The sequence below is a fragment of the Desulfonispora thiosulfatigenes DSM 11270 genome, assembly GCF_900176035.1.
Classification (GTDB): Bacteria; Bacillota; Peptococcia; order Peptococcales; family Desulfonisporaceae; genus Desulfonispora; species Desulfonispora thiosulfatigenes.
In genome coordinates this window covers 1-45,879 of record NZ_FWWT01000018.1, presented here as the reverse complement: position 1 = coordinate 45,879, position 45,879 = coordinate 1, and the positions used below count along the sequence as shown (strand labels likewise).

Here is a 45,879-nt window from a genome sequence, read left to right as displayed (position 1 = left end):
AGTTTTAAGAGTTCAGCTTCAAGTCTGTTTAACATGCTCAGTGCTTGTATCAACAGGAGCTGAATCATCTTGGCGTTGTATATTAACAGCCTTACCTGATGAATTCATTTTAGCCCTTCTCCCACGTTTCTTATCTCTTAAGGCATCAGGACCAGCCGCTCTATAATCATTTACCCACCTAGCGATAAGAGCATTATTATTAATCCCTATCGAAAGAGCCAGTTCCTGATAAGATACCTCACTTGTTAAATAAGACTCTACCACACCAAGCTTAAATTCAAAAGAATAAGCTTCGTTCTTTCTTGAACGTTTTAATCCATCATCACCAAGTTCTTCGTAGTAATGTACCCAATTGAGAACTTGTCTTCTGTTTTTTACTCCATATTTTTCTGCTAAAAAAGTATAACCTCCTTCGCCACGTAAATATGCATCTACAACTTTCTTTTTAAACTCATAACTGTATGCAGCCATAAAAATACCGACCTCCAATTGTTAGATTTTTGGTCTAACTTTTGGGGGTCGGTACACCTTGAAGGTGTTTTTTGAATATTAATTATACTCCAGACCAATAAGAACCTAATAATAATACTGATAAGATGAAACCTAAAGGAACGTTAATTGCTACACCTGTAGTAAAAGCTGCAAATGGTTTCCAACCAACAGACGTTAAGTCCTTAAAGCGAGTAGTTAATCCAATACAGAAGAAACAGAAAATAAATGCCCAAGTACGTAAAACTTTAATAGGCGCAATTACATCACTATTTACAATTGATGCAGAATCTGCAGTTACTGATGTTAATAAGAATGTAACTATAGCTGATGTAATAAAGAATCCTAATACAAACTTAGGGAATCTATGCCAAATCTCCATAGCATCTGGTTTAGTTCCATCTTCTCTTTTTTCCCATTTTGTAATTGAAACAATAGCTAAGATAAAGCACCAAATACCTATAAACATATCTCTGCCGACAACTTTCATTAATGTGAATGAACGAATTGCCTGTTCACCGATGGCAGCAGCTGCCGCCATACCTGCAGCATCAGCAAACTCTGAAGTCCCAATCCAAGCACCTGCTGGACCTTCTGCTATGCCCAAAAGCTTAATCAAAAATGGCAAAGTGAAAATCATTACAATCGCCCACACAACTACTAATGAAATAGCAACGGAAACGTGTTTTTGTTCTGCTTTTACCGCACCACCTATAGCAATTGAAGCTGATACTCCACAGATAGATCCACCAGCACCTAAAGTCGCTGCAAATCTTTTATCTAAACCAAATAGTCTAGTACCAGCCCAATAAATTGACATAAACGTAGTTACAGCAATTATTGTTGCCTGACCAAAAGCTACTGGTCCTGATTCTAAAATTAAAGTAAATGGTAATGTTGCTCCTAATAAAACAATACCTGTTTTAACATAAAACTCTGTACGCAAAGATGCATTCATCCAATCAGGTATTTTTACACCGTTACCAATTATTAACCCTAAGGCTAAAGCTACTAGAGGTGCCTCTAAGTTATAAGCTTTAAACCAAGTGTTAGATCCTAAAATTAAAATTACTAGTGACATGATAAAAACTATAATAAATCCTTTTAAGAAATCGCTTACCTTGTGTCCTAAGACTTTGATTGCAATCGCAAATACACCCGCTAAAACTAGGAATAGTAAAATAATATTAGTGAAATTCTCAGCTAAAAATTGACTTACTACAGAAAATTCAGACCATGTTGGAACTTTTACCGCAATAGGTTTAATGGATCCTCCCATTGACCAGAATAGAATTCCTGCAAATACGATTCCAAGACCTAACCAAACTGCCCACCAGTCTTCCTTTTTCCATAAATCGGACCATCCACTACTAGCTTTGGTTTTTTGTAGCTTTTCTTTTCCGTCATCTTCCATATTCTCCATCCCCTTATCAATTGAATAAGTTTTTCTTATGATTCATTTATCATGTTTTTCCAAATTTGATACTACTAATTTTGTTTTTTGTATACATTTTATACCTTTTTTTTAAAAGATATAAAAATGGTCTGGTTGTTATACTAAATATACCCTTGTACAGGCAATTTAATAAACAACCAAACCTATCTATTAGCCAAACTTATATTGTATTCCATAACCTCCACGAGGATTACGCCAATCAATTACATGAGGAGGACATACATAACGACAAGTACCACATTCTACACAGTTTTCATAAGCTATTGTTATTCTTTTTTCTTTTTCATCCCACTCATATACCCTTGCCGGACAAACATAGGTACATGGCTTGTTCACACATACTAGGCATTCATCACGATTAACAATATTTATATGATTATTATCATCAGTTAAATAGCGATTTAAGAATAACTTATCTTCTAATTTTATCATTTTAATACCCTCCATATGTGGTAGAGGTCTTTACCTAATTTCCATTTAGACCTTTCGTCGAAAACATTTTTCATAATAATCTTTTGTTTATCTTTTTTAGATACACTATTTACGGTAAAGAACTCTTTAAGTGCCATACTCATAAACTTTGGATAAGTAGCAAATAAATCTGGGTTTTCTTCAAAATGACTTGATGAGTCTTGATATTTTTGTAAATCCTTAATAACAAACGTTTCTCTTAAACGCTTGTCATAATTTGCAAGACTTTCCTCACTGAAATCGCCTTTGCCAAAAGCGTCTATAATTACTTCTGCGGCTATTTTACCTGAAGTGATTGCTAAGTTTGAACCCTCGCGATGTAGACCGTTTACTAATTGAGCGGCATCACCAACAATTACGACTCCATTTCCATAAAGTTTTGGTATTGCCTTATATCCACCCTCTGGTATCATATGCGCTAAATACTCCTTAGGTTCCCCACCCTCAATTAGAGGCTTAACAGCTGGATGTCTTTTTAGTTTTTCTAATAAATCATTTGGATTTACTCCCTTTTCACTTAGCTGCGAGATTAATGCTCCCACACCTAATGATACACTTTCATTATTAGTATACAAAAAGGCCGTTCCTACCATTCCATTTGTAGTATCACCAAACATATCAATGGTAGCACCCATACCCTTTTCTAAGCCAAAGCGATCTTCAATTTTTTCTTTAGGTAAGGAAATTATTTCTTTTGCATATATCGCAAAATGATTAGCAGGCAAGTGGTTTTTTTGCATACCTAGCGATGCTTGGGTTAAAAGACTATTGGCTCCTTCTGATATAACTACAACATCTGCATAAACATTTCCATTTTCTCTTCCAGTTTTAACTCCAACTACTTTTCCATCTTCTTTAATTATATCCTCTACTACTGTTTCACAAATAAGTAATGCTCCTGCTTTTTTAGCTTCTTCTCCTGCCCATTTATCAAACCTCGCTCTTAAGACAGTAAAAGAATTATAAGGATCTTCCATAAAATCTGCTGTCCTATATCCTATTTTAGTTGCAGCATTATCTGTCATAAACCAATAATTTGTTTCTACTAAAGGTCTTTCTATTGGGGCCTCTTTCCAAAATTCTGGGAACACCCTCGAAGTTGGTTCCCTATAGATAACCCCACCCATAACATTTTTAGATCCAGGATATTCTCCTCTTTCAAAAATAATAACCTTTAAACCAGCCCTTGCCATGGTAATGGCAGCTGAAAGTCCACTTGGTCCTGCTCCAACAACTATTGCATCAAATCTTTCTTGTACCATTTATATCATCCCCCCTAACCTTGAAGCCGTTTTTTGAGCTCTTTTGTTAACTCGGGTACAATCTTTTTTAAATCTCCAACTATACCATAATTAGCAACATTGAAGATAGTAGCATCAGGGTCATTATTTATCGCAACAATTACATCTGAAGTTTGCATGCCTACTAAATGTTGAATAGCACCTGAAATGCCAAGTGCAAAATATATTTTAGGTCTTACTGTTGTACCGGTTTGTCCTACTTGACGACTCTGTTCCATCCATCCTGCTTCAACTGCCGCTCTTGATGCTCCAACAGTTCCACCTAAAACATCTGCTAAATCTTGTAGTATTTTAAAGTTTTCTTTAGATCCTACTCCTTTTCCACCTGAAACAATAATATCTGCTCTATCTAGATATACTAGACCTCCACCTTCAGATACTATTTCTAATATCTTGGTTGCAATATCATCTTCTTGCAGTGTGTTTTTCTCTTCGATAACTTCACCCTTGTTTCCAGGTCTTTTTTCAGGCATAGGCATTACTCTTGGTCTTACCGTAGACATTTGTGGTCTACTTTCTTTACAAACAATAGTTGCCATTACATTTCCCCCAAAAGCAGGGCGGGTTTGTAATAAAAGTCTACTTTCTTGTTCTATAGCTAATTCAGTACAGTCAGCAGTCAAACCAGTTTGTAATTTTGTTGCTACATATCCAGCAAGATCTCTTCCTTGGGTAGTTGCTCCCATTAACATTATTTCTGGCTTATATTTATCTACTAAAGATTCCACACAATGCGAATACGCCTCTGTTCTATAATCCTTTAGCACTGGATCATCTACAAGATAGACTTGGTCTGCACCATATTCAAAAATATCTTTAGTTTTATCTTTTACATCACTTCCAAGTAAAATTCCTGCTAATTTAACTCCTAGGTCATCTGCTAACTTTCTTCCTATACCAAGTAGTTCATATGACACATCTGCTATATCTCCATAACTATGTTCAATGTACACCCATACTCCCTTGTACTTAGAAATCTCACTATTATCAACTTGCTTTTCCTTTATTTTCACATTACAAGATTGTTCTTTACTATTAGGACTACATTTACTTTCCTCAAGATGTAACGCTCTTGCTGGACAAACTCCTACGCACACTCCACAGTCTGTACATTTTTCTGGATCAACTACAGCTATTCCATCCACTAAATCTAAAGCATCAAAGGGACAGGCTTGTACACAAGCTCCACAACCAATACAATTGCTTTTTATAACTTCAACTGCCACGAGAACACCTCCTCTTGATTAATTTGGAATTATATCTAATGGTATTAATTTATCTAAAAGAGTAGCTATTGCTTTTTCACCATTACCTTCCCCACCAGGAATAATTTCGCCCTTTTCTCTTTGTGGAGGAGCAAAAATATTTCTTACCATTGTTGCTGAACCCTTTAAACCTAAATGTTCTATGTCAGCATCTAAATTATCTTTAGTCCACGTTTTATAATCAAAACGAGCAGCTTTAATTAAATTATCTAAGCTAGAATATCTCACATCATTTATATCAGTAATTACAGTAAGTAAGGCTGGTAATTTTGTTTTACTTAATTCCTGACCACCTTTTACTTTGCGAAATACCGAAATGGAATTATCACTAATTTCTTTTATCTCCATAACATATGTTAATTGAGATATGTTTAAACGTGAAGCAATACCTGGTCCAACTTGAGCTGTATCACCATCTATTGCCTGTTTTCCACAAATAATCAAATCAATTTTTTCTTGTTCATTAATTTTTTCAATAGCCTTTGTTAAAGCATAACTTGTAGCTAAACTATCCGCTCCAGCAAAAGCCCTATCTGAAATCAATACCGCCTCATCAGCACCTAAACCAATTGCTTTTTTTAATACTTCTTTTGCTAAAGGTGGACCCATACTTAACACTGTTACTTTACCACCATACTTTTCTTTTAACTGTATAGCAGCTTCGACAGCATGAACATCATATGGGTTCATAATTGATGGAACCCCTTCTCTGATTAAAGTATTTGTTTTAGGGTCTATTTTTACTTCTGTAGTGTCTGGAACCTGCTTTACGCAAACCACATAGTGCATAAATTCCCCTCCCATTTTTAATATAGTTTATACTCTTATTAGAGATTATGCCTTATTTTACGCAAATTATCCTTCAAAAAAAAGGTTTGTTGTCTAGTATGCATCATTTTACCAATATTGTCCATGAATAATGTATAAAAAAAGCCAAGACATTTAAGTCTTGGCAAGTTATAATTTTTAGTCTTGTACTATTTTAGTTAAATCAGCAATAGGTTCTACTAATAGCGTAATTTGTTTTAAAAGTGCTAAACGGTTATTTTTTATTTTTTCATCCTTATCCATAACCATTACATCAGCGAAAAATTTATTAATCGGTTCTTCAAATTTACTAATTACTTGTAATACTTCTTTAAACTTGTGATTTTCTAGAGCCTTTTGTACTACCTCTTGACCTTTTGTTAATACTTGATAAAGCTCTTTTTCGCTATCTTCAACTAAATATTCTTCATTTATTACAATACTTTCAGCCTTTTTAGCTAAATTATTAGCTCGCGTAAATGCAGTTAATAATTTTGTGAATTCCTCAGTACCTTTAATTTCATTTAAAGCTTCTGCTTTCATAACAATATGATTGAGGTGATCATATCCTACTGATATGATAGCTTCAATTACATCATAACGATAATTAGCATCAGTTAAGATATTCCTTACTCTTAATTCAAAGAAATCGTAGATTTTTTTAATTATTTCTTCTGTATTATTGATTTCAAGCTTTTGGGCGTAATTTTCTATAGATCTTGCAATTAAAGTAGTTAGATTTATATCTAATTTTTTTGCTAATAAAATTTTACATATTCCTAGTGCTTGTCTTCTTAATGCATATGGATCTTGAGAACCTGTTGGCTCAATACCAACTAAAAAACATCCTGTTATTGTATCTATTTTATCAGCAATACTAATTAAAGTTCCTTCAATAGTCTCCGGTAAAAAGTCATCAGCATTACGAGGTAAATAATGCTCAAAAATTGCTTTGGCTACTATTTCATTTTCACCAGAGTACAGAGCATATTTCGAACCCATTATTCCTTGTAATTCAGAGAACTCATAAACCATATTAGTTTCTAAGTCAGCCTTAGCTAAATAAGCAGCTCTTAATGCTCTTTTACTTGTTTCTTCGTCAATGTTTAAACTAGCAATTAGGTTTTTAGCGCCTTTTTCAATTCTTTCTACTTTTTCATAAATTGTACCTAACTTTGCTTGGAAAACTACTGTTTTTAATTTTTCTACATAGTCTTCTAATTTTTTCTTTCTATCCTCATCAAAGAAAAACTTAGCATCATCTAAACGTGCTTTTAAAACCTTTTCATTTCCTTGTCTTACAATATCTAAATGTTCGCTATCACCATTACGAACTGTAACAAACATTGGTAATAATTCACCATCTTCTTTTAAAACAGGGAAATATCTTTGATGCTCTTTCATTGGCGTTATAATACATTCTTTAGGAATTTCTAAGTAATCTTTAGAAAACCCACCCACTAATGCTGTCGGATATTCAACTAAATAAACAATTTCATTTAATAAGTTTTCATCAGACTCGACTTTACCCTCAATTGTTTTATTTAATTCAATAATTTGCTCTACAATAAGTTTCTTTCTTTCGGCTTGGTCAACAATTACATAATTATCTTTCATCAGACTAAAATAAGCTGATGCTTCTTTAATCATAATATGATCAGATCCTAGGAAACGGTGCCCTCTAGTAATACGATCACTGTGTATTCCTTCAATTTCAAAAGGAATAATTTCAGTATCAAGTAAAGCAACTAACCATCTAATTGGGCGAGCATAACGAGTTTCTTTATCGCCCCAACGCATAGGCTTAGGAAAATATAAACTTAACGCTAAACCTGGTAACATTTCTTTTAATACTTCATTTGCATCTTTACCTATTTCTTTTCTATTAGCAAAAACATATTGACCATTTGGCGTATCTTTTATTTGTAAATCTTTAGGATCTACACCTTGACCTTTAGCAAATCCTAAAGCAGCTTTACTTAAGTTCCCCTCAGCATCATAGGCGGCCTTTGCTGAAGGGCCTTTAACTTCATCTTCTAAATCTTCTTGTCTGCTATCTAAATCCTTAATTTCTAATACAATCCTTCTAGGAGTTCCATAAGTATTTAATTCTTTATATTTAAGACGTTGTTCCTTTAACTTTTTTTCTGCTAATTCTTTTAATTGTTTTAAGGCAGGAGGCATAAACTTTGCTGGAATTTCTTCTGTACCAATTTCAAAAAGTAAATTTGCCATTTATTTCTCCTCCTTTAAAGAATTTAAGCCTAATTTTTTTCTTTGATTTTCATCCTTAATTAATGGATAACCTATTTTTTCTCTTTGATCAACATAACCTTGAGCACAAACTCTTGCCATATTTCTAACTCTACCAATATAGCCTGTCCTTTGGGTTACGCTAATAGCTCCTCTTGCATCTAAAAGATTAAAGGTATGTGAACATTTTAAAACATAATCATATGCAGGTTGGACTAATCCCCGCTCTATAACTCTCAAAGCTTCTTTTTCATAAGCATTAAATAAGTTAAATAACATTTCTGTATCTGCTACCTCAAAATTATACTCAGAATAATCTACCTCATTTTGATGGTGAACATCTCCATAAGAAATATTCTCTACCCACTCTATATCATAAACACTATCTTTTTTTTGAATAAACATAGCAATACGCTCAATACCATAGGTTATTTCACCAGATACAGGCTTGCAGTCTATACCTCCGCATTGCTGAAAGTAAGTAAATTGGGTGATTTCCATACCATCTAACCAAACTTCCCAGCCTAATCCCCATGCACCTAGAGTAGGGGACTCCCAGTTATCCTCTACAAAACGAATGTCATGTTCTAAAGGATTAATCCCAAGAGCACGTAAGCTATCTAAATATAGTTCTTGAAAATTTTCAGGGGACGGCTTAAGTATTACTTGATATTGATAATAATGTTGTAGCCTATTAGGATTTTCCCCATATCTGCCATCAGTTGGACGTCTAGAAGGTTCTACATAAGCAACATTCCACGGCTCTGGTCCTAGTGACCTTAAAAAAGTAGCTGGATTCATAGTTCCTGCACCTTTTTCCATATCGTAAGGTTGTTGAATAATACAACCATGCTTACCCCAAAAATCGTTTAGGGTCAAAATGATATCTTGAAAGTTCATTTTTTTTCCTCCCAAATTGTTTTATAAATAAAAAGAATAATCCTAAGTATTACTATATTATACATTAAAAAAGGAGGGTTTTACTATGATTAAAAAAATCAATTTTAACGCCTCATTATCACTTGAGATAATTTTCACCTTGCTAATAGTATTATTTATCTTAAGTCTATTAATGGATTTATTTTCTTGAAATATTTATTTACTTTTTCGTAACACTTTTAAGTTTACTACATAACTTAGGGTGTAAGCAAAAACATACACAGAATCTAAAAATATTTCTAAAATTTTTGTAACACTTTCTACCTAAACTCCATATCTTATGGGTGTAAGCAAAAGGTTAGAAAAAATTTTAAAAAAAGTTGTGTCAATTTCATACTAACATTCATATCTTATCACTGTAAGAACACATACATAGAAAGGAGGGCTCGTTCATGTCAGATAGAAGTTGTGGGTTTTTCGGTTCAGACAATTGTGTTTCTAAGTTAATAACTATGGTTATTATCATCATTATCTTATCATGTTTCTGCCAAATATTTGATTAATTAAAAATAAAATACTTATATTAATGAAAATTCACGATTTGAAAGGAGGATTATCATGGGCTGTGGTTTCGGAGGTGCTAACTTTTTTAGTGGTGGTGCATTAGAAGTTATCTTTACTTTATTAATTATATTCTATATCCTTGGTATTTTATTAGAAGCATTTGATTGCTAGATTTTCTTGCTAGTTTTACGCAGTAAAAGATGGCCTTTTCCATTTTTTACTGCTTCTCTTTAAATTATGAAGATTAATACTTTTGCCTAACTCATAAAGTAAAGGAGGCAAGAAATGAGTCGTAAAAAGAAAAAAGATTTCTATGAGGAAAATATATCTACTACTGAAGAAATAACAAACGATATAAACGATTTCTCTGGAGAAATATCAGAAAATACTTTAAATGAGCATAATCTTGAGAATGATAATATTACCCTAGTCGACAACTATTCTGAGCATTATGAAAATTTTTCATCTCAAACTATGAATGAGCCTGAAATGAAGGCTATAAATAATGGAATAAAGTTTCACAAGCCAAACTTGAAATTCAAAAAACCTATATTGAAAAGATCACCTGTTTATCTTTTAACATCTGCAACAAGTAATATAAAAAAAACAGCTGATAGTATTCGTATGGTTGCTAATAGCGTAGATGGAATAGTTAATTCCATTGAGCTTTTAGCCCCAGTTATTAGTTCATTATCTAAAAATAGTGTTCATACTAATGTAGATGAAAATGATTTTGTATCTAATACACCCGATGAGCAAGATTACTCTAGAGATATGGGTAACTTTAATCAAACAACTAAACCGCCTCTAAATCAAGCTAGTTTTACTCAATTCCTAGAAAATCCTCTTGTCCAAAATATGCTAAAAAATTTAGCTAATAATCAAAAACAATAAATTTCCTGCTTTTTCAGTGTCAAATACCTTGCTCGATTCATACTCTGTACGGGGTAAGTAATTAAATTAAAGTTGAAAGGAGGTTATTTCATGAGCTTTTTCGGTAATTGCTTTGGTCGTGATAATAATACCTTATCAATGCTGATAACAATCATTATCATTATCATGCTTATTGGTTGTTTCTGTGCAGAATAAGGATAAATTTTTTTGGGGATAAAGCCTTTATCTTTACCTTTATCCCCACTTTAAACAAAATTCTAAAAATATAAATGATTGTAACAAAATTACTACTTCTTACATACAGTACTAATATAAATTACATAATTAAATCCTTTAACTTGTGTCAGTAATTAAATTTAATTACTGAAGAAAGGAGCAAACATGCACCCTAAAGACTTTATGGAAACTGAGCAAGACTCTCTAATGCACGTAACGACAAAAAGTATTAGAGAAACTTCAAAAAACATTATAACTATCACCGAAAGCTTAGATCATTTAGTTAATTCTATTGAAAAATTGGTTCCGATTATAAGCTCGGTATCACAAGAATACATTAGATCAATAAAAAATAATGAGTTAATTCCTGAAGAACAAACATTAGTTAGTACTAATATTCCCGTTACAATGGATAATAAACCTCAAATATCAACTGAACAAATTAGTGAATTGCTCCAAAACCCATCTTTACAAAGTATTTTGGCATCTTTATCTAAAAAGTAAATTTTAAATCTATTAGTTAGGAAAGGAGAATTTTCTATGGGAATCGGTGGTTGTTTTACCGGTGATGGCAATACCTTAACTATGCTCATAACCTTAATAATTATCATTTTAATTATTAATTGTTTCTGTGAGGCTAAAGCTTAAGTTTACATAGTAAATAGTTCATAGAAGGAGGTGATAAGTAATGAGTGAAAGATGTGGATTTAACTTTGGAAGTGGCAATGAATGCACTTGGATTGTATGGTTAGCTATAGCTATTTTATTCTTCTGGTTCATTTGTAACTGCTGTTGCTAATACTCTGTTAGAAAGTAACTAAAATAAATTAGTAGGGAGGAATTATAATGGTTGAAGATTTAGGTTGTGGTTTCGGTGGTAACAAAGGTGGCTGCGGTGGCGGATGGTTTGGTGGAGAAAGCTGGACTTGGATTATCTTAATTATTTTATTCTTCGTATTTATTTGCTGCTGCTGCTAATACTAGCAAATATAGGGCTTCCTCAAACTTATGAGGAAGTCTTTTTTAATATATATATGCAGATATAAAAAAAATAGGCTAAATTAATAGCCTATTTCTTATTTATTTTTGCCCACTCATTAAGTTTAAAAGCAATTGTTGTAACTTTTGTTTACTTTCTTCTGGATTACCATCGCCATTTTCAATACCTGCAATAGCTTCATTTATAACATTTTTGTATTCCTCAGGCAAAAATGCTTCAATACCTTTTAACATATTCTTTACATCTTCAATTGAGTTTGGTAATTCTGGCTGATTCAAGCTTCACATCCCCCTTCTACTGAATCTTCTGCATCTACCTCATCGTCATTACTCATTACAGGGAAAAGGTTATCCTCTTCTTCCTTTTCTTCTTCAGAGAATGCTTTACCAAAACCACGTGATCCACCAAATAAAATAGCTAAAAGCAGAACGATAATAACAATTGTAATTAAACCTTCCACGTTATTATCTTCATTAAAAAAACCTTTCACTTAAAACTCACCTCCTAAATTCGTATAAAATCCTTAGACAATTAATCCTATGCATGAAAATCCCAAATGTGATTAATATTTTCTAAAATTAACTGTAATATTTATCTATTAAACTGATATTAATATTGCATAGGGATATTTAAGGAGGTGAAGATATGCACCGTACTATAAAAGCTAGACCAGTAGAATTTCAAGCAAGTGATGAAAATATAGAAAAAAACGCATCAGACAATAGAGATATTAATAATCAAGAGTATAGAGGTGAGGATGGCTCAAGGAAAACAACTCAGGAACCCCGATCGTTTTTTATGCCCCTTGCTAATGTTAAGCAAATTTGTAATCAAGTTAGATCTTTAGCTGATAGTGTAGACGAACTACTAGATGCCCTTGACACTGTTGTCCCTGTGGTTACTAAGGCTTCTACCTCTTTTCGCAAAATGACTTCTTATCAGGAAGAAAAAACAGAAGCTAAACCAGCTGCACCTAAAAATACAGAAAATCACGATTATAATGATAATTATTATAGCTTAAAAGACACACAGTCTTATAATAATTCTTTTAATCAATCTTTTAGTGAAGCGTATAATGATTCTAATGAAAATTCAGATTCTGATCATGATGCAAATTCTAATCCTGAAATGAAATCAGCTTCACCTGGCCTATCTTCTAAGGAAGATTTAATGAAATTATTACAAAATCCATTAGTTCAAAATGTGTTATCAAACTTAAACAAGAAAAATGCATAAAATATCCCCTTACAGTAGTTTGTTTTTTCTACTATAAGGGGATAAACTTTTATATTCTTATTTAACGCTTGCCAACCTTGCCTTTTTATCTTTCATGTACCTATCATATAAAACAGAAGCAATCACACTTAAAGCTAAAATACCAAAGATAATTCCTATACTAAGGACAATTGGTATCTCTATATGGAAATACAGAATGGCTAATTTCACCCCTGTAAAGGTTAGGATCATGGCTACCCCTTGTTTCACAAATCTAAAGGCTCCACTAACTTTTTCCAAGACAAAATACATGCTTCTTAATCCCATAATAGCAAAAATATTAGATGAGTAAATAATAAAAGGATCTTTAGTTATTGAGAAAATGGCTGGTATCGAATCAATCGCAAAAATTACATCTGACCCTTCTATCACAAGTAGAATTGCGAATAAAGGGGTAGCATGAAGTATGCCATTTTTCTTCACAAAAAACTTTTGCCCCTCTAATTTATGAGTAAAGGGGATAAATTTACCAATGAACTTAATTAATTTAGAGTTTCGAAAATCCTTTTCCTTTTCTTTTTGTACCAAAACTTTAATACCTGTCACAATTAAAATTATACCAAAAATATACATAATACTATGGAAACGATTTACTACTGCAACCCCTAAAACTACGAAAATAAGTCTTAAAACAATAGCTCCAAAAATTCCATAATTTAAAACCCTATGTTGATATTTAGACTCAAGTCCAAAACTACTAAAAATAACTAAAAACAAAAATAAATTATCAATAGATAAACTTTGCTCAATTATATACCCACCTAAAAACTCAAGTGCCTTTTGAGGACCCATAAAAAAATAAATCCCCAGGTTGAAAATTAACGCTGCCCCAACCCAAAAGGCAACCCAAGATAAATCTTTTTTAGTTGACATTTAAAATCCCCTTCCAATTATTAATTTAACCAAAAATAATATATTCAAACTAATAATAACCTTTTCTTTTTTCACCCCTTTTATTCTTTACCTATTTTAGGGCTTGTCTTTTTTCATAAAAAAAGACTTTTAACATAACCCCAAAATGGATTATGTTAAAAGTCTCGTTAACCATACAGGTTACAAGGCCAGATGCTTTTTTCACACCATGATGTTGACCTTGTATTTATAACTACTCCCTTTTAACCATTAAAACAATAATACCACTAACCTTGTAAAAATGTCAATAATTTTAATCTTTATTTGAACCTTATGCCATTAGTTTGGCACTTTTAGCTTCTCTTACTCTTTCGCTTTTATCCAAATATTTCTTTCTTAATCTAATGCTCTCTGGAGTTACTTCTAAATATTCATCGTCACCAGCATAACTTATTGCTTCTTCTAAACTTAAGATGCGTGGAGCTTTAAGTTTTACTGTATCGTCTTTTCCAGATGTTCTCATGTTAGTTAAGTTTTTGTGTTTACAAATATTAACTTCCATATCTTGTTCTCTACTATTTTCCCCTACTACCATACCTTCATAAACATCTGTTCCAGCTGAAATAAATAAAGTTCCTCTTTCTTCGGCAGCAACTAAACCATAATTTGAAGCAGTTCCTGTTTCAAAAGCAATTAAAACGCCATTTCTTCTACTAGTTATTTCACCTTTGTAAGGTTTATATTCATCAAAACTATGATTTAGTATTCCATAACCCCTAGTATCAGTTAAGAATTCATTTCTAAACCCTACTAAACCACGAGCTGGAATTGAATATTCTACTCTTACTTCTCCATTGATATTATTCATGTTTACTAATTCGCCTTTTCTAATTCCTATCTTTTCCATAACAGTTCCTAAATATTCCTCTGGAACATCAATGGTTAAGTTTTCAAAAGGCTCCATTTTAACGCCATCAAGTTTTTTAAATATTACTTGTGGTTTTGATACTTGGAACTCATATCCTTCTCTTCTCATGTTTTCGATTAGAATTGATAAATGAAGTTCTCCACGACCTGCTACTAAGAATATTTCTGGCCTATCTGTTTCAGAAACCTTTAAAGAAACATCTGTTTCCATTTCTTTCATAAGTCTTGCACCAAGTTTTCTAGCTGTAATAGGATCTCCTTCTTTTCCCGCAAAAGGAGAATTATTAACAATAAAACTCATTTGTAAAGTAGGCTCGTCTATTTTAATAAAATCTAAAGCTTCTACACATTCAGGACTACAAACTGTTTCTCCTACATTTAAGTCACCCATTCCACTTACCGCAACAATTTCCCCAACACTTGCTTCTTGAATTTCTACTCTTTTTAAACCTTCAAAGCCATATAATTTACTAATCCTTAAAGTTTCCACTTTTCCGTCTCTTTTCATGATTGAAGCCATCGTACCATTTTTAATAGTACCTCTTTTAATTACCCCAATCCCAATACGACCTAGGTAATCACTATAATCTAGTAGCGTAACTTGCATCTGTAACGGTGCTTCTAACTCACCACTTGGACATGGTATATGTTTAATAATTGTATTAAATAAAGGAACAATATCCTCACCAACACTATCAATTGTTTCTCCAGCTATCCCTCTTAAACCAGAAGCATAAATAACAGGAAACTCTATTTGATCTTCATTTGCACCAAGGTCAATAAATAAATCTAAAACTTCATCTACTACACCTTCTACACGAGCATTTTCTCTATCTATTTTATTAACTACTAAAATTGGCACTAAATTTTGCTCTAAAGCTTTCTTTAAAACAAATTTAGTCTGTGGCATACATCCTTCAAATGCATCTACAACTAATACAACTCCATCAACCATTTTCATGATACGTTCTACTTCTCCACCAAAATCGGCATGACCTGGTGTATCAATAATATTTATTTTATATCCTTCATAACTAATTGAAGTGTTTTTAGCTAATATCGTTATGCCTCTTTCTTTTTCTAGATCATTCGAGTCCATTACTCTTTCAGTTACCTTTTCATTTTCCCTATAAATACCTGATTGAGATAATAACTGATCTACTAAGGTTGTTTTACCGTGGTCAACGTGGGCTATTATGGCAATATTTCTAATTTTTTCCTTTATCACTAATGCTCCCCCTTTAAAAAACTTACTTATGTATTTTAGTACTAATAAAGCATAAATACAAGTTATCCTTTTATAAATCTGCATTTTTTTACAAAAAAAAATGCCGCTCATTATAAGCGGCATTTTACTATTTTACAATCTTGTCCAATTTTTTTTCTAAATTGATTAAGTTCTCACCTTCATAATCTTCAATATTACCACCATCTGAAAGCTCTGCAAACTTTACATCTAATGGGAACTTTCCTAATAATTCTACACCCATTGTATCACAAGTTTCTTGCACATTACTTTTTCCAAAAACATTAATACTTGTGTTGCAATCTGGACATAGTAAATAGCTCATATTTTCCACTACACCCAAAATAGGGATATTCATTTTTTCAACCATTTTAATTGCTTTTCTAACTACCATATTAGCTAAGTCTTGTGGAGAAGAAACTATTAAAACTTGCTCTACTGGAAGTGATTGTAAGACAGTTAAAGGAGCATCGCCAGTTCCAGGTGGTAGGTCAACTATTAAATAATCTAGTTCATCCCATAATATTTCATCCCAAAATTGTTGGATTACTCCGGAAATTACAGGCCCTCTCCAAATAACAGGTTCATCTTCATTTGGTAATAATAGATTCATAGACATAACCTTAATACCTAATTTACTTTCAATAGGCAATACGCCTTTTTCATTTTGCTTAGGTTGTCCTTTTATCCCAAATAGTTTTGGGATACTAGGACCTGTGATATCAGCATCTAATATCCCTACTTTATGTCCTTGTCTTTTTAAAGCCATCGCTAATAGTCCTGTAAAGGAAGATTTACCTACTCCACCCTTACCACTCATTACAGCAATAACGTGTTTAATCTTATTAAAATCTTTAGCTTTTACTTCTGGCTGAGATCCACAGCTTCCGGAACATCCACAACTACTTTGTGCCTCAGGGCTACATCCGTTTTGTTCTGACATCTAAATCACTCCTTAAATTATTTTAATCTGTGTACAGTTTTTTCATTACATTTAGGACAGTCCATATCCTTTCCCTTTATACCATTACCAAAAGGGACTTCAAAAACAAACTTACATGAATGACATTCAAAATGGCGCATTGCGACTTGATAATTACCACCTTCAAACTTGATAATCTTGCCTTCAATTAAAGCATTTGCTATTTTCTTTCTTGCAATACCTAAAATTCTTTGAAATGTAGGTCTAGAAACTTCCATTTTCACAGCACACTCTTCCTGCTCTAGCGATTCTAAATCCTTTAATCTAATAGCTTCGATTTCTTCAAAGGTTAAAACAACTTCTTCAAAAACTTTATTAGTAGTTTTACAAGGTCTAAACATCGTAACCTCAGGTATAAATTCAATTCTTCTTTCTTTAGTAGGTCTAGCCATTTTTCCTCCCCTTACATGCTCATCATTATATATATTCTAGTATCAATTAAAGCATATGACAACAACCAAAACAACTTTAGCTACAAAGTTTTATCCACAATTAAAAAAATCGGCTCTTAGCCGATTAGTTAATACCAGAATATAATTTATACAAAAGTCTATTAAAGGTTTCTAATTCATCATTTGGAATGCATTTTAAAATATCTACCAGATACTCATCATGCTTTGCTACCGTTATATCATATAGTTCTTTGCCTTTAACTGTTAAGGTTACCTTAGAAACTCTTCGATCAATTGTATCTTGAACCTTTTGCACCAAACCTTTTTCTTCCATTCTCCCGATTACTGAAGTTATATTTGAATTCACGCATGATGTTTTTCGACTAAGTTCTGACATAGGAGTGGATTCTTCTATTGAAAGATTACGCAAAATAATGAATTGACTTGGTGTGGTGTCATATTTACGCAAGTCATCCTCTACAACCCTTTGCATTTTGCCAAAAGTTTTTCGAAATAACATCCAAGTCTCTAATTCTTTACCTAAAGCCATACATTCCCCCCCTTTTTTATTTGTATATGAATCTATTATACAATAAAAATAAACTCATTTCAGTCTAATATTCTGAAAATTCATAGTATTGTCAATTAAACCTTCTTATTCGAATAATTTTAATATTTTAATAATATGTATAAATGACCTGTGAAAATTTTCATGTTCTATTCTTTAAAGTTTTGAATTACTTATTAATATACTAAAGTTTAGGAGAATATATATGAATTCAATTATTTTTAATGGTTTTGTTGCTGGAATAGCAACATTGATTGGCTCCTTTTTTGTATTAGCCTTAGGCACCCCTAGTCATAAGTTCTTTTCATTTATGCTTGGTCTTGCTACAGGTGTCATGTTAACTGTAACCATAGTTGATTTAGTTCCTTCTGCTTATTATGTGAGTAATTTAACTATTACTCTAACCGGTTTTCTCCTTGGTTTACTATTATTAGCTTTACTAGATAAACTCATAACCAATTTTCCACCTATAAAAAGAATTATAAATAAAAAAGAAGGATATTTTTTGAAAATGGGATACTTGATTGCAATTGGCATAGCCTTACATGATTTACCGGAAGGAATAGCTATTGCGGTAGGTTATAGTGCGACCGATAATTTAGGTTTAATTATTGTCCTAGCTATTGGCATACATAATATTCCTGAAGGAATGGCTACCACAGTTCCTCTTAAAATAGCAGGTATGAAAAATCGCAATATTTTACTCATTATATTTTTGATAAGTTTAGTAACACCCCTAGGTGCATACTTAGGTTTAGTCTTAGTTTCAATTTCCCCAAAATTAATTGGACTTTTGTTAGCTTTGGCTGGTGGTGCCATGACATTTATAGTTAGTAGTGAATTATGGCCTGAAGCATCAAAATATAATTTAGCATTTTCATACTTTGGTGCTATTCTAGGAATATTAATAATTATTGCATCTACTATTCTAATATAATTTATTTTAATACATACATATTTCAATACATATTTTATAGGTTAATAGCAAAAACTATCCTAGCATTAGCTGGGAGGTAACTTGATGAGAATAGCTTTATTGATTTTAATTGGACTTGTCACTGGTTTAATTAATGGCTTATTAGGAATTGGGGGAGGATCATTTTTAATTCCTATGCTTATTTTTATCTTAGGAATAGAGCAACATATAGCTCACGGTACTTCATTAACAATCATTTTACCAACTGCATTTACAAGTGCCGTAGTTTATTATCTTAATAGTAATCTTGATTTAAAGTTAGCTTTTAATGTCGCTATCGGTGCTATGATCGGAGCTTACATAGGTGCAAAATTAATGAATAAACTTCCAAGTGATACTCTACGCAAGGTTTTTAGTGTTTTCATTATAATTGCCGGACTAAGGATGGTGATTTAATTGCTAATCCTAATTGGTCTTATAATGGGAATTATGAGCGGAATGGCTATGGGTGGGGGGATTTTATTAGTTCCTGCCCTTGTATTCTTCGTTGGTACGGAGCAGCATGTAGCTCAAGGGGTTTGCCTAGCTACCTTTATCCCAACTGCTATAGTTGCAGTTACAACTCATGCTCGCCAAGGTAATGTTAATTTTAAATTAGCGTTATATATTATTATAGGTAGTGTCATTGGTGCCTTAATTGGGTCAAATCTAGCTAGTTCGTTTTCCAGCGTAGCCTTAAAAAAAATATTTGGGGTTTTCTTAGTAGGTATCGGTATTTATCAATTTATCGCAAAACCTAAAATAAAGACAGATTTAAAATCAAAACATAATACAATAAAATAGGTTTGCGCAAAAAGAATGGAATACTTCCTTTTTGCACAAACCTTTTAAATACAATAATTTTAATTCAAATATCTTATAACTACTTGTTTCTCTTAGTACCATTATACATAAAAGCTTTGGGATCCATTTTGAAAAACGTTCCTTTGTCTATCCCGATTTCCCTACCACAAGGACATTTTATTTTAGTTTCTTCAATAACTACATCAGCATAATAATTCTTGATTCTAGCTTTATGGCACCGCAAAACTTCACCTTGACCGATTTTATCATATTTCCATAACTTTTTCTTACATGCTGAACATCTAATCACTAACATATTGTTCTCCTTATAAATCTTTTAATATCCGAGCTGATTCGTGAGCTGCCCACCTAATTTTATAAGTTATTATAGAAATCTCAATTAATGCATGAAGATAATAAGTGTTTTTTTCTGCTTTATCATGCCATTTATTTATGATTGGGTCAAGCTTAGACCAAATTCTAATTGTTTTATCTATACTTATTTCCTTGCCTTCAATTTTCATCCTTAAAGCTATATTATACTCCTTCAAATCTCCCATAACTTCCATTAAAAACTGGGCTATTGATATAAATTCTTTACTTAAATTTGGATTATGAGCCTTTTCCCTGCGTACTTGGCGCTCATCGATAAGAAAACGAATATCATTTATATTTTTCCACAAAATTTTATTATAAGAAAGATACTCTTTATATAGTGTTTCTTTTACTTCATCATTAGTAAAGCCAATTCTCCATTCATTACTATAAAGTTCAAATAAGGTTTCCGACTCTTCTAAATACTTCTTAAACTCTTTATCCTTTTCTTCAAGAGATTCAGAGGTAGCCGGAGTAGCTATTAAATAACCATTTATTGCATCCTCAAAACAAATAGCCGCTCTTTTATTCAAAGCTAATAAAGATTCAATTAATCTCTTTTCATGTTTTGGTGGCATAATCGTCATATTAACAACAATAGCTACCGTTACACCTATAAAAATTACCATAGAACGAATTAAAGCATTTTCTAAGAAATCGCTACTAGGAGCATCTAAAACAAAGATAGCCGCTACTATACCCATCGGAATAGAAGTTTTAATATTAAGTTTAGTGCAAATAGTAATTATAATTATTGCTGCAAGTCCCATAATAAGTGGGCTTGGTTCTACTACTAAACCTAAAATAATAGCTACAAAAATACTGATAAAATGTACTGTAATCTGCTGTCCAGCATGTTTTAGACTTTGCCCGACAGCAGGCTGCATATTAGCAGCCGTAGCAGAACCTGCAAATATAGGATGAGGGACACTTAAAAATTCACAAATAAACATACTTAAAGCAACTGCAATACCAGTCTTAATTGTTCTAGCTCCAATAGGAAAAGACTTTAGGTATTTAAGCTTATCTTTATTAATCATTTATTTTAACCCCACTATATTTTTAATTTAAATTTCAAGCAAATCATATATTTCTTGCTCACTTAAAGAACTTAACATAGTCTCTCCTGGCTCAATTAGTTTATCTATTAATTCTTTTTTCTTTAACTGAAGTTTATAAATTTTTTCTTCAATAGTTCCTTTAGCAATAAATTTCAATACCTGCACAACCTTTTCTTGTCCAAAACGATGAGCTCTATCAGATGCTTGATCTTCTACAGCTGGATTCCACCATGGATCAAAATGAATTACGACATCAGCACCAGTTAAATTAAGACCTGTACCCCCCGCTTTTAAAGAAATCAAAAAGATATCCCCTTCTCCTTCATTAAACGCAGAAACACGCACCATTCGTTCCATTGCCTTTACACTACCATCAATATATAAATATTTATAATTTTCTCTATCTAACATCTCACTAATTATTGCTAGCATACTAGTAAACTGTGAAAAAATAAGTACCCGGTGACCTTGACCAATAATTTCTTGTAACACTTCTTTTAGTTGCTCAAGCTTACCACTATCTCCTGTATAATTATCTAAAAATAGACCTGGATGACAACAAATCTGTCTTAACCTTGTTAATCCTGCTAATATTTTAATTCTACTTTTTGCTAACCCTTTTTCTTTAAGATCATCAGTAATTTCCTTACTTATTTTTTCGAGATAAGCTAGATATATTTTCTTTTGCTCTAATGTTAATTCTGAAATCATTTTGTTTTCAATTTTAGCTGGTAATTCCTTCAAAACATCTTCTTTTACTCTGCGTAAAATAAAGGGTCTCACTAGCTTTGCTAAATCATTAGTGGCTTTAGCATCACCCTCTTTTTCAATCGGATTTAAATATTTCCTAGTAAATTCGGTATACGCAGGCAAATATCCTGGCATAATAAAGTCAAAAATTGACCATAATTCTATTAAAGAATTTTCTATTGGTGTTCCAGTTAAGGCTAAATAATTTTTTGCCTTGATCATTTTTACAGCCTTTGCTCTTTGTGAATGCGGATTTTTAATATATTGTGCTTCATCTATAATACAATAGCTAAAATTATAGTTTAGATATTCTTCAATATCCCTCTGCACTAATGGATAAGAAGTAATGACTAAATCAACTTCTTCTAAGTTATCTAAAAGCTCTCGTCTTTCATTTCTAGAACCACTTATTATTCTTGTTTTCATACTTGGGGCAAATTGTTCGAGCTCCATTTGCCAGTTATATAAAAGAGATGTAGGTACTATTACTAGTACTGGTTCAGTGTTCTCTTTTTGTTCTGATAAAATATAGGTAATTGATTGCAGAGTCTTTCCAAGACCCATATCATCAGCTAAAATTCCACCAAATCCATAATGAGCCAAAGTCTTTAGCCACTTATACCCTTTTTTTTGATAATCTCTTAATAAACCTTCAACTTCCTTTGGAAAAGGGAAATCTAGGTCTTCAGGGTTTTTTATGTTTTTAGTTAACTCTCTAAATGAATTATTAACATTTAAAAAGCCTAACTCTTGTTTTTCCATAAGTCCATCAAAATACATAGCTCTATATTTTGGTATTTGCTGCACTTCTTGTAATAAATCCTTTTTCTTTAAGCCTAATAAATTAACTATATCAGAAACTTCACCAAAATTTTCTTCTTGTAAGAGCATAAAGCTTCCATCACGTAAACGATAATATTTTTTCTTTTCTTTATAAGCAGCTAAAATATCATATAACTCTTCTCTTTCTATCCCTTCTAATTTAAAAGAAAAGTCCAACATCCCGATATTATTATTTAAGCTAACCTGTCCTGTAAATACAGGCTTATGTATCATTTTTAGCGCATTAACTTCGCTACTATAATAAACGTTCGCAGATTCCCTTAACTCAGGTATTATTTCCGTTAAAAATTCAAATATCTTGTCTTCGTCATCTAGATAGATCTTTAAATTACTCACCCTAAAATTAGTTCGTTCAAGTAAAGCCATTATTCTTTTTTCTTTTTCCATATCTCGTACCAAAATAAACCCTTCGGTCGGTATCGTATTATTACTGAAAGGATTTATTTCCCATTTACCATAAATAAATTTAATCTCAGCCCATAAAGTTCCTTCATCAATATCTAAATAAATCGAGCTATTAAAAGGAATCTTTACTATTTCTTCTTCTAAGTTCGGACTGACATCTACATCTCCGGCCTTTTCTAATTCAGGTAAAATTTCTGAAATGAATTTTTCTTTATACTCAGGTAAAATTAGCAAAGAATTCGAAATGCTTTTTTTAAAACTCCTATAGAGTGGCATTATATTAGCTATTTGCTTTTTAGATGGCCTATAAAGTTTACCCGCATAAAAAAAGTATGAGCCTTTAGTCGTAAGCGCCAAAATATTAGATAAAATATCACTTTGAATTCGTAGCCTATCCTGCTCTTTTTCAATTTGAAAGTTGATCGGTAAATCAGCATCAATAATAGGCATTTGATCATAATTTATCCCATTAATATTAACGATTAAATTATCTTCCCTTAAATCTATGAATTTTTCTAAAAATGAGTCGGATAAATAGACCTTTTTACCTGAAAAAAGCGATCCTTTTTTGTCTTCATAAGAACTAATTTTATATTCATCTATATCATAAATATCTTTTAACATTTCTATAATAAAATTATCGTCTGGTTTAAAACCATTTTGCAAAGGATAAAACGTAAAATTCTTTCCAAATACTAAATTCTTGCCAGTCTGCATAGCTTCCACTAAACGTTTTACGTTCTTAACTACATATAATTTTTCAAACCCTATCTTAAATTCTAGGTAAGGTTTCTCATTGGAATCATCAATTTCTTGATAATTAAGTACTACTTCTAAATCTAAAACTTGCCTAAAGCCTTCTTCAGTTTTACTCGCAAAATGATGAAAAAGATTTTCTGTAACTTCTTGAGCATTTCTAAGCTCTGGATTAAAACTCTTTATATTTTTGATAGCTAGTAAACCTGCTACTAAATGTTTACAAAAATGACTAGGATAATTTTGATAATCTGGACAAGAACAGATATAATCTTTCAAAGAACCTTGTTCATTAAAAACAATCGTTATACGATAATTATTACCACCTCTAACATATCCTCTAAAAGCATTAAAGCTAGAAATAAATTCTAAGTCTCTAACAGCTCCTTCATTATAATACTCCTCACCTAAAGATAAACTATTATGTCTAGAACAGCCATTAGCGATAATTTGATTAGTTATATTAAACATTTGTCCCCCTAAATTCTTGATCGTTCATTGTCGTGACTATTTACTATTTTACCATTTTTTATAAAATATATCTCATTTCTTTATACTAATTATAGAAAATTACCTTGGGATAAAAAAAAGACGATTTATCTTCTAGATAGAAATCATCTTTTAATTCTTGTTTAAACACCTTTAGCAATACAATTATCTAAGAAATCCTCTATAGTTATGACTCCCATTATTTTATCATCTTTAAGCACCGGCATAGCAATTATATTATGTTCTCTTAAACGTTTTGCAACTACTGCTAGTTCTTCATCACCATCAGCAGTGACTACATTTTTTGACATTACCCATTCCACAGGGCAAGTATCATAATGTCCTGGATGCATCAGAAATCTATAAATATCCGCTTTTACTACCATCCCACTAAGCATGTTATCTTTGTTAACTACCGGCATTCCATTAATTTTTAACCGATTCATTGTTTCTAACGCAACCTCGATAGATTCACTTTCTCTGATTAAGACAAAGTCGTTTTTTATTATTTCACTGACCTTCATTATTATTCCTCCTCATACATTCTTTATATGCTTTAATGTATTTTTTACCTAAACGTACAAACATATCCTTTTATATAGAGTATTAGTTTATTGAATATAAGTCAACTATATGTAAATAAATTTTTAATATAAAAAGAAACATAACCTAAGCTATGCTTCTTTATTAGTAAGTCTTCCCTTTAATAATTATATATCTAAAAGCGTAATTATATTTTTAAAAATGTAATTATTAACTTGAATAAATCTCCATCTATAATAATATCCATCTTACCCTTTTGTAGCTGGGTCAGGTTTTTTGCTATGGCAAGTCCTAGGCCTGACCCTTCGGTATTTCGTGATTTATCTCCCCTTGTAAACCTTTCTGTTATCTCTTCATTATCAAAATTCATCTCATAAGCAGAAATATTTTTAAAAACAAAGCTTACTTCTTTTTCATTCTCTAAAATATCAATGTATACCCGCGAACCTATCATAGAATATTTTAAAATATTACTCATAATGTTCTCAAAAATTCGATAGGTTCTCCGTCCATCTAATTCACAATATATTTTATTGTCAGGAAAATTTAACTTAATTTCTAAAGTACTATTCTTAATTTTTTCTTCCATTTCACCTAAAGTTTGTCTGAGAAGAGCGATAACATCAATATTTTCAAAATGAAGATCAATATTCCCAGTGCTTGCCTTACTAGCTTCAAATAAATCTTCAATTAATATCTGTAATCTCTTAGACTTTTGCTCTAAAACTTCTAAATATTCCTTTTGGGTTTGTTCATCTGTATCCCTGTTTTTCAATAAATCTATATACGTAATAATTGAAGTAAGTGGTGTTTTAAGATCATGAGAAACATTAGAAATTAGCTCTGTTTTCATGTTTTGACTTTTAATTTCCTTTTCTACTGCGACCTTAAAGCCTTGATTGATATTATTTAGATTTTTTGCTATTGGATTTAAAATCCCCACATCTTCTGCTATATTAACTGTAAAATTACCCTCAGCTATTTCGCGAGTAGCTTCATTTAAAGATCTAATTTTGCTAATAACTTTCAACAAATATTTCGCTAAAAAGATCGTATAAATTATCGCTAAAAGGATGCCAAAAGGGAAAGTAATTGCAATAATACCTAACGCTACTAAATTAATCCCTAATATTTTTAATAATTTATCCGAACTTTCTTTCTCAGTACTCACTTCTATTATTTCTTGACTTAATTTTTTTACATTTGTTATACCTGAAAATAACAACTTACCAAATATACTGTTTTTAAGTAGACCTTCTTTAAATCCGTGTTCATTAATATATTTAAGATAAACTATGCTTACATATATGAGCATATATAAAATAAAAGTAATAGGTATCCCAATAAGATAGAAAAATAAATTAGCATCTGCGATTATATTTACAAAATTAAGCGAATTGCTAAAAAAATAACCATTTGGATAATAGGTACTCGAAATTAAACTAAAAATTCCAACCGATCCTAATAAAAATACTAACCAGAGGAAAAACTTAAACTCTAAATACATTCTATTAAAAACCCGAACTAAACTGGCCTGCTTTTGTGAATTATAAGGAATAGCAAAAGCCAAAATTGTTAAAAGCAAAATACCAATTGCCCCAATAATTAAAATTAAAATTATATTCTGACTTACATTAAAGTTTTTAAAATTATAGGCAAAGAGGTCACTATGGTTCGCTAAACTACCAGAAATTACATACACAATTTCTAAATTAGCATATTTATTTTTACTTTCTTTTGGGCTTGTTTTAGAAAAAACCTTATTTTCTGTTATTTGAGATTCACCTGTTATACTTGGTGCTAAAGGTGCTTCAGTCACTTCTTCAGTAAATTCCTGTCGCACTCCACTCTCATTTATAAACCAGTCCTTAGTAAATCTACTTTCATGTGAACTTTCGATAGTAGGTTTTCCTGTCTCATCAGTCTTTATAGTTAAATAAAACTGACTCTTCTTTATTTCCTCTTGCAAAATTGCTTCATTTACATCCGGTATATTGCTTTTAATCTCAACTCCTTGGGCTTTCTTAATATAATATTTGATACTTTTTAATTCTTGATATCTTTGTTCTATATAACTTCTATCTTCAAAATCATCCGTTAGTAAAAAACTAGTTAAATCTCCTATTTCATGTTTGAACTGATAGCTCCCTAGATATCTAGAAGTATTCTCTTTAATAAAAGCATCCTTTATAGGTGCATATACACCTACTGAAATAGCAGCTAATAGTAAAATAATTAATAAAGTACCCCATGAAGTTGGAGTAAACTTATTTTTCGAATTTGTATCCAATGCCCCACACCACCTTCAAATATTTTGGATCCTTTGGATTAATCTCTATTTTTTCCCGAATCCTTCTAATATGAACCGTTACCGTATCAGGGTTATAAGCAGGCTCATTCCAAACCTTCTCATAAATCTCCTCGATAGAAAATACCCTATTAGGATTACACATAAGTAAATACAGAATTTTATACTCAAGCGGGGTGATTTTTATCAGTTCAGCATCAACTACCACAGTTTTATTGGCATCATTTAACTCTACCCCACCTATTTGAATTATATTTTTAAAAACTTTTGTTTCACTAGCATAATTTGTATATCTGCGTAAATTTGAATTCACCCGGGCTAATAATTCTAACGGATTAAAAGGTTTCGTAATATAATCATCCGCTCCCATATTAAGCCCTAATATTTTATCCATATCCTCAGACTTTGCCGAAAGAAAAATAATAGGCACTGTACTCTTTTCTCTAATCTTCATCGTAGCCATGATTCCATCTATCTTAGGCATCATTACATCCATCAAGATCAGATGAATTTTCTCCCGAGCAAAAATATCTAAAGCCTCCTGCCCATCATACGCCTTAAAAACCTGATAGTTTTGATTTTTTAAATAAACCTCAATCGCATCCGTAATTGATTTTTCATCATCCACAACTAAAACATTATACATCTATAGATTCACTCCTTGATCGTTTACGAGATATCTCATGTAAAATCATATCATATAGATTCTAAGAATTTACTATTATAATTCTTACAAATTTCTTAAGAAAATGAAAACAATAATGCAGAGGTTAAATAAATTTAATTAATAAAATTTTCTCGCACTATATGTACCATAAACTACCTTTTTATCAGAACCATTAAAAATCATTGCCCTGAATTCATAATTTTCTGTATATTAAGATTGTTTGAAATAGTATACTGTTAATAAATTCAGTATTATATTCGGGAGGTCATGATAATGGGAAGATTAAGAGGAAAAATTGCACTTGTTACTGGAGCAGCATCAGGAATAGGTGCAGCTTGTGCTGAAAGATTTGCAAAAGAAGGAGCCACTATTATAGGCACAGATTTTAGAGAAGATGTATTAGAGGAAACCATGTTTAAAATTAATGAAAAATATAGTACTGCCATAGCCTATAAGCATGATGTTGTATCTAAAGATGATTGGACTAATATTCTTGAAGAAGTATATAAAAGATTTACAAAAATAGATATTCTGATTAATAACGCAGGCGTTGGTGCCACACCTACACCTTTACGTGACTTAACCTTAGATGAATGGAACAAAGTAATAAATATCAACCTCTTGGGTACATTTTTAGGAACCCAAGCCATCGAGCCTATAATGATCAAATCTGGTGGTGGCTCAATCATAAATATGTCATCTTACGTAGCTATTGTAGGATCAGGAGTAAATGTTTACACAGCCTCTAAAGGAGGAGTTCGTAGTCTAACTAAAGCCTCCGCAGCACAATTAGGCAAATATAATATACGTGTAAATTCCATACATCCTGGCGTTATCGAAACCCCTATGTCAGCTCAAATATTAGAAAATCAAGATTATTTAAAAGCCACGCTAAAGGAAATACCTCTTTCACGTCTCGGAAAACCAGAAGATATAGTTAATGGCATGTTATTTCTAGCTTCAGATGATTCTTCTTATATAACGGGAAATGAACTAATAATTGATGGGGGCATAATTTCTCATTAAAAAAGTTATAAGATTTAAATATAAAAAAGGTCTGGGCTTTAAAATTAATTAAAGCCTAGACCTTTTTTAGTTACTACAACATAACCTCTCTATTCACTTGCCTGTTTATATAATATATCTTCCTTTAAATCTCTTGCCTTTTCATCTCCTAATAGGTAATCCACTATCTCAATAGCAAACTCTACTGCTAATGCTGGCCCTCTTGATGTTATTATATTTTTGTCTCTTACTACATTTTCACCTATATAAATTCCATCTGCTAAAACATTTTCAAATCCAGGATATGATGTAACTCTCTTACTAGTAATAACCCCTGCCTTTTGTAGAACTATAGGACCCGCACATATGGCGGCTACAAGTTTCTCTTTATCATTTAGATCTTTTACAATTTTGATTACCTTTTCATGATTCCTAAGATTTGCAGCACCAGGCATTCCTCCTGGTATAACTACACCATCATATAAATCTATCTCTTTTAAATCTGAGACCTTTTTGTCCGCTATTACAACTACATTATGAGCACCTTTTACCTTTTCATTTTCTGTAATAGCTACAGTATCTACATCTATATTCATTCTCCTAAGATAATCTACCACGGTAATTGCCTCAACTTCTTCAAATCCATCAGCTAAAAACACTATAACTCTCATATATTAAAACCTCCTAAATTTAAATTACACATCTGTTACATTTATTCTATTAAAATAATTCTTCTTTAAATAAAGTTTCGACACTTGTAATAGTATTCCTGTTTAATGAACTTAATAACAATTTAAGTGCTTTCTATCAGCGGTCTATACATAAAAAAACCACCTGGCTTTTATCAGCAACCAGATGGTTTTTAATGATCTTTTATTATATTAAAACAAAACTTAAAAGATTTGCTATAATAGCAATTGTGATCAACGGAGTTACAAAAGGATTGGTTTTATTTTTAGTGTTTTCGTTTCTCATAGTCAATACCCCCGAATAAGAATATTTAATATGTTTATATTATAGCATAAATATAACATATATAAAAGCATTTTATCCAAATTTAAAGACTTTTATTCATAGCTATAAAAAAAGCACAATCCCCGTAGTAAAATGTACTTTATAAAGGGTACATTTTAAACGAGCTTTGTGCTTTCTATTCGTGTTTGGTTAATTTTAGATTTAGTTTTATTTAAGTTTTAATGGTTTTAATCTTAGTTTGGTGATAACTTCTTGGCTGTTTTTAAGGCCTTTTTTTCTTTTTCTTTTTCTTTTTCTACTTGAGGGTAGTAATATTTAAGTATCCCTTGTTCTTGAGCTAATAATCCTACTACTTTTGGTGCAAGCCATAGCATGGGTAGCATTAAGAAGGATACTGGTACCGCTGTGACGACAATGAATGATTGTAAAGCATCTATACCACCATTACCAATATATAGTAATATTGCAGCTATTACACCCATTACAACCGCCCAGAATACTCTTAAGAATTTAGGTGGATTTCCTTCACCTGTCATAGCCATAGAAATTGTAAAGGACATGGAATCACCAGTTGTCGCAACAAATAATATTGTTAACAATAAAAATGCTGGTCCAAATATATTACCAAATGGTAATTGCTGTGTAGTCGCTATCATTGCTGCTGGCATTCCTGCATCGGTAAGTGGTCCAGATATGATTCCTGGATTTAATAATTCATAGTAAATCCCTGTTCCACCTACTACGGTAAACCAAAAACATGAAATTATTGGAGCTATAACTGCTACAGCTACGATTAATTCTCTAATTGTACGTCCCCTGGAAATACGACTTATAAAAATCGCCATCATTGGTCCATAACCCAAGAACCATCCCCAGAAAAATACAGTCCAAGAACCTAACCAACCTTGATCACCACGATAGGTACTTAATAAAATGAATTTTTGAATATATGAACCAAATGCAGGTAGGAAATTATTAAAAATAAAGCCTCCCGGACCTAGTAATAAAATTCCCATTATTAAAATAAAAGATAAACCAATATTAAATCTGCTTAACAATTGAATACCTTTATGAAGTCCTGTTAATGCTGAAAGTCCTGAAACAAGCACTACACCTATAATAATAGCTAATTGCGTGGTATAAGTGTTTGGTATTCCAAAGAGTTCTTCTAAACCAAAACTAGCTTGTAGTCCTAAAAAACCAATAGGACCAATGGTTCCTGCAGCTACTGCAATAATTGAAAAAGCATCTATAATTGTCCAGATAGGATTCTTATTTAGAATTTTTTCCCCAAATATCGGATAAAGCAAAGTTCTAGGCTTTAAAGGCATGCCTTTGTGATAATGGGCATAAATTAATACTATTGAACTTAAAGTTCCTAAAATAGCCCATGCTAAGAATCCCCAGTGCATGAAACTTTGAGATAAAGCTGGAATAATTGCTTCAGGTGTTCCCGCTTGCAATTCACCAAATACTGGAGGTATAGAGATAAAATGATATAAAGGCTCAGCTGCTGCCCAAAATACCCCTCCACCAGCTAATAAAGTACACATTATAATAGAAATCCACTTATAGGTACTCATTTCTGGCTTTTCGAGCTTTCCTAATTTTAACCTTCCATAACTACTAGCAGCAATTCCTATAGCAATTAAAAATGTTGCTAATAAAACTACTTGCCAGAAGATACCGAAATATTTCACTGAAAAGGCAAAAGATGTGTTAACTATGTTGGAAATAAAATCCATGTTAATGAACGAGGCAATAATAAATAAGACGAGTAATCCACCACTCAAAAATAGAACTGGCCAATCTATGTTTTGAGTATCTTTTGGAAATAAAATAAAAATCGACTCCTTTGAAGTTATTTAAAAAACTTTAATATCCTCTCTAAATTAACCTTAATAAAGGATAATGGTAAAAGTTCCTTTCGATTTTTGGAGTATAACATACAGATTTTATTCTGTAAAGCACGCTACTCTCATGAATTTCCATCTAACCACTAGCATAATAGGGATAATTAAAACTATAAAAAAAATAGCTACTCATATATTTTATCCAAAAACTAAAGCCCTATTCTATTTCAGAATAGGGCTTTAGTTTTAATATTCACTAGGTAATTTTTCTAATTCTGCCATTGTAAATACAGGTCCGTCTTTACATACATATACTTTACCAATATTACAACGTCCACACATACCGATTCCACATTTCATTTTCATTTCTAAAGATGTGTAAATTCTCTCACTTGTAAAGCCAAGGTTTTTTAATACAGGTAAGGTAAATTTAATCATTAAAGGTGGTCCGCACACGATAGCTACGGAATTATCAGATGCTTTAATTACTTGCTCTGTAATTGCTGGTACGAATCCTACTAAATGATCCCAATCATCAGCTGGTCTATCGATTGTTAGATGCATATTGATATCATCTCTTTTAGCCCATTCATTTAATTCTTCCTTATAAAGCATTTGGCCTGGGCTTCTATTACCATAGACAACATCTACTTTTCCAAAATCAGCACGATTTTCTGGTTCTAAGATATGTCTGATTAATGATCTTAAAGTTGTAAAAGCAAATCCTCCACCTACAATTACGATATCCTTACCTTTTAAGTTTTCTAATGGCCAACTATTACCAAGTGGTCCTCTTAAAGTAATAATATCTCCTTCTGCTACTGCATGAATTGCACTGGTAAATGATCCTACATTTTTTATAGAAAAACGAATTAAATTTTTCTCTTCTGGAGCACTAGCAATACCAAAAGGAGCTTCACCTGATCCTACTATTCCTACCTCGGCGAATTGTCCACTTGTATATTTAAATTTTTCTATATCTTCTGGATTAACAAAGCTTAAATCAAAAGTTTTTAAATCTTTTTCCGGACTTTCTACAACGATCTTTTCTACTTTCATTTCATAAGGAAGATATGGATTATGCATTAAGATACCTCCTTAATTGCTTTTAGTACTTCTCTGATATCGAGGTTAACTGGACAATTTTCGACACAACGTCCACATCCTACGCAAGCTGCTTCACCATTATTTTCAGGGAAGTAACTAAACTTATGCATTATTCTTTGTCTCATACGCTCTTTACCTGTAGGGCGTGGATTATGACCTGAGCCATGTTTAGTAAATGAAGCAAACATACAGGTATCCCACGTACGTACTTTTTCACCTTTTAAGTCATCAGTTATATCAAAACAATGACAAGTTGGACAAAGGAAACTACAAACTCCGCAATTTAAACATTTTTCTTCAATATCTGACCATATTGTATGAGCAAACATATTTTCTAACTTTTGGGCTACTCCAGTACTAGCTGCTTCTTGTTTAAATGCTTCTATTTCTTTTAATTTAGCTAAGCTTTCTTCATCAGCGTCTAAATATGTTGATAATTGGAATACTGCTTTTCCTTTATCAGTAATTGCTTCTACTAAATATTGATCATCATTTAATTGAACTAACTGAATATCGGATCCGGCTTTTGCTAATAAATCATCACAAAAACAAGCTCTACTTGGCTTTTCACAAACTAAGGTAACCATCAAAGTATTTGCCCGGCGTGCTTGATAATAAGGATCTACATAATCTTTACCAATAAATACTTTATCAATTAAATATAAACTTTTAGCATCACAAGGACGCATACCAAAAATAATTCTTTCTTCATTAGCTAATTCGGGTGCTTCTATCCGTGGTCTTTCACCTTTAACCTTTTGATATCTTAATAATGTTTCATGTTGGGGAAAGAATAAATCTTTAGGAGTTTTAAGAGTGTTTTTATATTCCTCTGAAGGTATGCTTTCACCATCCCAAACATTAAAAGCATAGCCATTTTTTTCTTTTACAGGTGCTAATACTTGTTGATCCAAATTTTTTAACCATGAAATAAGATTGGCTTTATCAATTATAAATCTACTCACTCTTTTTCACCCCCGATTAAAAAGTTCTCTGGGTCATCTGACTTAAATTTGTTTAATACTAATTCTGATTCCATTGTCATGCCTGATTCTTCTTGATAAAAATCATGCACATCTTTTAACATTTTTCTATTTAAAATACCTAAGTTCACATCCATCGGACATGCTCTTTTACAAGCACCACATCCTATACATCTTCCGGCAACATGGATTGCTCTAGTTAAATGAAAAACCATATTATCAGCTATATCTGTTGTCTTGCCAATCCAATTAGGTAAATGTTCTTCGACAAAACATTCTTTACAATAGCAAGCTGGACAAGAATTACGACAAGCATAACAACGAATACATTTTGATACTTCTTCTTGTAAATAGGCTTTTCTTTCACCAGATGACATTTTTTCAAATTCTTCTACATCAGAAAAATCAGTATCTTTTGAAGAAATACTTTCTTCAGCACTAAAGTCGGAAATAACTGGAGAATGTTGCTTACATTTAGCACATGTATCTGTACTAGGACAATTTGCTCCTAAAATTACAACATTATCTTTATTGACCTGATTTTCCTTTATAAGATTAACAACAGATCTGCTATCACAGCCTTTTACGATTATGGCAACTTTTTCTTTTGTTTTTACTAAATAGTTCGCTAAATTCAAATTACAACCTTGCTGCCAGACTAATTTTTCCACATCTTCTACTGTTTTAGCAAAGAAAGGTGTACATTTACCTGGTAAGGTTCCTTCTGTAAAACCAATAACCTGTTTAACCTCTTCTTTTTCTAATAACTCTTTTGCTTTATCTTTTAATTTAAAAATTGCTCTACTCATTTGCTCTCCCCCCATCTATCCCATTGGGGCAATTCTTCAATACTATTTGCTACTTTATTTGCAGTTTCTGCAAAACGAGGCCCTTCTGCTGCAGAAATCCAGTCAAACTGTACTCTTTCATCTTCAACGCCTACAAAATTTAGTAAACTTTTGGTTAAAGCAAATTTTCGCCTAGCTACTAGGTTCCCACTTGTGTAATGGCAATCTCCAGGATGACATCCTGCAACTAATACACCATCAGCTGCTTTTAAAGCAGTAAAAATGAACAAAGGATCAACCCGGCCCGAACAAGGTATTCTAACTATTCTTAAACTAGGTGGATATTGGAGGCGGCTAACACCAGCTAAATCCGCCCCCGCATAACTACACCAGTTACATAAAAATCCAACTACTTTTTTACTCATTTAATTCACCCCACATTACAAATCTCGTCAAGCATTGCTACGATTTGCGAGCTCTTGAAGCCTTTTACATCAATTGAGTGTGATCTACAAGAAGCGGCACATGCGCCACAACCTTTACAAAGAGCTTCGTTTACCTTAGCAACATTTTTTTCTGGATCTATCTCGACTGCTTTAGCTGGACAAATACTTACACAAGTTCCACAAGCACTACAGATACTAATATTTACATGAGCTGTTAAACCACCTGCAGTTATTTCTTTCCTATTTAATACTGTACATGCTCTAGCAGCTGCCGCTTTACCTTGAATAATAGATTCTGCCATCGGCTTTGGACTATGAGCTAATCCACATAGAAATACTCCATCAGTACTAAAATCAACTGGTCTTAATTTCATATGAGCTTCTAAGAAGAATCCATCTTCATTCATTGGTACCTTAAGGAATTTAGCTAATTCTAAATTTTCCATATCGGCAACTGTTGCTGCAGCTAAACCAATAGTATCTGCTGGGATTAAAAGTTCTTGATCAAGAGTAATATCTCTTACCTTAACCTGTATACCCTGAGGCGTAGTTACTACTTCTGGTGCTTGATCCTGTTCATATCTAATGAAAATAACGCCTTTTCTTCTAGCTTCAGTGTAGAAAGATTCATTATATCCATAAGTTCTCATATCACGATAAAGAACAAATACATTTATATCAGGATTTATTTCTTTAGCTTTCAAAGACAATTGTACAGCTTGGTTACAACAAATTTTACTGCAATATGGGTGCTCAGTATTTCTAGAACCCACACAATTAATTAATACTAAGTTTTTCATTTCTTTTAAAGATTCTGGGTTTGTCATTACAGCTTCTTTTAACTGCCTATAGGTCATAATGTTTTTGTCTTGACCATAAGCATATTCTGTTGGTGTATATTCTTTAGCACCTGTAGCTAAAACAACTATTCCGTGTGAAATATTTTTTCCACTTGCTAAACTCGTTTCGAAGTTACCAATAAAACCTTTGAGATCAGCAATTTTTTCATTTAAATAAACATGGATTAAAGGAGAATTCATTATTTCTTCTTTTAATGTTTGTACGTATTCACTAACTGGTTCACCTTGATAGTTAAAACCTATATGATTAGCATTCCCACCTAGTTCTCCAGTTTTTTCCACCAAGTGAACGCTATATCCTTGAGATGCTATGCTCAGTGCAGCAGTCATACCACTTACGCCGCCACCAATTACTAATCCTTGTGCATGAATTGGTAAACTGGTTGTGTGAACAGGTTCTAATCTTCTTGCTTTTCCAATCGCCATAGCAACTAAATCTTTTGCTTTTTCTGTTGCTGCTACTGGATTATCCCTGTGTACCCAAGAACATTGATCTCTGATATTTGCCATATCAAATAAATATGGATTTAATCCTGCTTCTTTTAAAGTTTCTTGGAATAAAGGTTCATGAGTTCTTGGACTACAAGAAGCAACTACTACTCTATTTAAATTATGCTCTTCAATAATTTCTTTCATTTTTAACTGACTATCTTGAGAGCAGGTATACATGTTATCAGTTATGAAAACTACATTTTCTAAATCTTTTACATATTCAACAACTTCTTTAATATTAACAACGCTAGATATATTGATTCCACAATGACAAATAAATACACCTATACGTGCTTTTTGACCTATTACATCTATTTCTTCTGGATAAACCTTTTCTTTAACTAAAGTATTTTTAACTTCCATTAATGACTTAGCGGCTTCAATAGCTGCTGCACTGGCTTGTGTTACTGTTTCTGGAATATCTTTAGGACCACTAAATGCCCCTGCAACGAATATTCCATCTCTAGAAGTTTTAATTGGCTCTAATACTGGGGTATTAGCAAAACCATATTTGTTATTTTCTATTTGCATAACATTCATAATTTGTTCTGAACCCGTTGGTGCACATAAACCAACTGATAAAACAACTAAATCATATTCTTCTACCATTAATCTACCATCATCAGTAGCATAACGGATTACCATACTTCCGTCTTCTTTTTCATCAACTTCATAAATTCTTGAACGAATAAAGTTAACACCTTGTTTTTTTGCTCTTTCATAATATTTTTCAAAATCTTTACCATGGGTACGCATATCCATATAGAAAATACTTGTATCTAGTGGATCTTCACTATGCTCTTTTGCAATAACTGCTTCTTTGATTGCATACATGCAACATACGCCTGAACAATAACTTTTATTTTCTCTTTCATTTCTTGATCCTACACATTGAATCCAAGCAATACGTTTTGGTTCCTTATGATCAGATGGTCTGATTAAATGTCCACCAAAAGGACCTGAAGCACTAAGGATACGCTCAAACTGAGCACTTGTTACTACATTTTTATATCTTCCAAAGCCATAACTACTAATATCTTCAGCTGGGAATTCTGTAAATCCTGGTTCTAATAGAACTGCACCTACGTTAAGATCTATATATTCTCTTTTTTGAGTATGATCTATACATTCTGCTTTACAAACTTTCACACATTCCATACATTCTGAACAAGGTCCACAATCCATACAGCGATTCGATTCTCTTAAAATATCTTCTTCACTAAAAGGTAGGGCTACCTCTTCAAAGTTTGTAATTCTCTCATCAACTGGTAATTCATTATGGTTTACTCTTTCTAGCCTTACTAAATCTTTATCTACAGGTGGTTTAGCCGCTACTTTTGGTTTTTCATCTCTACCCTCTGCTAAATCTTTTTCTTTTATATAACGGATGATAGATTCAGATGCCTTTTTACCCTCGTTAATTGCTTCAATGGCAATACCAGAACCCGTTCTTACTTCACCACCCACAAATACACCATCTAAAGAAGTGGCAAGAGTTATTTCATCACCGATTACTGTTTTCCAACTAGTTAATTCTAATTCTTCTGGTAAACCATCTATACTTGCCTTTTGACCAACAGCAGCAATAATTGTATCCAGCTTTTCATAATACTCTGAATCTGGTTTCATCACTGGTCTTCTTCTTCCAGATTCATCTGGCTGTCCTAACTCCATTTCAACAAATACTGCTCCTTGAAGTTTACCTTGTTCTTCGACCGCTATTATTGGCGCTGCTAAATATTTAAACTTAATTCCTTCATCTTCCGCGCCTTCTATTTCTTCTAATCTTGCTGGTAATTCCGCTCTTGAACGGCGATAATAAATAGTAACTTCCTGCGCACCTAAGCGTAGAGCACTTCTTGCTGCGTCCATCGCAACGTCTCCACCACCTACGATACCAACCTTTTTACCTAATCCTACCTTTTCACCTAGGTTAACTTTTCTTAAAAAATCTACTCCTGATAAAACAAATTCTTCTCCAGCAATATCTAAAGGTCTATTTTTATGAGCACCTGTTGCAATAAATACTGCCTTATATCCTTCTGCTTTTAGTCCTTCTACAGTAATGTCTTGGCCTAATTTAGTATTATATTTAATTTCTACCCCATTTTCAGTTAAGAAACTAATTTCCTTATCTAAGGTTTCTCGCGGTAAGCGATAATCAGGTATTCCTACTGCTAACATTCCACCTGCAACTGGTAAGGCTTCAAAAACTGTACTTTTATAGCCCTTCTTTAATAATTCAAATGCACAGGTAAGACCTGCTGGACCTGCACCAATAATGGCAATCTTTTCATCTTTAAATTCTGATATATTTAGAGCCGGACGCTTGTGATTATCAGCTAAAAATCTTTTAATTCCTGCAATAGATAATGCACTTTCAGCTTGTGCTCTACTGCACTCATTTTCACAAGGATGAGGACAAATTCTCCCTAAAGCACCAGGCATTAATAAATCATCGTAAACAATTGATGCTGCTTCTTTTAGTTTACCTGCTTTAGTTAAGGCAATATAGCCTTGAGCATTTACATTCGCTGGACAAGTACCCTTACATGGAGCTGTTCCATCTTTCATAATTGCAAATGCATTAGGAAATGCTTGTGCGTATTTTTTATAAGTAGCTTTTGATTTACTTAAGTTTTTCTCAAATTCATTATTAATTTCAACTGGACATGCCGTTGCACAATCTCCGCAACCAGTACATTTATCTGTATCTATAAAACGAGGTTCTTTTTTTACTTTTACTTTAAAGTTTCCTACTTCTCCAGAGACCTCTTCTACCTCACTATTAGTTAATATTTCAATATTAAGATGACGACCGCACTCCACTAGTTTTGGCGAAAGAATACACATAGAACAGTCATTAGTTGGAAAAGTTTTATCTAAGGCAGGCATTGTTCCACCAATAGCTGGACTTTTTTCCACTAAATAAACCTTATAACCCATTTCTGCTAGATCTAGCGATGATTGAATTCCAGCAATACCTGCACCTACAACCATAACAGAACCCTGTTTATTATTTTTCATTTTAATTACCTCAGCCATTACCTTAACTCACATCCTTTTAATTAATCTAAAACCAGAGCATTACTTACTAAATGATGAATATGCTTAAGCTTTACATCTAACTTGTAGTGTCTAATAATTTCATTAAGTTGGTCATAACAGTTATGACAAGGAGTTACGCAAACCTTACATCCTGTATTTTCTATTTGATCTGCTTTTACTTTACCTTTTTTCAAACGATTATCTTTATAATCTGATCCTAAACCAAGTGATCCTCCACCGCCACCACAGCAATAGTTATACTGTTTGGTAGGCCACATTTCTTTTAATTTTGGCTCTACTGCTTGACTTAAAATATAACGTGGAAGTTCTATTAAACCTTCTTTACGAGAAGCATTACATGGATCATGATAAGTAATTTCTTCTGTATTTTTAGATTTATCTAATTTTATTCTTCCTTCTTTAATCCACCTTGCCATTAATTCTAAAATGCTGTAAACCGGATAACTTGCATCTTCTTTATTTAACCAAACTTTTGGACCCCACTTTTGAGCTCTAAAAGCATGACCACATTCTGTTACTACCAGATATTTAACTTTTAATCTTTTAACTTCATCAGCAACTCTTTGCATTAAAATTTTTGAAGCCTCATCATCACCTGTAAATAAACCATAATGAGTAGCATCCCAAACTTTACTACTACAAGTCCAATTTGCACCAGCTGCATACATGATTTTTCCTATACTTTGCACATCACTTGGGTAATACTTGATTTCCCTAGGATCCCAAAGGAATAAAAAGTCAGCACCCTCTTTGTCTACTGGAATTTTTGCATTTTCATCGTCTACTTCTTCTTGTAATTCTTCTTCCATCCATTCTAGGGTATCTAAATAATCTTCTTCAGTTATTTCCATTTGATTCCCTGAATGTAATTGTGCTTCAACAATATCTTGTAAAAAGCCAGGGGCTCTTAAGCCAAAGTTTCCTCTAACTGTTCTTACAATCCCACCTATATCTACTTTCATTGGACACTCCATAGTGCATCTACCGCACATAGTACAATTCCAAATAAATTCATTAGTAAGTACATCTTCTTTCATCCCAACAAGAACTTTACGTATAAATTTGCGTGGATCCATGTTTTCGTGGATATCACTATATGGACACCCAGCAGTGCACATTCCGCAAGTTAAGCAGTTAGTAAAATCAAGTTTATCATTTAAGGTGGTGAATTTTTTGCATATTTCCTCTCTAAACTTAGGTTCTAGTGTATCTACCAAAATAGCACTCACACTTCATACCTCCTTATATTTGTATATAAAAATAAATAGATAGTTTTGTAGTAAGGGTTTGAAAATTTGCAATTTAAAAATTATTAGCAATATTCTCAATAAGATTTCTTTTAATAGTGGAAAAAGCAAAACATTTAAATAATAATTATTTTTTATACCAGTTCATTTGTTATTAACTAGTATATTTAATTTGTTATGGTCATATGTTCGCAATGTTTTCAATATTCTGATAATTGTTTTTTTAATTATATTACAAATTTTATTTTTTTACCTCTATTTATTTTAATTCTTCTATATTTAAATTTTATTCTTAGTATGTAGTCCTTCCATAATTTTATAAATTTAAAAACAGTATTAAATCCTTATTTGCAAGATTCTATAATTAAAGGCTTAAATATTTCATTATTAAAATAATTATTAAAGACAAACAATTACCGCATCTCTATAAAATGATAATAATAGAGACAAGAAAATCTATACTTCTCGAATAATAAAAAAGAATAGGATCTATAATTAATATTACAAATCCTACCCTTTATCTTACCAACCACCAGAAGCTCCTCCACCTCCAGATGATCCACCTCCACCTCTGCGTGAGCCTCCAGAATTTCCACCTGAACCACCTCCACCACGCGAGAACATATAAATTAACATCATAAGTACATCGGGGTGAAATATAGCTAAATAAATTAAAACTATTACAAATAATGCTTTTGCCCAAAAAGGTAGCTTAGCTTCTTTTTCTGTTCCTAATCCAGTTTCTGGTGCTGTCCCTGGATATAAATTGTTTATATCTATTTCATACTCTGCACTTATTTCTTGTATTAAAGAACTATATATAACACTTACACCTTCATCATTATTACCTGCTTTAAAGGAAGGCGTAGCTGCTCTTAAAATATCTCCTGCCTTAGCATCATTAATTCTACCTTCTAGTCCATAGCCAACTTCAATTCTAAAATCTTTTTCTTCCTTAGCAATTAATACAAGCACTCCATTATCCTTTTCTTTACTACCTATAGCCCATTTTCTTAATAATTCATTTGCATATAGTTCGATATCATTTCCTTCAAGGGAAGGAATGGTTACTACAGCAATTTGGGCTGTGGTTTGATCTTCTAAAGACCTGGAAATATTATTTATTTCAGTTTCTAACTCTGGAGAAATCATCTCAGCAAAGTCTTGAACATAAATATCTCCTGTGTAATTGGGTAAGGTAAGAGCATAGGCTACGTTGGTAAAAAATGTTAAAATTAAAAAGGTGACAAATAATATCTTTATTTTTTTATTCATTTAATCACCACTTTAAAATTCGACTTTAGGAACTTCTTTAGCACCTTCATCTGCTTTAAAGTAATCATGCTTCTCAAAATTAAACATTCCAGCGATGATATTATTAGGGAAATGTTTTATATAAGTATTGAATTGTTGCACAGCATCATTATAATCTTTTCTAGTTACAGCTATTCTATTTTCAGTACCTGCTAGTTCATCTTGTAATCTAATAAAATTTTGATTTGCTTTTAAATCTGGATATCTCTCCACTACAACCATTAATTTACTTAGAGCTCCTGCTAGTTCAGTATTAGCTTCTGCCTTCTCAGAGACGCTTTGAGCTCCTGCAGCCTTACTTCTAGCCTCTGTTATGGCTGTAAAGGTTTCTTGTTCATGCTCAGCATAACCCTTGACAGTACTTACTAAGTTTGGGATTAAATCAATTCTCCTTTGTAGCTGTGTTTCTACTTGCGCCCATTTACCAGATATGTTTTCTTCAGTAGTTACCATATTGTTATATCTTCCTGAAAGTGATCCTATAGATAAGACTAAAATCAAGACAATAACTCCAACAATTATTAAACTTTTTTTCATAAAATCCCTCCCTAAATTCTAAAATATTACTTTTTTATTATATACTTAATCTCTTTATTAATTCTAAATAAAAAGACGAGCATTCAGCTCGCCTCTGATTATTCCTCAGGACTAAATTGATCTTTACCTACACCACAAACTGGACAAGCCCAATCTTCTGGTATATCGTCAAATGAAGTATTTGCTTCAACTCCATTATCAGGATCTCCTACTGCTGGATTGTAGACATAACCACATACATCACATACATACTTTTTCATAATTAATCCTCCTTTATTTTCTCTCCAAATTGTTTACCAAACTCAATACATTCTTTCAAGTCTTCTTCTGTTGGCTTATATTTATACTTAATTGAGTCTTGGACTATTTTAAACTTAGCATCTTCTAAATATTTTGCTAAGACTTTAGGAGATTCTCCACTCCATCCATAACTACCAAAAGTAGCAGCTATCTTATTGGCGAATTTAAAACCTTTTATTTCTTCGATTATAGGCATTATAGATGGTAAGACACCATTATTAACAGTTGAACAACCAGCTATTAATCCTTTAGATTTAAATATTTCTGTAATTACATCATTAGTATCTGAGTTACCCATATTAAACATCTTATAGCTGACTCCAACTTCCTCTAGACCTTGAGCAATAGCTACAGCCATTTTTTGTGTTGAATGCCACATTGAGCTATAAATAATTGTTACTCTTTTTTCAGTTTTCCCACTTGCCCACTCATAATACTTTTCAATAATTTGTCCAGGGTTTTCTCTCCATATTACACCATGAGCAGGGGCAATCATTTCTAGTGGTAAGTTTAAAGCTACTACTTCATCTAACTTTTTAGTAACTAATTTGCTAAAAGGAGTCAATATATTTGCATAATACTTTAAGGCTTCTTGGTAAAGTTCATCTTGATCAACTTGGTCATTATATATTTCAGAAGTAGCATAATGCTGACCAAAAGCGTCATTAGAAAACAATATATTTTCACCTGTAAGGTAGGTAAACATACTATCTGGCCAATGTAACATAGGTGCTTCCACAAAAATTAACTCATTTTTACCAATATTAATTTTATCACCAGTTTTTACAACTTGAAATTTCCAGTTTTGATGATTGTGAAAGTATCGTTTAACACTTTCTTCTCCTTTAGGAGATACTACGATTGTTGCATTAGGTGCTAACTCCATTACCTTTGCTATAGCACCTGAATGATCAGGTTCTGCATGGTTAATAATCAAATAATCAATGGTACTAACATCTACTAATTTTTGTAGGTTTTCAATATATCTCTCTGTTAAAGGTGCCCAAACTGTATCTAAAAGAACTGTTTTCTCATCTTTAATTAGATATGAATTATAAGTGCTTCCACGGTGAGTAGACAATTCAAATCCATGAAAATGTCTTAACTCCCAGTCTGTAGTTCCTACACGGTAGATATTCTCTCTTAACTTTTCCATAATATACCTCCATATCTATATTTCTATAAGTATATCATTTATTTTATACCCTTTCAAACAAAAATAATTAATACCACCTTAATAGGCGGTACTAATTATTTACACCTTTTCCATATAATAAATTACATACGCTCTTGCTAAATCTACGTTAACCTTTTCCATAATTTCAGGACTAAGTGAGACTTCACCAATTAAATTAAAAGGTGATTCGGGATCGAAATCTTCTTCCTCAGTAACTTTAAAAACTTCAATTTCTGGTTTAAGGTCATGGTCTGGCTTAATACCTAATGCTGTATATTTCTCTTTTGCCTCTTCTTTGTTATCTGCATAAATAATTTGTGTATGTGTAGGGTGTCTATCCATATTGAACCTCCTATTATATTGTTTTTTTAACCTACTTTTAATTCTATCCATAGATTCTTTAATTTTTTCCTAATTCTTTGAATACTATTATCAATTGCCTTTTCATTTCTATCTATTAGTATAGATATTTCTTTATAGGAATATCCCTTTAATTTTAAAATTAATACCTTTTTTTCTAATTCAGAAAGCTTATTATCGATTTCTTCTTTTATGTATTCTTGTAATTCATTATCAATAAGCATCTCTTCAGGGTTAGGTGATGAATCTTTAAGCATTGTATTTACAAAATAAGATGAACATTGATTTTCATCATTTTCCTTAAAAGTAGGGGCAGAGGAGTAAACAGGTATTGCATTATTTAAAAACTCATTTTTCAAGCTATTAGTGTGTTTTAAAAAACTAATTAACTCTCTCCTTACACATAGAGCTGCAAAGTTTTTAAATGATAGTGAATTTTCAATATTTTTATAACAAGAAATAGACTTATGAAAGGAGATTAATGCAATTTGTAATATGTCATCTTTATCGGCTCCTTTAGCATAATAATTCTGACTTATCCAATATAATATTTTCATATACTTTTCGATTAAGATTTCTTCAGCATTTTTATTATTACTTTTAGCTAAATAAATGAGTTCTTCTTCCGAAAGATTAATACATTCTGAATACTTCATGATATTTACTCCTTTAAAGTTTTGATAGTGAAAAATAAAAAAAGGCAACATTTAGTTGCCTTTTATATTTTTCACTAGGATAAAAATATAATCTTTATCATGGCAACCTGGCAATCATATCTTTAAATATAGATTTAGACCCATAGCTTTGCGTCACTAACTTTCGTTAGTTTTGCCCTTTTATTCTATTCTTACTTGAGACTACCAATTATATTTTCTTCTGTCAATATGTTTTAGTCTATTACTCAACTAATTCAACTAAATAAAAAAACCACCTAATCAGGTGGTTTTTTGTGTGTTCCCGGCGACGACCTACTCTCCCAGGACCTCTGGTCCAAGTACCATCAGCGCTGGAGGACTTAACTACCGTGTTCGAAATGGTAACGGGTGTGACCCCTCCGCTATTATCACCGAGAAAATATGTAATTAATGAGAAAAAATATATCCTTTATCTGTTTAAGTATTTTTCCTACTTAAACTTTAAATGATACTTTGCTCTCTCAAAACTACACAGTGAAGATTTTCGTCTTTATTTAGGTCAAGCCCTCGACCTATTAGTACTAGTCCGCTAAATACCTCACGGCACTTACACTTCTAGCCTATCTACCAGATATTCTCTCTGGAGTCTTACCAGCTTACGCTGTGGGAAATCTCATCTTGAGGTAGGCTTCGCGCTTAGATGCTTTCAGCGCTTATCACTTCCAAACGTAGCTACCCAGCTATGCCTCTGGCGAGACAACTGGTACACCAGCGGTTTGTCCAACCCGGTCCTCTCGTACTAGGGTCAGATCCTCTCAAATTTCCTACGCCTGCGATGGATAGGGACCGAACTGTCTCACGACGTTCTGAACCCAGCTCGCGTACCGCTTTAATGGGCGAACAGCCCAACCCTTGGGACCTACTACAGCCCCAGGATG

43 protein-coding genes, 2 rRNA genes and 1 riboswitch are annotated in these 45,879 nt (G+C 32.3%); of the genes, 8 read left to right on the top strand and 37 right to left on the bottom strand.

All coding sequences use genetic code 11. The features are described 5' to 3' along the window. Nucleotides 1-18: 18 nt before the first annotated feature. The 8 genes from B8965_RS07670 to glyQ all read right to left on the bottom strand — a co-directional run bounded on the left by B8965_RS07670 (nt 19) and on the right by glyQ (nt 8,942). Complete coding sequence (locus B8965_RS07670; protein WP_084053345.1) at nt 19-471, bottom strand: helix-turn-helix domain-containing protein; 453 nt, start codon at nt 469-471, stop codon at nt 19-21. An 82-nt stretch (nt 472-553) separates the two neighbouring features. Continuing rightward, nucleotides 554-1,903: a YeiH family protein gene (locus B8965_RS07665; protein WP_144015885.1), complete on the bottom strand. Its 1,350-nt coding sequence runs from the start codon at nt 1,901-1,903 to the stop codon at nt 554-556. Nucleotides 1,904-2,095: 192 nt separating this feature from the next. Further along, complete coding sequence (locus B8965_RS07660; RefSeq protein ID WP_242941957.1) at nt 2,096-2,377, bottom strand: ferredoxin family protein; 282 nt, start codon at nt 2,375-2,377, stop codon at nt 2,096-2,098. Then, the gene (locus B8965_RS07655; RefSeq protein WP_084053341.1) at nt 2,374-3,678 is read right to left on the bottom strand and encodes an FAD-dependent oxidoreductase; all 1,305 of its coding nucleotides are present in this window, start codon (nt 3,676-3,678) and stop codon (nt 2,374-2,376) included. The genes B8965_RS07660 and B8965_RS07655 overlap by 4 nt, the downstream gene beginning before the upstream one ends. A 14-nt stretch (nt 3,679-3,692) precedes the next feature. Then, entirely contained in the window at nt 3,693-4,943 is a 1,251-nt protein-coding gene (locus B8965_RS07650) for an FAD-binding protein (RefSeq protein ID WP_084053339.1), read from the bottom strand. A gap of 18 nt (nt 4,944-4,961) precedes the next feature. After that, the gene (locus tag B8965_RS07645) at nt 4,962-5,771 is read right to left on the bottom strand and encodes an electron transfer flavoprotein subunit beta/FixA family protein (RefSeq protein WP_084053337.1); all 810 of its coding nucleotides are present in this window, start codon (nt 5,769-5,771) and stop codon (nt 4,962-4,964) included. 177 nt (nt 5,772-5,948) lie between these two features. Further along, entirely contained in the window at nt 5,949-8,024 is a 2,076-nt protein-coding gene (gene glyS / locus B8965_RS07640) for a glycine--tRNA ligase subunit beta (RefSeq protein ID WP_084053335.1), read from the bottom strand. Next, entirely contained in the window at nt 8,025-8,942 is a 918-nt protein-coding gene (gene glyQ / locus B8965_RS07635) for a glycine--tRNA ligase subunit alpha (protein ID WP_084053333.1), read from the bottom strand. Nucleotides 8,943-9,770: 828 nt separating this feature from the next. Here glyQ and B8965_RS07630 point away from each other — a divergent pair. The 3 genes from B8965_RS07630 (at nt 9,771) to B8965_RS12960 (ending at nt 11,573) form a co-directional block, all read left to right on the top strand. Then, nucleotides 9,771-10,379, top strand: coding sequence for a hypothetical protein (locus B8965_RS07630; protein ID WP_084053331.1), 609 nt, complete (start codon nt 9,771-9,773; stop codon nt 10,377-10,379). Between the two features lie 399 nt (nt 10,380-10,778). Beyond that, nucleotides 10,779-11,099 carry a hypothetical protein gene (locus B8965_RS07625; RefSeq protein ID WP_144015884.1) on the top strand — a complete coding sequence of 107 codons (321 nt, stop codon included), beginning with the start codon at nt 10,779-10,781 and terminating at the stop codon, nt 11,097-11,099. Nucleotides 11,100-11,441: 342 nt separating this feature from the next. Then, nucleotides 11,442-11,573, top strand: coding sequence for a sporulation protein YjcZ (locus B8965_RS12960; protein ID WP_144015883.1), 132 nt, complete (start codon nt 11,442-11,444; stop codon nt 11,571-11,573). A 102-nt stretch (nt 11,574-11,675) separates the two neighbouring features. Here the strand turns inward: B8965_RS12960 and B8965_RS07620 are convergent, their stop codons facing one another. Both B8965_RS07620 and B8965_RS07615 read right to left on the bottom strand, forming a co-directional pair. Next, the gene (locus B8965_RS07620) at nt 11,676-11,873 is read right to left on the bottom strand and encodes a hypothetical protein (protein WP_084053327.1); all 198 of its coding nucleotides are present in this window, start codon (nt 11,871-11,873) and stop codon (nt 11,676-11,678) included. After that, nucleotides 11,870-12,085 (bottom strand): hypothetical protein, encoded by a 216-nt coding sequence (locus B8965_RS07615; protein ID WP_084053325.1) that lies wholly within the window; start codon nt 12,083-12,085, stop codon nt 11,870-11,872. The genes B8965_RS07620 and B8965_RS07615 overlap by 4 nt, the downstream gene beginning before the upstream one ends. Nucleotides 12,086-12,240: 155 nt before the next feature. On the opposite strand from B8965_RS07615, the gene B8965_RS07610 reads away from it, so the two are divergent. Then, entirely contained in the window at nt 12,241-12,831 is a 591-nt protein-coding gene (locus B8965_RS07610; protein WP_084053323.1) for a hypothetical protein, read from the top strand. A gap of 57 nt (nt 12,832-12,888) precedes the next feature. On the opposite strand, the gene B8965_RS07605 is transcribed toward B8965_RS07610, so the two are convergent. From B8965_RS07605 to B8965_RS07585, 5 genes are all read right to left on the bottom strand, one after another. Further along, complete coding sequence (locus B8965_RS07605; RefSeq protein ID WP_084053321.1) at nt 12,889-13,743, bottom strand: TerC/Alx family metal homeostasis membrane protein; 855 nt, start codon at nt 13,741-13,743, stop codon at nt 12,889-12,891. Between the two features lie 310 nt (nt 13,744-14,053). Continuing rightward, nucleotides 14,054-15,877, bottom strand: a complete 1,824-nt coding sequence (gene typA, locus B8965_RS07600) for a translational GTPase TypA (protein WP_242941956.1) — start codon at nt 15,875-15,877, stop codon at nt 14,054-14,056. A gap of 127 nt (nt 15,878-16,004) precedes the next feature. Further along, nucleotides 16,005-16,838 (bottom strand): Mrp/NBP35 family ATP-binding protein, encoded by an 834-nt coding sequence (locus B8965_RS07595; protein ID WP_084053319.1) that lies wholly within the window; start codon nt 16,836-16,838, stop codon nt 16,005-16,007. Nucleotides 16,839-16,855: 17 nt separating this feature from the next. Next, nucleotides 16,856-17,269, bottom strand: coding sequence for a DUF134 domain-containing protein (locus tag B8965_RS07590; protein ID WP_084053317.1), 414 nt, complete (start codon nt 17,267-17,269; stop codon nt 16,856-16,858). A gap of 124 nt (nt 17,270-17,393) precedes the next feature. Then, a complete protein-coding gene (locus tag B8965_RS07585; RefSeq protein WP_084053315.1) occupies nt 17,394-17,819 on the bottom strand; it encodes a MarR family winged helix-turn-helix transcriptional regulator in 426 nt (141 codons plus the stop codon). A gap of 223 nt (nt 17,820-18,042) precedes the next feature. Between B8965_RS07585 and B8965_RS07580 the strand changes: the two genes are divergently transcribed. From B8965_RS07580 to B8965_RS12605, 3 genes are all read left to right on the top strand, one after another. Then, nucleotides 18,043-18,774 (top strand): ZIP family metal transporter, encoded by a 732-nt coding sequence (locus B8965_RS07580; protein WP_084053313.1) that lies wholly within the window; start codon nt 18,043-18,045, stop codon nt 18,772-18,774. 84 nt (nt 18,775-18,858) lie between these two features. Continuing rightward, nucleotides 18,859-19,209, top strand: a complete 351-nt coding sequence (locus B8965_RS12610) for a sulfite exporter TauE/SafE family protein (RefSeq protein WP_084053311.1) — start codon at nt 18,859-18,861, stop codon at nt 19,207-19,209. Then, on the top strand, nt 19,210-19,596 hold the full coding sequence (locus tag B8965_RS12605) for a sulfite exporter TauE/SafE family protein (RefSeq protein WP_278336345.1): 387 nt from the start codon (nt 19,210-19,212) through the stop codon (nt 19,594-19,596). Between the two features lie 79 nt (nt 19,597-19,675). Here B8965_RS12605 and B8965_RS07565 read toward each other — a convergent pair whose 3' ends face one another. The 6 genes from B8965_RS07565 to B8965_RS07540 all read right to left on the bottom strand — a co-directional run bounded on the left by B8965_RS07565 (nt 19,676) and on the right by B8965_RS07540 (nt 27,772). Continuing rightward, the gene (locus tag B8965_RS07565) at nt 19,676-19,912 is read right to left on the bottom strand and encodes a hypothetical protein (protein WP_084053309.1); all 237 of its coding nucleotides are present in this window, start codon (nt 19,910-19,912) and stop codon (nt 19,676-19,678) included. A 10-nt stretch (nt 19,913-19,922) separates the two neighbouring features. After that, nucleotides 19,923-21,011: an FUSC family protein gene (locus B8965_RS07560; protein WP_084053307.1), complete on the bottom strand. Its 1,089-nt coding sequence runs from the start codon at nt 21,009-21,011 to the stop codon at nt 19,923-19,925. A gap of 27 nt (nt 21,012-21,038) precedes the next feature. Then, the gene (locus B8965_RS07555) at nt 21,039-24,257 is read right to left on the bottom strand and encodes an SNF2 helicase associated domain-containing protein (protein WP_084053305.1); all 3,219 of its coding nucleotides are present in this window, start codon (nt 24,255-24,257) and stop codon (nt 21,039-21,041) included. Nucleotides 24,258-24,418: 161 nt separating this feature from the next. Beyond that, nucleotides 24,419-24,799 carry a CBS domain-containing protein gene (locus B8965_RS07550; protein WP_084053303.1) on the bottom strand — a complete coding sequence of 127 codons (381 nt, stop codon included), beginning with the start codon at nt 24,797-24,799 and terminating at the stop codon, nt 24,419-24,421. A gap of 206 nt (nt 24,800-25,005) precedes the next feature. Next, nucleotides 25,006-27,108 carry a HAMP domain-containing sensor histidine kinase gene (locus B8965_RS07545; RefSeq protein ID WP_084053301.1) on the bottom strand — a complete coding sequence of 701 codons (2,103 nt, stop codon included), beginning with the start codon at nt 27,106-27,108 and terminating at the stop codon, nt 25,006-25,008. Next, complete coding sequence (locus tag B8965_RS07540; RefSeq protein ID WP_084053299.1) at nt 27,086-27,772, bottom strand: response regulator transcription factor; 687 nt, start codon at nt 27,770-27,772, stop codon at nt 27,086-27,088. Before B8965_RS07540 ends, B8965_RS07545 begins: the two co-directional genes overlap by 23 nt. Nucleotides 27,773-28,066: 294 nt before the next feature. Here B8965_RS07540 and B8965_RS07535 point away from each other — a divergent pair, with 294 nt between their 5' ends. Continuing rightward, nucleotides 28,067-28,819 carry an SDR family NAD(P)-dependent oxidoreductase gene (locus tag B8965_RS07535; RefSeq protein WP_084053297.1) on the top strand — a complete coding sequence of 251 codons (753 nt, stop codon included), beginning with the start codon at nt 28,067-28,069 and terminating at the stop codon, nt 28,817-28,819. Between the two features lie 89 nt (nt 28,820-28,908). On the opposite strand, the gene B8965_RS07530 is transcribed toward B8965_RS07535, so the two are convergent. From B8965_RS07530 to B8965_RS07455, 16 genes are all read right to left on the bottom strand, one after another. After that, a complete protein-coding gene (locus B8965_RS07530) occupies nt 28,909-29,469 on the bottom strand; it encodes a DJ-1 family glyoxalase III (protein ID WP_084053295.1) in 561 nt (186 codons plus the stop codon). A 537-nt stretch (nt 29,470-30,006) separates the two neighbouring features. Beyond that, nucleotides 30,007-31,566: a BCCT family transporter gene (locus B8965_RS07525; protein ID WP_200805895.1), complete on the bottom strand. Its 1,560-nt coding sequence runs from the start codon at nt 31,564-31,566 to the stop codon at nt 30,007-30,009. A 306-nt stretch (nt 31,567-31,872) separates the two neighbouring features. Next, the gene (locus B8965_RS07520; RefSeq protein ID WP_084053291.1) at nt 31,873-32,712 is read right to left on the bottom strand and encodes an FAD/NAD(P)-binding protein; all 840 of its coding nucleotides are present in this window, start codon (nt 32,710-32,712) and stop codon (nt 31,873-31,875) included. Further along, complete coding sequence (locus tag B8965_RS07515; protein WP_084053289.1) at nt 32,712-33,698, bottom strand: 4Fe-4S dicluster domain-containing protein; 987 nt, start codon at nt 33,696-33,698, stop codon at nt 32,712-32,714. The genes B8965_RS07520 and B8965_RS07515 overlap by 1 nt, the downstream gene beginning before the upstream one ends. Then, a complete protein-coding gene (locus B8965_RS07510; protein WP_084053287.1) occupies nt 33,695-34,525 on the bottom strand; it encodes a 4Fe-4S dicluster domain-containing protein in 831 nt (276 codons plus the stop codon). The genes B8965_RS07515 and B8965_RS07510 overlap by 4 nt, the downstream gene beginning before the upstream one ends. Beyond that, complete coding sequence (locus tag B8965_RS07505) at nt 34,522-34,929, bottom strand: hydrogenase iron-sulfur subunit (protein ID WP_084053285.1); 408 nt, start codon at nt 34,927-34,929, stop codon at nt 34,522-34,524. Before B8965_RS07505 ends, B8965_RS07510 begins: the two co-directional genes overlap by 4 nt. A 5-nt stretch (nt 34,930-34,934) precedes the next feature. Next, nucleotides 34,935-39,347, bottom strand: a complete 4,413-nt coding sequence (locus B8965_RS07500; protein ID WP_242941955.1) for an FAD-dependent oxidoreductase — start codon at nt 39,345-39,347, stop codon at nt 34,935-34,937. Nucleotides 39,348-39,370: 23 nt separating this feature from the next. After that, entirely contained in the window at nt 39,371-40,600 is a 1,230-nt protein-coding gene (locus tag B8965_RS07495) for a (Fe-S)-binding protein (RefSeq protein ID WP_084053283.1), read from the bottom strand. Between the two features lie 540 nt (nt 40,601-41,140). Then, the gene (locus B8965_RS12465) at nt 41,141-41,893 is read right to left on the bottom strand and encodes a TPM domain-containing protein (RefSeq protein ID WP_084053281.1); all 753 of its coding nucleotides are present in this window, start codon (nt 41,891-41,893) and stop codon (nt 41,141-41,143) included. Between the two features lie 12 nt (nt 41,894-41,905). Then, entirely contained in the window at nt 41,906-42,469 is a 564-nt protein-coding gene (locus B8965_RS07485) for a LemA family protein (RefSeq protein WP_084053279.1), read from the bottom strand. A 98-nt stretch (nt 42,470-42,567) separates the two neighbouring features. Then, nucleotides 42,568-42,729 (bottom strand): rubredoxin, encoded by a 162-nt coding sequence (gene rd, locus B8965_RS07480; protein ID WP_084053277.1) that lies wholly within the window; start codon nt 42,727-42,729, stop codon nt 42,568-42,570. A 2-nt stretch (nt 42,730-42,731) separates the two neighbouring features. Further along, entirely contained in the window at nt 42,732-43,925 is a 1,194-nt protein-coding gene (locus B8965_RS07475) for an oxygen-binding di-iron domain-containing protein (RefSeq protein WP_084053275.1), read from the bottom strand. Nucleotides 43,926-44,024: 99 nt separating this feature from the next. Then, nucleotides 44,025-44,288: a hypothetical protein gene (locus B8965_RS07470; RefSeq protein ID WP_084053273.1), complete on the bottom strand. Its 264-nt coding sequence runs from the start codon at nt 44,286-44,288 to the stop codon at nt 44,025-44,027. A 26-nt stretch (nt 44,289-44,314) separates the two neighbouring features. After that, nucleotides 44,315-44,962, bottom strand: a complete 648-nt coding sequence (locus tag B8965_RS07465) for a sigma-70 family RNA polymerase sigma factor (protein WP_159446309.1) — start codon at nt 44,960-44,962, stop codon at nt 44,315-44,317. 98 nt (nt 44,963-45,060) lie between these two features. Continuing rightward, a riboswitch (cyclic di-GMP riboswitch) is annotated at nt 45,061-45,149 on the bottom strand. Between the two features lie 112 nt (nt 45,150-45,261). Further along, nucleotides 45,262-45,377: ribosomal RNA gene (gene rrf, locus B8965_RS07460) — 5S ribosomal RNA — on the bottom strand. A gap of 119 nt (nt 45,378-45,496) precedes the next feature. Further along, nucleotides 45,497-45,879, bottom strand: a 23S ribosomal RNA gene (locus tag B8965_RS07455); the annotation flags it as partial.

What these genes read in the sequence shown, in the direction of transcription:
- B8965_RS07670 (WP_084053345.1), bottom strand. Translation starts at nt 471, where the DNA reads ATGGCTGCATACAGTTATGAGTTTAAAAAGAAAGTTGTAGATGCATAT.
- B8965_RS07665 (WP_144015885.1), bottom strand. Translation starts at nt 1,903, where the DNA reads ATGGAAGATGACGGAAAAGAAAAGCTACAAAAAACCAAAGCTAGTAGT.
- B8965_RS07660 (WP_242941957.1), bottom strand. Translation starts at nt 2,377, where the DNA reads ATGATAAAATTAGAAGATAAGTTATTCTTAAATCGCTATTTAACTGAT.
- B8965_RS07655 (WP_084053341.1), bottom strand. Translation starts at nt 3,678, where the DNA reads ATGGTACAAGAAAGATTTGATGCAATAGTTGTTGGAGCAGGACCAAGT.
- B8965_RS07645 (WP_084053337.1), bottom strand. Translation starts at nt 5,771, where the DNA reads ATGCACTATGTGGTTTGCGTAAAGCAGGTTCCAGACACTACAGAAGTA.
- glyS (WP_084053335.1), bottom strand. Translation starts at nt 8,024, where the DNA reads ATGGCAAATTTACTTTTTGAAATTGGTACAGAAGAAATTCCAGCAAAG.
- glyQ (WP_084053333.1), bottom strand. Translation starts at nt 8,942, where the DNA reads ATGAACTTTCAAGATATCATTTTGACCCTAAACGATTTTTGGGGTAAG.
- B8965_RS07630 (WP_084053331.1), top strand. Translation starts at nt 9,771, where the DNA reads ATGAGTCGTAAAAAGAAAAAAGATTTCTATGAGGAAAATATATCTACT.
- B8965_RS07625 (WP_144015884.1), top strand. Translation starts at nt 10,779, where the DNA reads ATGGAAACTGAGCAAGACTCTCTAATGCACGTAACGACAAAAAGTATT.
- B8965_RS12960 (WP_144015883.1), top strand. Translation starts at nt 11,442, where the DNA reads ATGGTTGAAGATTTAGGTTGTGGTTTCGGTGGTAACAAAGGTGGCTGC.
- B8965_RS07610 (WP_084053323.1), top strand. Translation starts at nt 12,241, where the DNA reads ATGCACCGTACTATAAAAGCTAGACCAGTAGAATTTCAAGCAAGTGAT.
- B8965_RS07605 (WP_084053321.1), bottom strand. Translation starts at nt 13,743, where the DNA reads ATGTCAACTAAAAAAGATTTATCTTGGGTTGCCTTTTGGGTTGGGGCA.
- B8965_RS07595 (WP_084053319.1), bottom strand. Translation starts at nt 16,838, where the DNA reads ATGTCAGAACAAAACGGATGTAGCCCTGAGGCACAAAGTAGTTGTGGA.
- B8965_RS07590 (WP_084053317.1), bottom strand. Translation starts at nt 17,269, where the DNA reads ATGGCTAGACCTACTAAAGAAAGAAGAATTGAATTTATACCTGAGGTT.
- B8965_RS07585 (WP_084053315.1), bottom strand. Translation starts at nt 17,819, where the DNA reads ATGGCTTTAGGTAAAGAATTAGAGACTTGGATGTTATTTCGAAAAACT.
- B8965_RS07580 (WP_084053313.1), top strand. Translation starts at nt 18,043, where the DNA reads ATGAATTCAATTATTTTTAATGGTTTTGTTGCTGGAATAGCAACATTG.
- B8965_RS12610 (WP_084053311.1), top strand. Translation starts at nt 18,859, where the DNA reads ATGAGAATAGCTTTATTGATTTTAATTGGACTTGTCACTGGTTTAATT.
- B8965_RS07565 (WP_084053309.1), bottom strand. Translation starts at nt 19,912, where the DNA reads ATGTTAGTGATTAGATGTTCAGCATGTAAGAAAAAGTTATGGAAATAT.
- B8965_RS07560 (WP_084053307.1), bottom strand. Translation starts at nt 21,011, where the DNA reads ATGATTAATAAAGATAAGCTTAAATACCTAAAGTCTTTTCCTATTGGA.
- B8965_RS07555 (WP_084053305.1), bottom strand. Translation starts at nt 24,257, where the DNA reads ATGTTTAATATAACTAATCAAATTATCGCTAATGGCTGTTCTAGACAT.
- B8965_RS07550 (WP_084053303.1), bottom strand. Translation starts at nt 24,799, where the DNA reads ATGAAGGTCAGTGAAATAATAAAAAACGACTTTGTCTTAATCAGAGAA.
- B8965_RS07540 (WP_084053299.1), bottom strand. Translation starts at nt 27,772, where the DNA reads ATGTATAATGTTTTAGTTGTGGATGATGAAAAATCAATTACGGATGCG.
- B8965_RS07535 (WP_084053297.1), top strand. Translation starts at nt 28,067, where the DNA reads ATGGGAAGATTAAGAGGAAAAATTGCACTTGTTACTGGAGCAGCATCA.
- B8965_RS07530 (WP_084053295.1), bottom strand. Translation starts at nt 29,469, where the DNA reads ATGAGAGTTATAGTGTTTTTAGCTGATGGATTTGAAGAAGTTGAGGCA.
- B8965_RS07520 (WP_084053291.1), bottom strand. Translation starts at nt 32,712, where the DNA reads ATGCATAATCCATATCTTCCTTATGAAATGAAAGTAGAAAAGATCGTT.
- B8965_RS07510 (WP_084053287.1), bottom strand. Translation starts at nt 34,525, where the DNA reads ATGAGTAGAGCAATTTTTAAATTAAAAGATAAAGCAAAAGAGTTATTA.
- B8965_RS07505 (WP_084053285.1), bottom strand. Translation starts at nt 34,929, where the DNA reads ATGAGTAAAAAAGTAGTTGGATTTTTATGTAACTGGTGTAGTTATGCG.
- B8965_RS07500 (WP_242941955.1), bottom strand. Translation starts at nt 39,347, where the DNA reads ATGGCTGAGGTAATTAAAATGAAAAATAATAAACAGGGTTCTGTTATG.
- B8965_RS12465 (WP_084053281.1), bottom strand. Translation starts at nt 41,893, where the DNA reads ATGAATAAAAAAATAAAGATATTATTTGTCACCTTTTTAATTTTAACA.
- B8965_RS07485 (WP_084053279.1), bottom strand. Translation starts at nt 42,469, where the DNA reads ATGAAAAAAAGTTTAATAATTGTTGGAGTTATTGTCTTGATTTTAGTC.
- rd (WP_084053277.1), bottom strand. Translation starts at nt 42,729, where the DNA reads ATGAAAAAGTATGTATGTGATGTATGTGGTTATGTCTACAATCCAGCA.
- B8965_RS07475 (WP_084053275.1), bottom strand. Translation starts at nt 43,925, where the DNA reads ATGGAAAAGTTAAGAGAGAATATCTACCGTGTAGGAACTACAGACTGG.
- B8965_RS07470 (WP_084053273.1), bottom strand. Translation starts at nt 44,288, where the DNA reads ATGGATAGACACCCTACACATACACAAATTATTTATGCAGATAACAAA.
- B8965_RS07465 (WP_159446309.1), bottom strand. Translation starts at nt 44,962, where the DNA reads ATGAAGTATTCAGAATGTATTAATCTTTCGGAAGAAGAACTCATTTAT.